General features: G+C 58.1%; 55 protein-coding genes (1 of these 55 cut by a window edge). 39 read left to right on the top strand and 16 right to left on the bottom strand.

The window, feature by feature from the left end:
* Positions 1 to 1533 carry the 3' portion of an ATP-dependent helicase gene (locus NWQ23_RS00915; protein ID WP_306164346.1) on the top strand. Its footprint begins 861 nt before the window's first position, so only the last 1533 of its 2394 coding nucleotides appear in the window; its start codon lies beyond the left edge, outside the window; the stop codon is at positions 1531 to 1533.
* A 66-nt stretch (positions 1534 to 1599) separates the two neighbouring features.
* Here the strand turns inward: NWQ23_RS00915 and NWQ23_RS00910 are convergent, their stop codons facing one another.
* Positions 1600 to 2199 carry a LysE family translocator gene (locus NWQ23_RS00910; RefSeq protein WP_306164345.1) on the bottom strand — a complete coding sequence of 200 codons (600 nt, stop codon included), beginning with the start codon at positions 2197 to 2199 and terminating at the stop codon, positions 1600 to 1602.
* 72 nt (positions 2200 to 2271) lie between these two features.
* Between NWQ23_RS00910 and NWQ23_RS00905 the strand changes: the two genes are divergently transcribed.
* Both NWQ23_RS00905 and NWQ23_RS00900 read left to right on the top strand, forming a co-directional pair.
* Entirely contained in the window at positions 2272 to 2724 is a 453-nt protein-coding gene (locus NWQ23_RS00905) for an Lrp/AsnC family transcriptional regulator (RefSeq protein ID WP_306164344.1), read from the top strand.
* 84 nt (positions 2725 to 2808) lie between these two features.
* Positions 2809 to 3276: a DUF2127 domain-containing protein gene (locus NWQ23_RS00900; protein ID WP_306164343.1), complete on the top strand. Its 468-nt coding sequence runs from the start codon at positions 2809 to 2811 to the stop codon at positions 3274 to 3276.
* Between the two features lie 339 nt (positions 3277 to 3615).
* Here the strand turns inward: NWQ23_RS00900 and NWQ23_RS00895 are convergent, their stop codons facing one another.
* The gene (locus NWQ23_RS00895; RefSeq protein WP_306164342.1) at positions 3616 to 3831 is read right to left on the bottom strand and encodes a DUF1127 domain-containing protein; all 216 of its coding nucleotides are present in this window, start codon (positions 3829 to 3831) and stop codon (positions 3616 to 3618) included.
* 251 nt (positions 3832 to 4082) lie between these two features.
* Between NWQ23_RS00895 and NWQ23_RS00890 the strand changes: the two genes are divergently transcribed.
* From NWQ23_RS00890 to murD, 10 genes are all read left to right on the top strand, one after another.
* A complete protein-coding gene (locus tag NWQ23_RS00890) occupies positions 4083 to 5156 on the top strand; it encodes an Mrp/NBP35 family ATP-binding protein (protein WP_306164341.1) in 1074 nt (357 codons plus the stop codon).
* Positions 5153 to 5653: a GNAT family N-acetyltransferase gene (locus NWQ23_RS00885; protein ID WP_306164340.1), complete on the top strand. Its 501-nt coding sequence runs from the start codon at positions 5153 to 5155 to the stop codon at positions 5651 to 5653. Before NWQ23_RS00890 ends, NWQ23_RS00885 begins: the two co-directional genes overlap by 4 nt.
* A gap of 593 nt (positions 5654 to 6246) precedes the next feature.
* On the top strand, positions 6247 to 6741 hold the full coding sequence (locus NWQ23_RS00880) for a division/cell wall cluster transcriptional repressor MraZ (RefSeq protein WP_306164339.1): 495 nt from the start codon (positions 6247 to 6249) through the stop codon (positions 6739 to 6741).
* Positions 6742 to 6746: 5 nt separating this feature from the next.
* Positions 6747 to 7730 carry a 16S rRNA (cytosine(1402)-N(4))-methyltransferase RsmH gene (rsmH, locus tag NWQ23_RS00875; protein ID WP_306164338.1) on the top strand — a complete coding sequence of 328 codons (984 nt, stop codon included), beginning with the start codon at positions 6747 to 6749 and terminating at the stop codon, positions 7728 to 7730.
* On the top strand, positions 7731 to 8090 hold the full coding sequence (locus NWQ23_RS00870) for a cell division protein FtsL (RefSeq protein ID WP_306164337.1): 360 nt from the start codon (positions 7731 to 7733) through the stop codon (positions 8088 to 8090).
* Positions 8087 to 9871, top strand: coding sequence for a penicillin-binding protein 2 (locus NWQ23_RS00865; protein WP_306164336.1), 1785 nt, complete (start codon positions 8087 to 8089; stop codon positions 9869 to 9871). The genes NWQ23_RS00870 and NWQ23_RS00865 overlap by 4 nt, the downstream gene beginning before the upstream one ends.
* A gap of 13 nt (positions 9872 to 9884) precedes the next feature.
* Positions 9885 to 11372, top strand: a complete 1488-nt coding sequence (locus NWQ23_RS00860; protein WP_306164335.1) for a UDP-N-acetylmuramoyl-L-alanyl-D-glutamate--2,6-diaminopimelate ligase — start codon at positions 9885 to 9887, stop codon at positions 11370 to 11372.
* A complete protein-coding gene (gene murF, locus NWQ23_RS00855) occupies positions 11369 to 12802 on the top strand; it encodes a UDP-N-acetylmuramoyl-tripeptide--D-alanyl-D-alanine ligase (protein ID WP_306164334.1) in 1434 nt (477 codons plus the stop codon). Before NWQ23_RS00860 ends, murF begins: the two co-directional genes overlap by 4 nt.
* A 10-nt stretch (positions 12803 to 12812) precedes the next feature.
* Positions 12813 to 13895, top strand: coding sequence for a phospho-N-acetylmuramoyl-pentapeptide-transferase (gene mraY, locus NWQ23_RS00850; protein WP_306164333.1), 1083 nt, complete (start codon positions 12813 to 12815; stop codon positions 13893 to 13895).
* Entirely contained in the window at positions 13895 to 15289 is a 1395-nt protein-coding gene (murD, locus tag NWQ23_RS00845; RefSeq protein ID WP_306164332.1) for a UDP-N-acetylmuramoyl-L-alanine--D-glutamate ligase, read from the top strand. Before mraY ends, murD begins: the two co-directional genes overlap by 1 nt.
* 23 nt (positions 15290 to 15312) lie before the next feature.
* On the opposite strand, the gene NWQ23_RS00840 is transcribed toward murD, so the two are convergent.
* Entirely contained in the window at positions 15313 to 16491 is a 1179-nt protein-coding gene (locus tag NWQ23_RS00840; RefSeq protein ID WP_306164331.1) for an NAD(P)/FAD-dependent oxidoreductase, read from the bottom strand.
* 186 nt (positions 16492 to 16677) lie between these two features.
* Here NWQ23_RS00840 and ftsW point away from each other — a divergent pair, with 186 nt between their 5' ends.
* The 15 genes from ftsW to NWQ23_RS00765 all read left to right on the top strand — a co-directional run bounded on the left by ftsW (position 16678) and on the right by NWQ23_RS00765 (position 33426).
* Positions 16678 to 17847: a putative lipid II flippase FtsW gene (gene ftsW / locus NWQ23_RS00835; RefSeq protein ID WP_306164329.1), complete on the top strand. Its 1170-nt coding sequence runs from the start codon at positions 16678 to 16680 to the stop codon at positions 17845 to 17847.
* Positions 17844 to 18941, top strand: coding sequence for a glycosyltransferase (locus tag NWQ23_RS00830; protein ID WP_306164327.1), 1098 nt, complete (start codon positions 17844 to 17846; stop codon positions 18939 to 18941). Before ftsW ends, NWQ23_RS00830 begins: the two co-directional genes overlap by 4 nt.
* Positions 18942 to 18958: 17 nt before the next feature.
* On the top strand, positions 18959 to 20356 hold the full coding sequence (murC, locus tag NWQ23_RS00825) for a UDP-N-acetylmuramate--L-alanine ligase (protein WP_306164325.1): 1398 nt from the start codon (positions 18959 to 18961) through the stop codon (positions 20354 to 20356).
* Positions 20353 to 20628, top strand: a complete 276-nt coding sequence (locus tag NWQ23_RS00820; protein ID WP_306164323.1) for a DUF2484 family protein — start codon at positions 20353 to 20355, stop codon at positions 20626 to 20628. The genes murC and NWQ23_RS00820 overlap by 4 nt, the downstream gene beginning before the upstream one ends.
* Before the next feature lie 4 nt (positions 20629 to 20632).
* Entirely contained in the window at positions 20633 to 20920 is a 288-nt protein-coding gene (locus NWQ23_RS00815) for a UDP-N-acetylmuramate--alanine ligase (protein WP_306164321.1), read from the top strand.
* Positions 20921 to 21005: 85 nt separating this feature from the next.
* Complete coding sequence (locus tag NWQ23_RS00810; RefSeq protein ID WP_306164320.1) at positions 21006 to 21293, top strand: hypothetical protein; 288 nt, start codon at positions 21006 to 21008, stop codon at positions 21291 to 21293.
* Positions 21286 to 22224 (top strand): UDP-N-acetylmuramate dehydrogenase, encoded by a 939-nt coding sequence (gene murB / locus NWQ23_RS00805; protein WP_306164318.1) that lies wholly within the window; start codon positions 21286 to 21288, stop codon positions 22222 to 22224. Before NWQ23_RS00810 ends, murB begins: the two co-directional genes overlap by 8 nt.
* Before the next feature lie 116 nt (positions 22225 to 22340).
* The gene (locus tag NWQ23_RS00800; protein ID WP_306164353.1) at positions 22341 to 23219 is read left to right on the top strand and encodes a D-alanine--D-alanine ligase; all 879 of its coding nucleotides are present in this window, start codon (positions 22341 to 22343) and stop codon (positions 23217 to 23219) included.
* A complete protein-coding gene (locus NWQ23_RS00795) occupies positions 23207 to 24103 on the top strand; it encodes a cell division protein FtsQ/DivIB (RefSeq protein WP_306164317.1) in 897 nt (298 codons plus the stop codon). Before NWQ23_RS00800 ends, NWQ23_RS00795 begins: the two co-directional genes overlap by 13 nt.
* A complete protein-coding gene (gene ftsA / locus NWQ23_RS00790) occupies positions 24104 to 25438 on the top strand; it encodes a cell division protein FtsA (RefSeq protein WP_306164315.1) in 1335 nt (444 codons plus the stop codon). It abuts the gene before it with no gap.
* A gap of 174 nt (positions 25439 to 25612) precedes the next feature.
* On the top strand, positions 25613 to 27199 hold the full coding sequence (gene ftsZ / locus NWQ23_RS00785) for a cell division protein FtsZ (protein WP_306164314.1): 1587 nt from the start codon (positions 25613 to 25615) through the stop codon (positions 27197 to 27199).
* Positions 27200 to 27419: 220 nt separating this feature from the next.
* Complete coding sequence (lpxC, locus tag NWQ23_RS00780; RefSeq protein ID WP_306164313.1) at positions 27420 to 28337, top strand: UDP-3-O-acyl-N-acetylglucosamine deacetylase; 918 nt, start codon at positions 27420 to 27422, stop codon at positions 28335 to 28337.
* Between the two features lie 135 nt (positions 28338 to 28472).
* Positions 28473 to 29321 carry an outer membrane protein assembly factor BamD gene (locus NWQ23_RS00775; protein WP_306164312.1) on the top strand — a complete coding sequence of 283 codons (849 nt, stop codon included), beginning with the start codon at positions 28473 to 28475 and terminating at the stop codon, positions 29319 to 29321.
* Positions 29322 to 29357: 36 nt separating this feature from the next.
* Positions 29358 to 31007 (top strand): DNA repair protein RecN, encoded by a 1650-nt coding sequence (gene recN / locus NWQ23_RS00770; protein WP_306164311.1) that lies wholly within the window; start codon positions 29358 to 29360, stop codon positions 31005 to 31007.
* A 730-nt stretch (positions 31008 to 31737) separates the two neighbouring features.
* Positions 31738 to 33426 (top strand): chloride channel protein, encoded by a 1689-nt coding sequence (locus NWQ23_RS00765; protein WP_372340095.1) that lies wholly within the window; start codon positions 31738 to 31740, stop codon positions 33424 to 33426.
* Here the strand turns inward: NWQ23_RS00765 and NWQ23_RS00760 are convergent.
* From NWQ23_RS00760 to cobT, 3 genes are all read right to left on the bottom strand, one after another.
* Positions 33423 to 33764 (bottom strand): DUF427 domain-containing protein, encoded by a 342-nt coding sequence (locus NWQ23_RS00760; RefSeq protein ID WP_306164310.1) that lies wholly within the window; start codon positions 33762 to 33764, stop codon positions 33423 to 33425. The two genes, NWQ23_RS00765 and NWQ23_RS00760, sit on opposite strands and share 4 nt — an antisense overlap.
* Before the next feature lie 79 nt (positions 33765 to 33843).
* Positions 33844 to 35628, bottom strand: coding sequence for an aminopeptidase P family protein (locus NWQ23_RS00755; RefSeq protein WP_306164308.1), 1785 nt, complete (start codon positions 35626 to 35628; stop codon positions 33844 to 33846).
* Between the two features lie 50 nt (positions 35629 to 35678).
* Complete coding sequence (gene cobT / locus NWQ23_RS00750) at positions 35679 to 37559, bottom strand: cobaltochelatase subunit CobT (protein ID WP_306164307.1); 1881 nt, start codon at positions 37557 to 37559, stop codon at positions 35679 to 35681.
* Between the two features lie 153 nt (positions 37560 to 37712).
* Here cobT and NWQ23_RS00745 point away from each other — a divergent pair, with 153 nt between their 5' ends.
* Positions 37713 to 38297 (top strand): NADPH-dependent FMN reductase, encoded by a 585-nt coding sequence (locus NWQ23_RS00745; protein ID WP_306164306.1) that lies wholly within the window; start codon positions 37713 to 37715, stop codon positions 38295 to 38297.
* 51 nt (positions 38298 to 38348) lie between these two features.
* Here the strand turns inward: NWQ23_RS00745 and NWQ23_RS00740 are convergent, their stop codons facing one another.
* The 3 genes from NWQ23_RS00740 to cobS form a co-directional block, all read right to left on the bottom strand.
* A complete protein-coding gene (locus tag NWQ23_RS00740; protein WP_306164305.1) occupies positions 38349 to 38714 on the bottom strand; it encodes a hypothetical protein in 366 nt (121 codons plus the stop codon).
* 115 nt (positions 38715 to 38829) lie between these two features.
* Positions 38830 to 39204 (bottom strand): hypothetical protein, encoded by a 375-nt coding sequence (locus NWQ23_RS00735; protein WP_306164303.1) that lies wholly within the window; start codon positions 39202 to 39204, stop codon positions 38830 to 38832.
* A 154-nt stretch (positions 39205 to 39358) separates the two neighbouring features.
* Positions 39359 to 40345 (bottom strand): cobaltochelatase subunit CobS, encoded by a 987-nt coding sequence (gene cobS / locus NWQ23_RS00730; RefSeq protein ID WP_306164301.1) that lies wholly within the window; start codon positions 40343 to 40345, stop codon positions 39359 to 39361.
* A 481-nt stretch (positions 40346 to 40826) separates the two neighbouring features.
* Here cobS and NWQ23_RS00725 point away from each other — a divergent pair, with 481 nt between their 5' ends.
* Positions 40827 to 41366, top strand: a complete 540-nt coding sequence (locus NWQ23_RS00725; protein ID WP_306164299.1) for a hypothetical protein — start codon at positions 40827 to 40829, stop codon at positions 41364 to 41366.
* Positions 41367 to 41395: 29 nt separating this feature from the next.
* On the opposite strand, the gene NWQ23_RS00720 is transcribed toward NWQ23_RS00725, so the two are convergent.
* On the bottom strand, positions 41396 to 42031 hold the full coding sequence (locus NWQ23_RS00720; protein ID WP_306164298.1) for a DnaJ domain-containing protein: 636 nt from the start codon (positions 42029 to 42031) through the stop codon (positions 41396 to 41398).
* Between the two features lie 80 nt (positions 42032 to 42111).
* Here NWQ23_RS00720 and NWQ23_RS00715 point away from each other — a divergent pair, with 80 nt between their 5' ends.
* Positions 42112 to 42363: a BolA family transcriptional regulator gene (locus NWQ23_RS00715; RefSeq protein WP_306164296.1), complete on the top strand. Its 252-nt coding sequence runs from the start codon at positions 42112 to 42114 to the stop codon at positions 42361 to 42363.
* Here the strand turns inward: NWQ23_RS00715 and NWQ23_RS00710 are convergent, their stop codons facing one another.
* From NWQ23_RS00710 to pepN, 4 genes are all read right to left on the bottom strand, one after another.
* On the bottom strand, positions 42364 to 42777 hold the full coding sequence (locus tag NWQ23_RS00710; RefSeq protein WP_306164295.1) for a DUF4177 domain-containing protein: 414 nt from the start codon (positions 42775 to 42777) through the stop codon (positions 42364 to 42366).
* An 87-nt stretch (positions 42778 to 42864) separates the two neighbouring features.
* On the bottom strand, positions 42865 to 44376 hold the full coding sequence (gene gatB / locus NWQ23_RS00705) for an Asp-tRNA(Asn)/Glu-tRNA(Gln) amidotransferase subunit GatB (RefSeq protein WP_306164293.1): 1512 nt from the start codon (positions 44374 to 44376) through the stop codon (positions 42865 to 42867).
* 75 nt (positions 44377 to 44451) lie between these two features.
* Complete coding sequence (locus tag NWQ23_RS00700) at positions 44452 to 45321, bottom strand: lysophospholipid acyltransferase family protein (RefSeq protein ID WP_306164351.1); 870 nt, start codon at positions 45319 to 45321, stop codon at positions 44452 to 44454.
* Positions 45322 to 45422: 101 nt separating this feature from the next.
* On the bottom strand, positions 45423 to 47975 hold the full coding sequence (pepN, locus tag NWQ23_RS00695) for an aminopeptidase N (RefSeq protein WP_306164291.1): 2553 nt from the start codon (positions 47973 to 47975) through the stop codon (positions 45423 to 45425).
* 141 nt (positions 47976 to 48116) lie between these two features.
* On the opposite strand from pepN, the gene NWQ23_RS00690 reads away from it, so the two are divergent.
* From NWQ23_RS00690 to NWQ23_RS00665, 6 genes are all read left to right on the top strand, one after another.
* Positions 48117 to 48263, top strand: coding sequence for a DUF2256 domain-containing protein (locus NWQ23_RS00690; RefSeq protein ID WP_306164290.1), 147 nt, complete (start codon positions 48117 to 48119; stop codon positions 48261 to 48263).
* Positions 48264 to 48378: 115 nt separating this feature from the next.
* The gene (locus NWQ23_RS00685) at positions 48379 to 50526 is read left to right on the top strand and encodes a malate synthase G (protein ID WP_306164289.1); all 2148 of its coding nucleotides are present in this window, start codon (positions 48379 to 48381) and stop codon (positions 50524 to 50526) included.
* A 19-nt stretch (positions 50527 to 50545) separates the two neighbouring features.
* Positions 50546 to 50974 carry a heme-binding protein gene (locus NWQ23_RS00680; RefSeq protein ID WP_306164288.1) on the top strand — a complete coding sequence of 143 codons (429 nt, stop codon included), beginning with the start codon at positions 50546 to 50548 and terminating at the stop codon, positions 50972 to 50974.
* Positions 50975 to 51201: 227 nt separating this feature from the next.
* On the top strand, positions 51202 to 51969 hold the full coding sequence (locus NWQ23_RS00675; protein ID WP_306164286.1) for a gamma-glutamyl-gamma-aminobutyrate hydrolase family protein: 768 nt from the start codon (positions 51202 to 51204) through the stop codon (positions 51967 to 51969).
* Between the two features lie 82 nt (positions 51970 to 52051).
* The gene (locus NWQ23_RS00670; RefSeq protein WP_306164285.1) at positions 52052 to 52576 is read left to right on the top strand and encodes a flavodoxin domain-containing protein; all 525 of its coding nucleotides are present in this window, start codon (positions 52052 to 52054) and stop codon (positions 52574 to 52576) included.
* A gap of 62 nt (positions 52577 to 52638) precedes the next feature.
* A complete protein-coding gene (locus NWQ23_RS00665) occupies positions 52639 to 53325 on the top strand; it encodes a D-lyxose/D-mannose family sugar isomerase (protein WP_306164283.1) in 687 nt (228 codons plus the stop codon).
* 10 nt (positions 53326 to 53335) lie between these two features.
* Here NWQ23_RS00665 and NWQ23_RS00660 read toward each other — a convergent pair whose 3' ends face one another.
* Both NWQ23_RS00660 and NWQ23_RS00655 read right to left on the bottom strand, forming a co-directional pair.
* A complete protein-coding gene (locus NWQ23_RS00660) occupies positions 53336 to 54499 on the bottom strand; it encodes an FAD-binding domain-containing protein (RefSeq protein ID WP_306164282.1) in 1164 nt (387 codons plus the stop codon).
* Between the two features lie 36 nt (positions 54500 to 54535).
* Positions 54536 to 55348 carry an alpha/beta hydrolase gene (locus tag NWQ23_RS00655; protein ID WP_306164281.1) on the bottom strand — a complete coding sequence of 271 codons (813 nt, stop codon included), beginning with the start codon at positions 55346 to 55348 and terminating at the stop codon, positions 54536 to 54538.
* Positions 55349 to 55447: 99 nt separating this feature from the next.
* Here NWQ23_RS00655 and NWQ23_RS00650 point away from each other — a divergent pair, with 99 nt between their 5' ends.
* The gene (locus NWQ23_RS00650; RefSeq protein ID WP_306164280.1) at positions 55448 to 56896 is read left to right on the top strand and encodes a TrkH family potassium uptake protein; all 1449 of its coding nucleotides are present in this window, start codon (positions 55448 to 55450) and stop codon (positions 56894 to 56896) included.
* A gap of 1 nt (position 56897) precedes the next feature.
* Positions 56898 to 57019 (top strand): thiamine pyrophosphate-binding protein (locus NWQ23_RS16645; protein ID WP_372340094.1); only part of this gene is annotated, 122 nt, incomplete at its 3' end.

Below are 57019 nucleotides of genomic sequence, written 5' to 3'. Positions count from 1 at the left end.
AATATCCTGCGGTTTGAAAAGGATTTCCCGGGCGCGCATGTGGTGCGGCTGGAGGAGAACTATCGCTCTACCCCGCATATTCTCGCTGCGGCCTCAGGCGTCATCGCGGCCAATAAGGGGCGCTTGGGCAAGACTTTGTTTACCGCGCAACAGGATGGCGAAAAGGTTCGCCTGATCGGCCATTGGGACGGCGAGGAAGAGGCCCGCTGGATCGGTGAAGAGGTTGAGGCGATGCAGCGCGGTACGCGGGGGCGTGATCCTTTGGGGCTGGATTCCATGGCCATTCTCGTCCGCGCCTCACACCAGATGCGCGCGTTCGAGGACCGGTTCCTGACCATCGGTCTGCCGTATCGCGTCATCGGCGGCCCGCGCTTTTACGAGCGGATGGAGATCCGAGATGCCATGGCCTATTTCCGGCTTGCCGTGTCCCCCGAGGATGATCTGGCCTTCGAGCGGATCGTGAACACGCCCAAACGCGGGCTTGGTGACAAGGCGATCCAGACCATCCAGCGCACAGCGCGCAGCAATGGGGTATCGCTGGTTGAGGGCGCACGCCTTGTCTGTCAGGGGAAATTGCTGGGCGGCAAGGGGCTCAAAGAGCTTGCGATCTTGGTTGCCGGGTTGGATCGCTGGGCGGCGCAGGTCCGCGCCGAGGCGGATACCCATGTCGAACTCGCCGAGATGATCCTTGATGAAAGCGGCTATACGGGGTTCTGGCAAAACGACAAAACGCCAGAGGCGCCGGGGCGGCTGGAAAACCTCAAGGAACTGGTCAAGGCGCTCGAGAATTTCGAGAACCTGCAAGGCTTTCTCGAACATGTGAGCCTGATCATGGAGAACGAGACCGAAGAGCAGGGCGAGAAGGTCAGCATCATGACGCTCCACGCCGCCAAGGGGCTGGAGTTTCCGGCCGTCTTTCTGCCCGGTTGGGAGGATGGTCTGTTTCCCTCGCAGCGTTCGATGGATGAAAGCGGATTGAAAGGTCTCGAGGAAGAGCGGCGCTTGGCCTATGTGGGCATCACGCGGGCCGAGGAGATTTGCACGATTTCCTTTGCCGCCAACAGGCGGGTCTATGGCCAATGGCAGTCACAGATGCCGTCGCGCTTTATCGACGAATTGCCCGCAGATCATGTGGAGGTCCTGACCCCACCGGGCCTTTATGGGGGCGGATATGGTGCTGCGGGCATGGCCGCGAGCGCCTCGCCTGCCATGGCGGGGATGGTGGGATCGGACCTGCATGAAAAGGCCCAGAGTGCGGATGTCTATAATTCCCCGGGCTGGCGGCGGTTGCAGTCGCGCAGCCAGCAGCGGGGCATGGCGATGCCATCTGAAGCGCGCCACATCACGATCGACCTCGACGCGGTCAGCGCCTTTACCGAAGGCGACCGTGTGTTCCATCAGAAATTCGGTTATGGCGCAGTGACAGGGATCGAAGGCGACAAGCTGGTCATCGCATTCGACAAAGCGGGATCAAAGCATGTGGTCGCGCGGTTTGTTGTTGCGGCAGATCAGGCCGATGATGTGCCGTTTTGAGAGCGCAAAGATTTTTCGTCGAAAAATCTAGGGTCGTGAACAATTTTCGGCGAAAATTGTTCGCTCCTAATGCGTCAACATCGGATACAGAGAGACGACGAGCAAAACTGCCATTGAGACGTTGAAAGCCCGCAACCGCCGCGCGGTACCAAGCCAGCGCCGGACCTGCACCCCCATCCAGGCCCAAACCGTGACTGACGGAAAATTGGTTGCGGCAAACACGCCCGCGACCATCAGTGATCCTATCCAGATGCTTTGATCCTGTGGGGCATAGGCGCTGATTGCGGTGATTGCCATGAACCATGCTTTGGGATTGACCCATTGAAACGCCGCCGCTTGAAGGAAGGTGAAAGGATTGCCTTTCACCTCCTTTGCCTCGGGTGGGACCGCGTTGGCGATTTTCCAGGCCAACCAGATCATGTAACTGGCGCTGACGACCTTAAGGACGACATTGAGGATCGGATAAGTCTCGAAGATCTGTAACAGAACGATACCCACCATCAGCACCATGAAGGCATGGCCAAGCGAGATGCCCAGCATATGCGGGACGGTGCGGCGCAAACCATAGTTGGCACCCGATGCCATCAGCATCAGGTTATTCGGCCCGGGCGTGATAGAGCTTGCAAAGGCAAAGCCGATGAGGGCGATCAGAATTTCATAAGTCATGGCGCAATAATATGCCGAACAGAGCGCAATAAAATTGCTGCATCGCCAAATTAGTGCTTAAAGTTGCAATAAATGATGAAACAGGACCCCATAAACGAAAAGATATTGCGCGCGTTGTCGCGTGATGGGCGTATCAGCAATATCGAATTGGCAGATCGCGTCGGCTTGTCGCCCTCTGCCTGCCTGCGCCGTGTGCAAGAGCTGGAAAAAGCAGGCGTCATCAAAGGCTACCGCGCGCGGCTTGATCCCGCGCAGACGGGGCGGGCCTTTGTGGTTTATGTGGCTGTGGGGCTGGCCGAACATACCAAAGCGGCGCAAATGGCGTTTGAACAGGCGATGCAGCGCGCTGATGAGGTCGCCGAATGCCACAATGTCGCAGGCGCTTTCGAGTATATGCTGCGGGTCGAGGTGGCGGATTTGCCGGCCTACAAGGCGTTTCATACCGACAAATTGGGGACTGTGCCGCATGTGCGCGCGATCACCAGCTATATGGTGATGGGATCGTCCAAGGATGTCCGTGCGTAGGGCCACCGGATCAGGTGTCACTTTGAGGCTTACAGTTCCGCGCATTCATGGCACATGGAGCGAGATGACAAGGAGAGGCACAAGATGAGCGCCAACGGTCCGATCTTGCTGAACCAGCACCAGTTCTTTGTTGTAACCCTTACGGCAAAGGGGCTGCTGGGGCTGTTGCAAGTCATGATTGCGGCAGCGCTTTCTTTGGGCGTCACGCAAGACCTGCCGCAGTTCGCCCAATGGCTGGTGCAAAATGAACTCACAGAAGACCCGAGTGATTTTCTAGCCTCGCATATCCTCACATGGGCCCAGATGCTGCCTGCGTCGGATACGAGCTTTTATACTGTCTACTTCGCGGCACACGGGACTTTGCATCTTGTGGTCGTGGCCGCATTGCTGGGCGGAGCACGATGGGCGCATCATGCGGCGATCATCGTGTTGAGCGCTTTTGTCGTCTACCAGATATTCGAGTGGTTCTCTGTGGGCGGCGCGATGCTGATCGTGCTGACAGCGATTGATCTTTTGGTGATCTACCTGACGGTCCAGGAACGCCGCGCCTAGCCCAAGGCCCGCTATCGCCCATAAAAAAACGGCCATGCCCGGGAGGAGGTGGGCATGACCGTCTTTATTTATCAGCGCCTCCTTGCGTCTCGGGAGGAGAAGAAGCAAGGCGCGTCCTCGCTGACGTTGCTCGGGAGGAGGTGAGCGCGGCCTGCGGTATCATCGGTTCCACCCGGGAGGAGGTGGGCGGTTCCGAAACTTGTGTCTTAAAGCGGCGGCATCCGGGAGGAGGTGGATGCCGCCACCTTAATGTTGACCCAAAGCCTCGGGAGGAGGTGAAGCCTTGGGTTGTGTCCAGATCTGCCTTAAGGGAGGAGGCGGCAGATCCGAATTCTTCAATTACTTGCCGTAAGCGGCTTCACGGGCGATGGCGCTGATCGAAGCGCGCGCAATGCCCAGATCGTCGAGATCACGGTCTGTCAGTGAGGCCAGTTCGGCCAGTGTTGTGTTATAGACTTTGCGTTTCGCGGCGTACTCCGCCATATCAGCCCGGAGCGCGGCAAACCGCTGTCCAAGTGAGAAACCGGCAAAGCCTGTTGCTGTGTTATAAGTCATCTGCTTGTCTCAATTCCAATTAAGAGGAGCGCTGTTTGTTGCTCCGTTGTGCCAAAGATGTATGATTATGCTGCAGTTGCACAATGGCCGTTTAGACAATGCTGCTATGCAGAAATTGCATAAGCACTTCTGACCTACTGTCATCAATCTGACGCAATTTTGGGCATCCGGTGTGAAACCCTTGCGATTTGGCCCAAACGTGCCAGAAGTTGGGGGAAAATTTAGCCATAAAGAAAACTCGAGGTCTCAGCATGTCCGTCACCCGCGATGAAATTCTAAGCGCTTTGGCGCGACTCACTTTGCCGGGTGGGGATGATCTGGTGTCGCGTGACATGATCCGCGCGCTTTCTATCGAAGGCGCGGCCGTCCGTTTCGTTATCGAGGCAGCCAATCCAGAGGAAGCTTCCAAAATGGAGGGTGTCCGCCGCGCCGCGGAACAAATGGTGCAGGGATTGGCCGGAGTTGAAAAGGTTTCGGTTGTTTTGACAGCCCACGGCCCAGCACCCAAGCCTGCAGAGCCACCCTCGCTCAAGATTGGCCGCCATCCGACACCGCAGGCCGGACCTGCCAAGGTCTCTGGCGTTGACCGTATTCTGGCGATTGGGTCGGGCAAAGGCGGCGTTGGCAAATCGACTGTTTCATCCAACCTTGCTGTGGCTTTGGCACGGGAAGGTCGCCGCGTTGGTCTTTTGGACGCAGATATCTATGGCCCCTCGCAGCCCCGCATGATGGGTGTGAACAAGCGCCCGGGCAGTCCGGATGGCAAAACCATCATCCCGTTGCAGGCGCACGGTGTCACGATGATGTCGATCGGTCTGATGATGGAAGAGGGCAAGGCCGTTGTCTGGCGCGGCCCGATGCTGATGGGGGCGTTGCAACAGATGTTGGGGCAGGTGCAATGGGGCGAACTTGATGTTTTGATCGTCGATCTGCCCCCCGGCACTGGTGATGTGCAGTTGACCCTGTGCCAGAAAACCGAACTGACGGGCGCGATTGTGGTCAGTACCCCGCAGGACGTGGCCTTGATTGATGCGCGCAAGGCGCTGGATATGTTCAATTCGCTGCGGACCCCTGTGCTTGGGATGATCGAGAACATGTCAACCTTCGTCTGCCCGACTTGCGGGACCGAATCGCATATATTTGGTCATGGCGGCGTTGCGGCCGAAGCTGAAAAGATCGGGGTGCCGTTCCTTGGGTCATTGCCGATTGATCTGGCTACGCGACTTGCGGGGGATGCAGGTACACCGATTGCGGCAGGTGACGGGCCGATGGCCGATGCCTACCGCGCCTTGGCGCGCCGCCTGATTGACGGTGGCATCGCTTGATCACCATCCGCGCTGCTGTGCCAGAAGATTTCGATCTTATCTGGCCCATGCTGCGCGATGTGTTTCGGGCGGGCGAGACTTATGCTGTTGATCCCGACATCACCGCAGCGCAGGCAAGGGATTATTGGATGGGACAGGCCAAGGCGACCTATATAGCCGAGGCCGCGGGTCGCATCGTCGGGACCTATTATATCAAGACCAATCAACCCGGCGGCGGGGCGCATATCTGCAACTGCGGCTATATTGTTGATCCCGATGCGCGCGGGCGGGGGATCGCGGCACAAATGTGCGCGCATAGTCAGGCCGAAGCGCAGGCCTTGGGTTACCTCGCGATGCAGTTCAACTTTGTTCTGGCCTCCAATGCGGGGGCTGTCCGGCTCTGGCATCGGTTGGGGTTCACGACGGTGGGAACAATCCCTCTGGCCTTCGCGCACCCGACACAGGGCTATGTCGATGCCTTTGTGATGCACAAAGCACTGCGCGATGAGACGCGATAGCACGGATCATCGATGATTCTGCCACAGCGTCGGGAATTCATGGAATCGATCCAGAATTCGAATCAAATTCCGATTGATTTTTGGTCCTGAGCAGCGCAAATTTGAAAAATAGTGTTTTTGTCTGATCTTTTTCCAAGTTTTTGGGATTTTATGGAACAGATCGCTTTTTGTCCGACTTGCACTACATTTTGTAGATAGATTGCCGAATTTCGCTGCATATATTGCGAATTCCCTCTGATTGGACCAACATCTTGTTCGCGATGCCGTTCCGGAACACCATGTAGTACCATGAAATCCCAAAAAAGTGTTGATCGGTGATGAAACTGATGCCACAACTGTCTCACGGTAATGACGGACACAATTTCAAAGGGGCAAATTAAGAACCCCTACCGGCAAAAGCAGGTTTCATACAGGCTTCGCCATTACCGCAATGAAGATCCGGCGCGTGAGCGAGCAGACATCCCCCCAGGTGGCACGCGCAGTCGGACTATCCCAGAAATGGGACGAGGGCGGCGGATTGATCAGTGGCAGCAGATCAATCCGCCGTTTTCACATCCAAAGCATTTTTAGGGGGATTTGAGGGCCGAGGGACAGTGGTTCTGAGTTTTACAGGTACACACACCCAAAAGGTGGACGGGAAGGGACGCATGTCGATCCCTGCCGATTTCCGTCGTGTGCTTGAAACCGGAGACCCCGATTGGACGCCCGGCCTCTTTCCCCGCATGTATCTTTTGTATGGTGAGCATCTGAGCAATCAGTTGCACGGCTATACCGTTGACGAGTTTCGCGCGGTCATCGACCAGATCAATGCCTTGCCGCGTGGGTCGGACAAGAAGAAAAAACTCTCTCGCCTGATCATTGGCCAATCCATCCTGCTGGATGTCGACAGAGATGGGCGCACGGTCATGCCGATCAGTCAGCGTCAGAAGCTGGGGATTGCTGAGGGAGAGTTGACCTTTACCGGCATGGGCGACCATTTCGAGATATGGAAGGCCGAGACCTACACCAATGAAGTCGCCGACGAAATGGCCGCCTGGCTAAGCGAGCAGGGGGATGGCTTTGATCCGCTGATCCTCTTGGACGGGTAACACTTATGTCCGCTGCCGCTGAAACCTCACCCCATATTCCTGTTCTGATTAGACCGCTCATCGCAGCGGTCTCGCCTGTTTCAGGGGTCTGGTTGGACGGAACCTTTGGCAATGGCGGATATACTCGCGCTTTGCTGGCCGCTGGCGCTGACAAAGTGATCGGCGTGGACCGTGATCCGCTGGCGTTTGAAATGGCTGCGGATTGGATCGGCACTTATGGTGACCGGATTGAAACGGTCGCGGGCGTATTTTCAAAGTTGGACGACTATGCCTCTGATCTGGATGGCGTTGTCTTGGATCTGGGCGTGAGTTCCATGCAGCTTGATCTGGCCGAACGCGGGTTCTCCTTTATGCGTGATGGGCCACTGGACATGCGGATGTCGCAAGAGGGGCCTTCGGCGGCCGATCTGTGCAATAACGCGGACGAAGCGGAACTTGCCGATATCATCTACCTTTACGGGGAAGAACGCGCATCGCGGCGCATCGCCAAGGCGATTGTCGCGGCCCGCCCTCTGACGACGACGCTGCAACTGGCCAAAATCGTGGAAAGTTGCCTGCCGCGCGCCAAACCCGGCCAATCACATCCCGCAACGCGCACTTTTCAGGCGCTGCGGATCGCGGTGAATAACGAATATGGCGAGCTGGCAGCAGGTCTCATGGCGGCAGAGCGTGCGCTGAAACCGGGTGGGCAGTTGGCTGTCGTGACGTTCCACTCGGTCGAGGACCGGATGGTCAAACGGTTCCTGCAAGCCCGCTCTGGCAACACCGCAAATGCGAACCGCTACGCGCCCGAGACCTCACAGGTCACCCCGGCTTGGCGGATTGAAAAGCGCAAGGCACTCGGGCCGGACGATCAGGAGTTATCAGAAAACCCGCGTTCGCGTTCGGCCAAGTTGCGTGTGGCGATCCGCACGGCTGCGCCCGCGAAAGATATTGATCCGGCAGAGTTGGGCATGCCGATGAAAAAGCAAAAGAAGGGGGGCAGGTAGATGCGTGGCTTGTTTTATGTTTTGGCCGCTTTCGCCGTGATGGGGCTCGCGTTCTGGGCCTATCAGGAAAACTACAAGACCCAAGCGGCCATTGGCGATGTGCGTGACCTGCATGGGCAGATTGGTGCAGCCCACGAGCGGTTGGGCATGCTGCGTGCGGAATGGGCCTATCTGAACCGGCCAGACCGCCTTGCCGATCTTGCGGACCTGAACTTTGACCGACTGGGCCTGTTGCCTTTGATGCCGGATGCCTTTGGTGCGGTTGATCAGATCATCTATCCGATCCCGCCGATCCTGCCGATCACCGACCCGGTCGAACTGTCGTCTGATGCGTTTACCAACGTCGAGGATCCGCTATGATCCGCGAGCCCCTGCGCCCGCTTGCGCGCGTTCTCAAGGCCCGCGAACAGGGCGAAAACCCCGATGCAATCGAGGCAGAGAACCGTGCGAAACGCCACGAGGCCATGGCCGACAAGCAGCGGCAACGCGCCGAGGGGCGTTTGCTGGTGCTGGGTCTTGCATTCTTTTGTGCCTTTGGTCTGATCGGGATGCGCATGGGCGCATTGGCCTCGTCTGTTCCCGAAGAGCCGCGCGCGTCGGTCGCGGGCAATCCCATTATCGGACAACGCTCTGATATCGTTGATAGAAACGGCCGGATTCTGGCGACCAATCTGGCCACCCATTCGCTGTATGCCCATCCGCGTGACATGATTGACCCTGCCAATGCGGCCAAAGGTCTGGCACAGATTTTCCCCGAACTGGACGAGGCGGAACTGCTCAAGGATTTTACCGGCGACCGCCGTTTCTTGTGGATCAGACGCCAGATCAGTCCCGAACAGATGCAGGCCGTGCATGATATCGGCTCGCCTGGTCTGCTGTTCGGCCCGCGCGAGATGCGGCTTTATCCCAATGGCCCGATTGCGGCCCATATCCTTGGCGGGGCCAGCTATGGCCGTGAAGGCGTGGCATCGGCCGAGGTCATTGGCGTGGCCGGGGTTGAACGGCAGTTTGACAGCTTCCTGCGTGACCCTGCGAATGAAGGTGCGCCCTTGCAACTGTCGCTAGACCTGACGGTGCAGGCGGCGGCAGAGCAGGTTCTGGCCGGTGGCATGTCGATCATGAACGCCAAGGGTGCGGCTTCTGTTTTGATGGATGTGCACACCGGCGAGATTATCTCTATGGTCTCGCTCCCCGATTTCGACCCCAACAACCGCCCCCGTGTGCTGACAACGGGCGATCAGTCTGACAGCCCGTTGTTCAATCGTGCGGTACAGGGCGTTTATGAACTGGGCTCGGTCTTCAAGATATTTACAGCGGCGCAAGCGATGGAGCTTGGGTTGGTGAACGCCAATACCATGATCGACACCACAGGTCCGCTGACCTGGGGCCGCTTTCGCATCCGCGACTTTCACGACTACGGGCCAGAGTTGAGCACGACAGATGTGATTGTGGAAAGCTCCAACATCGGGACTGCGCGCATTGCGATGCTGATCGGTGCAGAGCGCCAACGGGAATTTCTCGGCGCGCTGGGCTTTCTGGAACCGACCCCGCTCGAGATGATCGAAGCACCGACCGGAAGACCGCTGTTGCCTACGAATTGGTCTGAAATTTCAACAATGACAATCTCTTACGGTCACGGGTTGTCATCTTCGCCGGTGCATTTGGCCGCTGGCTATGCATCTTTGGTGAATGGCGGAACGCGCGTGCAACCGACCTTGTTGCGCCGCGATACGGTCGAGGTTGGCCCGCGCATTGTCAGCGAAGCGGTCAGCGCGCGGTCACGCGACATGCTGCGGCAGGTCGTGTCACGCGGCACGGCTTCTTTTGCCAATGTTCCGGGCTATGCGGTGGGTGGCAAAACAGGGACTGCGGACAAACCGCGTGCTGCGGGCGGCGGTTACTATGACGACAAGGTCATTTCCACCTTTGCCTCCATTTTTCCGGCGAATGATCCGCAATATGTCTTGATCGTCACCTTCGACGAACCGTCCGAGAATACGGGCGTCGAGCCGCGTCGGACAGCGGGTTGGACTGCCGTGCCAGTGGCCGCTGAAATGATCCGCCGCGTTGCCCCTTTGCTGGGGCTCAGGCCACAAGTGGACAGTTCTCAACCCGTCGGTGTAACACTCACCTCAAACTGATCGAGGGCAGGCGATGAAATCTCTGGCGGAACTGGGGCTGAGGGCACAAGGCGGGCGCGAGGCGCAGATCACCGGCTTGGCTGTTGATAGCCGCGAGGTAAAGCCGGGGTTCCTGTTTGCTGCATTGCCGGGTGCAAAAGTGCATGGCGGTGAATTCATCCAATATGCCCTGCGCATGAAGGCTGGCGCGATCCTGACAGATGCGGAAGGCGCGCGGATTGCGGCCGCCGAACTGGCCGCGAGCGATGCTGCGCTGATCGTGGCCCAAGATCCGCGGCAGGCGCTGGCGCAAACTGCATCGCTCTGGTTTGGTGCGCATCCGGCCACCGTCGTTGCGGTCACTGGCACAAATGGCAAAACCTCGGTCTCGACCTTTTGCCGCCAGATTTGGGAAGAACTGGGCATAGCCGGCGTCAATCTGGGCACCACAGGCGTGGAAGGGGCTTGGAGCCACCCTTTGAAACATACGACGCCAGAGCCGATCACCCTGCATCGTGTCATGGCAGAGGCCGCCAAGAACGGCGTGACCCATGTAGCGATGGAGGCCTCATCGCATGGGCTCGATCAGCGCCGTTTGGATGGTGTTCTGCTGGCTGCCGCAGGTTTTTCGAATTTTTCTCAGGATCATCTGGACTATCATCATACGTTCGAAGCCTATTTTGCCGCCAAGATGGGCCTGTTCAATCGGGTGCTTTCTGACGATGGCGTGGCAGTCATCAACCTTGATGATCCCAAAAGCGCCGAGGTCGTGGCCATATGTGCGGCGCGCGGGCAAGAGGTGATCGGCGTTGGCCGTCATCCGAATGCACGCTTGCGCCTGACGGGGCAGCGGTTTGATGCAACGGGGCAGGAAGTCCTGTTTGAATGGCAAGGGCGCGCGCGGCAGGCCCGCCTTGCACTGATTGGCGGTTTTCAGGCCGAAAATGTCTTGCTTGCCGCAGGGCTGGTGATTGCCGCCGGTGCTGATCCTGCGGATGTCTTCGATACGCTGCCGCATCTGACCACGGTGCGCGGCCGTATGGAACTTGCCGCAACCCGTGACAATGGTGCGGCTGTTTTCGTCGATTACGCCCATACGCCGGATGCAGTTGAAACTGCGCTCAAGGCCATGCGCCCGCATGTGATGGGCCGGATCGTCGTGATTGTCGGTGCGGGTGGGGATCGTGACACAGCCAAGCGCCCTTTGATGGGGGCCGCTGCGGCGCAAAACGCCGACACAGTCATTGTGACAGACGACAACCCACGCTCTGAAGAGCCAAGCGCCATTCGCGCAGCGGTGATGGCTGGCGCGCTGGCAGCGGGCGGGTCGGACAGTATCACTGAAGTTGGCGACAGGGCCGAGGCGATCTTGCGCGGGGTGGATATGTTGGGCGCGGGCGATGCCTTGCTGATTGCGGGCAAAGGCCATGAACCGGGGCAGATCGTGGGCGATACTGTTCTGCCTTTTGATGATGTGGAGCAGGCCAGCGTGGCCGTCGCTGCTTTGGAGGGCCGGATATGACCGCGCTTTGGACCTCGGATGAGGCCGCCGCTGCAACAGGTGGACAGACCACAACGACTTGGGAAGCCAGCGGCGTATCGATTGATACGCGCACGATCCAACCCGGTGACCTTTTTGTCGCCCTGAAGGATATCCGCGACGGTCATGATTTTGTCGCACAAGCGCTGGAAAAAGGGGCGGCTGCGGCATTAGTGACGCATCGCCCAGAGGGTGTGGGAGAGGACGCGCCTTTGCTGATCGTGTCCGATGTGCTGACCGCTTTGGAAGGCTTGGGTGTTGCGGCCCGCGCGCGCACCCAGGCGCGCATTGCGGCCATCACGGGGTCCGTCGGAAAAACCTCGACCAAGGAAATGCTGCGCGCGGTCTTGTCGATGCAGGGCAGATGCCATGCGGCTGAAGCCTCCTACAACAATCATTGGGGTGTGCCGCTGACCTTGGCGCGGATGCCAGCCGATACCGATTATGCCGTGATCGAGATCGGGATGAGCAATCCCGGCGAAATCACGCCATTGTCACAAATGGCGCGCCCGCATGTGGCCATGGTCACAACCGTCGCGGCGGCGCATCTGGCGTCTTTCGAGAACCTCGCAGGGATTGCCGTTGAAAAGGCCAGCATCATGGACGGGCTGGAGCCGGGCGGCATTGCGGTGCTCAATGGGGATATCGAGACCAGTCATATTTTGCAGGATCACGCCCGCGCGCTTGGCGCCCAACAGGTACTGTTCGGGGAAAAGGGCCCGGACTGGACCATCAATCATGTCAGGCTTTGCGGCGAGGCGACCGTGATAAAGGCAACATCCCAAGGCACGGATTATCTCTTTAAGCTCTCGGTGCCCGGTCGCCATTTTGCAAACAATGCGGTTGGCGTCTTGGCTGTTGCCGAAGCCTTGGGTGCTGATCCGGTTGCCGCATCGCTGGATATTGCCAACTGGGTTCCACCTGCGGGGCGCGGGACGCGCGAGATTATTGTGACGGACATGGCAAACGACGGCGAAAGCCTTGCCTTGCTGGATGATGCCTTTAACGCCAATCCAACCTCGCTGGCGGCATCGCTCGAAGTTCTGGCGGCATCCAAACCAACCGACAATGTCGGGCGTCATATCAAGGGACGGCGGATTGCCATCCTTGGCGATATGCTGGAACTGGGACAGGCCGAGGTGCAGATGCATCGGGATATGGCCGCGAACACCCATCTGCAAAGCCTAGATGTGATCCATTGTGCAGGACCGCTGATGCATCACCTCTGGCTCGCTTTACCCGAAGCACAACGCGGGCAATGGGCCGAAACGGCAGCCGAACTGGTCCCCAAAGTCTCGCGGCTGGTTGATGCGGGAGATGTGGTTCTGGTCAAAGGGTCCAAGGGCAGCAAAATCAGTATCGTCGTTGACGCCATCCGCAAACTGGGGCATCGCCGCCCTCAAGAAGAATAAGGGATATCAGATGCTCTATTGGCTCACAGCGCTCTCGGACGGTGGCGATTTTTTCAACCTCTTCCGCTATATCACGTTCCGGGCAGGCGGGGCCTTTATCACGGCACTGGTGTTTGGCTTCATCTTTGGGCCTCCATTGATCAACGTGCTGCGGCGCAAGCAGGGCAAAGGCCAGCCAATTCGCGGTGACGGGCCAGAGGGGCATTTTGCAAAAGCAGGAACACCCACGATGGGCGGGTTGCTGATTGTGGGCGCCTTGACCTTTTCGACGCTGCTTTGGGCGCGTCTGGACAACCCGTTTGTCTGGATGGTGCTTTTTGTCACGCTGTCCTTTGCCGCCATCGGCTTTGCGGATGATTACGCGAAAGTCTCCAAGCAGAACACCAGGGGCGTGTCGGGCAAAGTGCGTATCTTGCTGGGTATTCTGATCGCCGGGATCGCGGGTTATTGGGCCGCGGCCTATCATCCCGATGACCTGACCAATCAACTGGCATTGCCGATTTTCAAGGATACGCTGATCAACCTTGGCATCCTTTTCATTCCTTTTGCCATCATCGTCATCGTCGGTGCTGCCAATGCGGTTAACCTGACAGACGGGCTTGACGGGCTGGCGATCATGCCGGTGATGATTGCGGCGGGGACCTTCGGAGTGATCGCCTATGCTGTCGGGCGGACCGACTTTACCGAATATCTGGACGTGCATTATGTGCCGCAAACCGGTGAGCTCTTGATTTTCTCGATGGGTCTGATCGGGGGGGGCTTGGGCTTTTTGTGGTATAACGCGCCACCTGCGGCGGTCTTTATGGGCGACACAGGTTCACTGGCGCTGGGCGGTGCTTTGGGCGCGATCGCGGTGGCCACCAAGCACGAGATCGTTTTGGCGATCGTGGGTGGGCTGTTCGTGGTCGAGGCGCTGTCGGTGATCATTCAGGTGCTCTATTTCAAACGCACCGGCAAGCGGGTGTTCCTGATGGCCCCGATCCACCACCACTACGAGAAAAAGGGCTGGGCCGAGCCGCAGATCGTCATCCGTTTCTGGATCATCTCGCTTATTCTGGCGATGATCGGTCTTGCAACCTTGAAGGTGCGGTAATGATCCCCGTCCAAGGATATGCAGGGCTGACGGTTGCTGTTCTGGGCCTTGGGCGCACGGGGCGCGCGGCCGCGGCAGCACTGGCGGCGGGTGATGCGCACCCCGTTGTCTGGGATGATAGTCTGACAGCGCGCGAAGCCGCAGAGGCCGAGGGTTTCGAGGTGCGCAACCTGACCAAACCCGCAGCTTTCGAGGGGGTCGCTGCCCTGATCGTGAGCCCCGGCATCCCGCATCTTTTCCCTGCGCCTCATCCAGTGATCGCAGCTGCATGGGATGCGGATGTGCCTGTCGACAACGATATCGGGTTGTTCTTTCGCTCTTTTGCAACGACCGAATGGGAAGAGTTTGACACCGCCCCCCGCGTGATCGCCGTTACTGGCTCAAACGGGAAATCCACGACTGCGGCGCTTATCCATCACATCCTTGTCGAGAATGGCCGCCCGTCGCAACTGGCCGGAAATATCGGCCGCGGCGTGCTGGATATCGAACCGGCGCATGATGGCGAAGTGGTGGTGCTGGAGCTTTCCTCCTATCAAACCGATCTGGCACGCAGCCTTACCCCTGATGTCGCGGTCTGGACCAACCTGAGCCCGGATCATCTGGACCGTCATGGCGGATTTGGCGGCTATTTTGCGGCCAAGCGCAGGCTCTTTGCCGAAGGCGGGCCGGACAGAGCGGTGATCGGTGTGGATGAAACCGAAGGGCGTTACATCGCAAACCAACTTTCCGAAGGGCCGGGCGATGACCGGGTGATCCGCGTGTCTTCGGGACAAAAGCTGGTAGGGCAGGGCTGGAGCGTGTTTGCACGCAAAGGGTTCTTGTCCGAATACCGCAAAGGGCGGCAGGTGGGTTCGATTGATCTGCGCGGCATACGCGGGCTGCCGGGCGCACATAATCACCAGAACGCTTGCGCAGCCTATGCCGCCTGTCGGACCTTGGGCTTGGGTCCCAAAGGGATCGAGGCTGCGATGCAGACCTATCCCGGTCTGCCCCATCGCAGTCAGGTCGTGGCCGAAAAGGACGGTGTGATCTTTGTGAACGACAGCAAAGCCACCAATGTGGACAGTGCGGCCAAAGCCTTGCAGGCTTTTGCGAAAATCCGGTGGATTTGCGGTGGTTTGCAAAAGGAGGGCGGCCTGGACGGGCTGTTGCCCTACCTTGATCACGTGGCCAAAGCCTATGTGATCGGGCGTGAAGCCGAAGATTTTGCCCGCCAGTTGACGGGTGCCGAGGCAGAGGTTTGCGGGACCATGGATGTGGCTGTGGCGCGTGCCACGGCGGATGCAATGCCGGGCGATGTGGTGCTTTTGGCGCCAGCTGCGGCCTCCTTTGATCAATATGATAATTTCGAGAAACGGGGCGAAGATTTTATCCGGTGTGTGACAGGGGGGTAAAGTGGATCATCATCCACCTGACCTCACGCAGCCCTGATCGCCTGTCCCGCAGCCCAGCCCGATGACCACGCCCACTGGAAGTTATACCCGCCCAGCCATCCGGTCACATCCACACATTCCCCGATGAAATAAAGGCCAGCCACAGCCTTTGTTTCCATCGTTTTGGATGACAGTGCATCGGTATCAACCCCGCCCAGTGTCACCTCTGCCGTGCGATAGCCCTCTGACCCTGCAGGCATCAGCGACCACGCGGAAAGCGCGTCACACAAAGCTTTGAGCTTGCTGTCGCTTTGGTCGGCGATATTGCCCTCCAACGGCAGGTCTGCGCGTAGAAAATCCACCAATCGCGCCGGAAGATGCAGCCCCAGCACCGTGGTGAGCGCCTTGCGCCCGTCGCTTTGGCGGTGCGATTGCAGTGCGCCGAAAAGATCGCCCATGGGGTTAAGGTTGATCTGGATCGGCACGCTTTCGTGCCAATAGGATGAGACTTGCAAGACAGCGGGGCCGGACAGGCCACGGTGAGTAAACAGGACCGCTTCGTCAAAACTGACACCCTGTGTGCTGACCCGCGCAGGCGTTGCAACACCCGCAAGCGGTTTGAACCTCTCGTCCGAGAATGTCAGCGGCACGAGCCCCGGCCGAGGTGTCACGACCGGCACGCCGAATTGTGCGGCGATCTGATATCCCAGACCTGTCGCCCCCATTTTGGGAATGGACTTGCCGCCGCAGGCGACAACTAGGTTCTTTGTCTCAACCTGTATGTGCCGACCGTCGCGGATCAGGGTCACCTGAAAATGGGTCCCGTCATGGCCGATTTCGCCCACTTCGGTGTGCAGCCAAAGCTGGGCGCCAGCCTTGTCCATCTCGGCCCGCAGCATCGCGATGATGTCCTTGGCGCTGTCATCGCAGAAAAGCTGCCCCAGCGTTTTTTCATGCCATGCGATGCGGTGCTGATCGACCAATGCGATAAAATCCCATTGTGTATAGCGGCCCAGAGCCGACTTGCTGAAGTGCTTGTTCTGACTGATGAAATTCGCGGGACTTGTGTGCAGATTGGTAAAGTTGCACCGCCCGCCGCCAGAAATACGGATCTTTTCGCCCGGCGCTTTGGCGTGGTCCACGACAAGCACGCCGCGCCCCGCATGGGCGGCGCACATCATGCCTGCGGCTCCGGCCCCGATGATCAGCGTTTCTATCTTCATGGCGCTGCATATGGCGCAAGGGCAGGGGGAGATCAAATTCTTACGGATGATCTTGGCCATTGGCGGCAGACGGCCTGAAGAAAGAAACACAAAAGGGGCCGAATTTCGGTGGAATCGCTGGGAATTGCGGGTTATGCTGCCCCCAGACCCGGAAAACGGGCGGTTGAGGCAGTATGGCGGTGATCCATGACGGAAATGGTCTATGGGACGGTCCCGGTACAATCCGGTGACCCGGTTCTTCCCCGATGGTGGCGGACAATTGACAAGTGGACGATGTCCTGCATCCTGTTGTTGTTCGGGATCGGGTTGCTTTTGGGTCTTGCCTCGTCGCCGCCCCTGGCAGCCAAGAACGGGCTGGAGCCTTTCCATTATGTGACCCGTCAGGCCATTTTTGGCGGAGCGGCCATGATTGCGATGTTTATCGTGTCGATGATGTCACCGACACTGGTCCGTCGCTTGGCCGTTTTGGGTTTTCTTTGTGCCTTTGCGGCACTTGCATTCCTGCCTGTCTTCGGCACGGATTTCGGCAAAGGCGCCACCCGGTGGTATTCGCTGGGCTTTGCCTCTGTGCAGCCTTCTGAATTTCTCAAGCCCGGTTTTGTGGTCATGACGGCGTGGCTCTTGGCGGCAGCACAGCAGTTGGGCGGTCCGCCGGGCAAAAGCTATTCGTTTGTGTTGACGATGGTCATTGTCCTTATGCTGGCGATGCAGCCTGACTTTGGCCAAGCCGCTTTGGTCCTCTTCGCTTGGGGGGTGATGTATTTCGTGGCAGGCGCGCCGATGACTGTGCTGATCGTCTTGGCGGGACTTGTGATGTTCGGCGGCGCTGTCGCCTATTCCAATTCGGAACACTTCGCCCGCCGGATTGACGGGTTTCTGTCTCCTGACCTCGATCCAAACACACAGCTTGGCTATGCGACCAATGCCATTCGCGAAGGCGGTTTCTTTGGTGTGGGCGTCGGTGAGGGGCAGGTGAAGTGGTCGCTGCCGGATGCCCATACAGATTTCATAATCGCGGTGGCAGCTGAAGAGTATGGCCTGATCTGCGTGCTGGTTATCATCGCCCTTTATGCCGTGATCGTGGTGCGTTCGCTCCTGCGCCTGATGAAAGAGCGCGATGTGTTTATTCGCCTTGCCGGGACCGGCCTCGTTTGTGCCTTCGGCGTCCAAGCCATGATCAACATGGGCGTGGCAGTGCGCCTTTTGCCTGCCAAGGGGATGACGCTGCCTTTCGTGTCTTATGGCGGGTCGTCGTTGATTGCTGGCGGCATTGCGATGGGCATGTTGCTGGCCTTCACCCGCACCCGTCCGCAAGGCGAGATGGGCGATATCCTGTTGCGACGGGCGAACCGATGACAGCGCCGCTACTCATTATCGCCGCAGGTGGCACGGGCGGGCATATGTTTCCGGCCCAAGCCTTGGCCGAGGCGATGCTGGCAAAGGGTTGGCGGGTGCGCCTTTCTACGGATGCCCGCGGCGCGCGCTATGCAGGCGGCTTTCCCGAGGCGGTTGAGGTCAGCGTTGTCGGCAGTGCGACCTTTGCCCGTGGCGGCATCGTCCAGAAACTGCTTGTTCCGTTTCGTATCTTGGGCGGCATTGGTGCCGCCAAATGGCGTATGTTGCGTGACCGTCCTGCGGTTGTCGTAGGCTTTGGTGGCTATCCTGCGATCCCCGCAATGACTGCGGCTTGGGTACTGCGCATTCCGCGGATGATACACGAACAAAACGGTGTGTTGGGGCGGGTGAACCAGGTCTTCGCTAGGCGCGTGAACCAGATTGCCTGCGGGACATGGCCTGCGGACTTGCCCAAAGGGGTTGAAGGCGTTCATACCGGCAACCCTGTCCGCTCTGTGATATTGGAACATGCGGGATCCCCCTATATACCGCCGGGTGATTATCCGATGGCACTCCTTGTCATGGGCGGATCGCAGGGCGCGCGCATCATGTCCGATATCGTACCGCCAGCGATTGCCGCCTTGCCTGAACATATCCGCCGGAACATTCGGGTCAGCCATCAGGCGCGGCCAGAAGATCTAGAGCGGGTGACGGCGTATTACGCCGCCGAGTTGATCAAGGCGGATGTGCAAAGCTTTTTCAATGATGTGCCGCGCCGCATGGCGGATGCGCAACTTGTCATCTCGCGCTCTGGCGCGTCAACAGTGGCCGATGTCAGCGTCATCGGGCGCCCTACGATATGGGTGCCCTATGGTGGCGCGATCCGCGACGAGCAGACCGCCAATGCCCGGCAGTTGGTTGACGCCGGCGCTGCGGTGCTGATGACCGAAGGCCAATTTGAAGTCGCACCTTTGACGGCAAAGCTGACGGAATTGCTGTCTGACGAGCAAGGTATGTTGCAAATGGCCCAAGCAGCTTTGGCGTGCGGCGTGCCTGACGCGACAGCGCGTCTTGTACAATTGGTTGAAAATCTGGCAGAGGCGGGCAAGAAATGATGGATGGGAACCCTGTAATGAGCGCTGCAACGAAACTGCCCCTTGATGTGGGTCCGATCCATTTTGTGGGCATTGGTGGCATCGGGATGTCGGGCATCGCAGAGGTGCTTTTGAACCATGGCTATCGGGTCCAAGGCTCTGACCTGAAGGCGTCAAAGATCACCGACCGTCTGAAATCGCTGGGTGCGATCATTTTTGAAGGCCAGCGCGCGGATAATCTGGAAGGGGCCGAGGTTGTCGTGATCTCTTCTGCGATCAAATCGGGCAACCCCGAGCTGGACGAGGCCCGCAAAAAAGGTCTGCCGGTCGTGCGCCGCGCGGAAATGCTGGCCGAACTGATGCGCCTGAAATCGAATGTGGCCGTGGCCGGAACACATGGCAAGACGACAACGACCACGATGGTTGCAGCTTTGCTGGATGAAGGCGGGATTGATCCAACGGTGATCAATGGCGGCATCATCCACGCCTATGGCTCGAACGCCCGTATGGGGCAGGGCGAGTGGATGGTGGTCGAGGCCGACGAAAGCGACGGGACGTTCAACCGCCTGCCCGCGACCATCGCCATTGTGACCAATATCGACCCCGAACATATGGAACACTGGGGCACGGTCGAGGCGCTGCATAAGGGCTTTTACGATTTTGTGTCGAACATTCCGTTCTACGGTCTGGCGGTCTGCTGCACCGATGATCCGGATGTGCAGTCACTCGTGGGCAAGATCACGGATCGCCGTGTTGTCACCTTTGGCTTTAATGCGCAGGCGGATGTGCGCGCCATGAACCTGACATACAAGGCGGGGGTCGCGCATTTTGATATCGCATTGCAGGCCGAAGGTGCCGTGATCGAAGGCTGCGAATTGCCGATGCCGGGGGATCACAATGTCTCGAATGCTTTGGCAGCTGTCGCGGTGGCGCGGCATCTGGGCATGAAGAAAGAGCAGATCAAGACCGCGTTGAAAGGCTTTCGCGGCGTCAATCGCCGGTTTACCAAAGTCGGTGAAGTGGGTGGCGTGACCATCATTGACGACTACGGCCACCATCCGGTCGAGATCACAGCCGTGTTGAAAGCCGCACGGCAGTCGACCGAGGGGCGCGTGATCGCTGTCCACCAGCCGCACCGTTTCACACGGCTGTCGCATCATTTCGATGAATTCTGCGCCTGCTTCAATGACGCCGATGTCGTCGGCATCGCAGAGGTCTTTTCCGCCGGCGAAGACCCGATTGCAGGGGCCAGCCATACCGATCTTGTGGCGGGATTGATCCGCCACGGGCACCGTCACGCCCGCACGGTTGAATCCGAGGATGATCTGGAAAGGCTTGTGCGCGAGCAGGCGAAACCGGGCGATATGGTTGTCTGTCTGGGGGCGGGTACGATTAGCACCTGGGCGAACAGGTTGCCCGCGCGATTGGAAAAATGACCAAGCAAGCGCTGACCGAGACCCTCGCGGATCCTTTGATCCTGATCGGGCTTTGGGTGCTTGTGGCATTCGTGATGGCGGCGTTTCCTTCGAACGACAACCATTGGCGGCGTGCCTATGTGCTGATGGGGATCGGAGCGCCGCTACTGGTCTGGATCACATGGCAATATGGGATTGTCATGGGGCTGCTTGGGGTCGTGGTCGGTGGGCTCGTCTTGCGATGGCCCGTTTATTTTCTCTGGCGCTGGATCAGGGGCAAGGTGGCGAGGTAGTCAGATGACGCAACTTTATGTTTTCGGCGGCATGGTCTTCTGCGCGATGCTGCCCTTTGCCTTGCTGACTTGGCTGGTCCGGTCAGGGCGAAACGGGCTCGCGGTGACAATTCTCTGTCTTATCGGGGCAACGCTTGCCATTTTCATCTTTGCCAGCGGACGGCCCTTCGGGATCAATCCGGTGTTTGCGATGACGGTCGCACTGCTGGTCTGTGTACCTGCCTTTCTGGGAAGCACGGCAGGGGCCTTTCTGGGGTGGTTGTTGCGTAGGCAGGATGATCGAGTGGTTTGAAAAGCATCGCCCATAATTTTTTTCTTGAACACTGTTCACGATTGGACTACTAATTTGAACATAGTTCATTTTTGGGAGAATCATCATGAACGAGACCATTATTCTTTTCGGGGTTCCGACTGCGGTTTTCGTAGCGAGTGTTTTTGTCACCTTCCAGTTAGGCAAAAACAAAAAAGGGGCGGCATTGGTTGGGGTTGGCGCTGTCTGGTTAGCCTTTACAGTCTTCATGTTTTTTGGAATGCAAAACGCAAACGGCTGGGATGGCTTGGGCTATCTTCTTGCCCTGATCGGCATCAGTGCTCCATGGGGTGTGGCGGCATTGATTGGTGGCCTGATCGGGTGGGCGAAATATGAAAAGGCGATTGATGCTTGAATTACCTGCGGTGCGCGGCACGCTGACGGCGCAGCGATCCTTGGCGGATTTGACATGGATGCGTGTCGGCGGACCAGCCGATGTGCTGTTCCAACCCGCGGATATCGAAGACCTCTCAGCCTTCCTTGCGGCGCTTGATCCATCGGTGCCGGTTTTCCCGATGGGGGTGGGCAGCAACCTGATTGTGCGGGATGGCGGTATTCGCGGTGTCGTCATTCGGATGGGACGCGGGTTCAATGCCATCGACATTGCCGGGGACGACGTGATTGCAGGGGCCGCCGCCCTTGATGCCCATGTCGCCCGCAAGGCGGCGGATGCGGGCCTTGATCTGACATTCCTGCGTACGATCCCGGGAACCATTGGCGGGGCAGTGCGCATGAATGCCGGCTGCTACGGATCCTATGTGGCCGATGTCTTGACATCGGTGACGGTGGTGGGGCGGGATGGTGCAATCTCTGAAGTCGGCGCCGATACGCTGGATCTTGCCTACCGCCAAAGCACCTTGCCCGATGGCGCCGTGATTGTTGCCGCGCGCTTTCGTCCGGCCAAGGCCCCGCCAGAAACGCTGCATCAGCGCATGACGGACCAACTGGCCAAGCGCGACGCAACCCAGCCCACAAAAGACCGGACCGCAGGGTCAACCTTCCGCAATCCTGCCGGTTTTTCCTCGACCGGACGGGCCGATGATGTCCACGATCTCAAGGCGTGGAAGGTGATCGATGACGCAGGTATGCGCGGTGCGACCCTTGGCGGCGCGATCATGAATACGATGCATTCCAACTTTCTGACCAATGCCGGCAATGCGAGTGCCGCCGACCTAGAGGATTTGGGCGAATTGGTGCGGAAAAAGGTTTACGATTCCCAAGGGATCACGCTACAATGGGAAATCATGCGGGTCGGTGATCGTTTGGATGAAGACACCGCAAAATAATTGGCCAAAAGGCCACGATCCAAGGCAAGGATCACACGAAAAGACAGGTCGCAAAAGACCTGCGTCAAAGGCGGTAGGGTATGTCGAGCAGGACAAACCCGAAAGTTGTTGTCCTGATGGGCGGCCCATCGGCTGAGCGGGAGGTTTCCCTCAGTTCGGGCCGTGAATGTGCGGCAGCTTTGCGGGAAGCAGAATGTGACGTGATCGAGGTCGATGCTGGCCCCGACGTCGCTGCACGCCTGATCGAAATCGCGCCCGACGTCGTCTTTAATGCGCTGCATGGGCGCTGGGGCGAGGATGGTGCCATTCAGGGCGTTCTTGAGTGGCTGCGCATTCCCTATACCCATTCCGGTATTCTGGCCTCTGCGCTCACGCTCGACAAGCAACGCACCAAAGATGTTTACCGCAAAGCCGGTCTGCCTGTTGTCGATAGCATACTGGCCAGCGCTGCTGATGTGCGCGCCGCCCATGTCATGCCGCCGCCCTACGTGGTGAAGCCTTACAACGAAGGTTCCAGCGTTGGCATCTACATCGTGAATGAAGACGCGAACGGCCCGCCACAACTGGCCAAGGATATGCCCGCCCGGGTCATGGTCGAAACCTATGCCCCCGGTCGCGAGTTGACGACGACCGTGATGGGGGACCGCGCGTTGACGGTGACCGATATCATCACGGACGGCTGGTATGATTATCACGCCAAATACGCCCCCGGTGGATCGCGCCATGTGCTGCCTGCGGATATTCCCGCGCAGATTTTCGACGCTTGCATGGATTATGCCCTGCGCGCCCATGTGGCTTTGGGCTGTCGTGGCGTGTCGCGCACCGATTTCCGTTGGGACGAAGCCCGCGGAATCGACGGCTTGATCCTGCTTGAAACCAATACCCAGCCCGGTATGACGCCCACATCACTCACGCCTGAACAGGCAGCACATGTGGGCGTCTCATTTCCACAGCTTTGTCGCTGGATGGTGGAGGACGCATCATGCGATCGCTGATCCGTCGACCCGTGGCTGATACAGGCCCGCGTGATCCCGCGCCATCAAAGCTGGGGTACCGGTATCAGCGTTTGATGCTGACACCCGGGTTTCGTGCCGCGGTCCGGATCGGGGTGCCGTTGATCCTGATCGCGAGCATTGCGGGTTCTTGGTATTCCAAGCCCGAGAACCGCGCGGCCCTTGCGGCCACTATCGCAGAGACCAAACAGAGCTTTCAGCAGCGCCCGCAGTTCATGGTGCAATCAATGAACATTGCAGGGGGTGATTTGGCGTCGATGGCCGAAGTCGCGGTGCATTTGCCGTCGGAGTTTCCTGTCTCGTCCTTTGATCTTGATCTCGAAAAAATCCGCGCCGATATCGAAGCCCTCGATCCGATCAAATCGGCAAGCGTCCGTGTCGGTCAGGCCGGAGTGCTTGAGGTACGGTTGATACCACGAGTGCCGGTGGCACTGTGGCGTGACGGGGCAACGCTTCAATTGATTGACGCTGATGGTGTGATCTCTGGCACGATTGCGGCCCGCGCGGAGCGGCTTGATCTGCCCTTGATCGCCGGCGATGGGGCAGAAGAGGCGCTCAGCGAGGCCTTGGCACTTTTTGCCACCTCCGGTCCGCTTTTGGAGCGTGTCCGTGGCCTCGTCCGTATGGGCGAACGGCGGTGGGACATGGTTCTGGACCGGGACCAGCGCATTCTTTTGCCAGCCGAAGGGCCGGTTGCGGCGCTTGATCGGGTGATCGCGCTGAACGATGCGCAAGACATGCTGAGCCGGGACGTGGCCGTTGTCGATATGCGCAACGCGGAAAGACCGACGCTGCGGATGAATGAAGAGGCTGCAGCAGCGCTGCGCCGTGTAAGTACAACAATCAACAATGGGGCGGGCAACTAGATGGGCGATCTGTACGACAACCAACGGGCAATGCGGCAAATGCGCAAAGCAGCGATGCAGCGCGGGGTCGTCGCCATTTTGGATGTAGGCACGTCCAAGATCGCCTGCCTTGTGTTGCGTTTCGATGGGCCAGAGCAGTTTCGGAGTGTCGATGGTGTCGGCTCTCTTGCCGGCCAATCGCAATTCCGGGTGATCGGGGCGGCCACGACGCGGTCTCGGGGTGTCCGTTTTGGCGAGATTGACGCCATGCAAGAGACAGAGCGCGCCATTCGCACGGCGGTGCAGGCGGCCCAGAAGATGGCCAATGTTCGCGTTGATCACGTGATTGCCTGCCTGTCCGGCGCAAGGCCGCGCTCTTATGGTCTGGACGGGTCGCTGAATGTCGCGGGCGGTATCGTGACAGAGCAGGACATCAGCCAGGTCATGGCCTCCTGCGATGTCCCCGACTATGGCGCCGACCGCGAGGTTCTGCATGCGCAGCCGGTGAACTTTGCGCTGGATCACCGGTCCGGACTGGCAGATCCGCGTGGCCAGATCGGGAACAAGCTGACCACGGATATGCATATGCTGACGGTCGATGCGACGGCCCTTCAGAACCTGTTTTATTGCATCAAGCGCTGCGATCTTGAACTCGCGGGCCTTGCGTCGTCTGCCTATGTTTCGGGGATGTCGTCCTTGGTCGAGGACGAACAAGAACTGGGTGCGGCCTGTATTGACCTTGGCGGCGGCTCTACCGGGATTTCGGTCTTTATGAAGAAACACATGATCTATGCGGATTCGGTGCGCATGGGCGGTGATCATGTCACTTCCGACATCTCTATGGGTCTGCAAATTCCCGCGCCAACCGCAGAGCGGATCAAGACCTTTTATGGTGGCGTCGTCGCGACCGGCATGGACGACCGCGAAATGATCGAGATCGGCGGCGATACGGGTGACTGGGAACATGATCGCCGGACCGTGAGCCGCGCCGAGTTGATCGGGATCATGCGCCCGCGGGTCGAAGAGATTCTGGAAGAAGTGCGCGCGCGGCTGGATGCTGCTGGGTTCGAACATCTTCCAAGCCAGCAGATCGTCTTGACAGGTGGCGGCAGTCAAATTCCCGGACTGGACGGATTGGCAAGCAAAATTCTTGGCCAGCAAGTCCGCTTGGGGCGTCCGCTGCGTGTTCAGGGCTTGCCGCAGGCGGCAATTGGCCCCGCGTTTTCGAGTGCGGTGGGGCTGACACTTTTTGCGGCCAATCCGCAAGACGAGTGGTGGGATTTCGAGATTCCCGCCGACAGATACCCCGCCAGATCGCTCAAACGGGCGGTAAAATGGTTCAAGGATAACTGGTAATGCGCAATATCTTGCTGATTTGTCGAAATACGGCGGAAACGGGCAAGTTTTTGTCCAGATTTGGTGGCGATTTCGTGTTTTTGTCGTGACCTTTCAGCACCACTTCGTTATTATGACTATCAATAAGCAGTAAACGCCCGCGGGCACGGGCTATAAAAACAGGCGGATCGAGTTATGACTTTGAATCTTTCCCTTCCAGGGCACGACGAACTGAAACCCCGGATCACCGTGTTTGGTGTTGGTGGCGCGGGTGGCAACGCGGTCAATAACATGATCGAGCAAGAGCTTGACGGCACTGATTTCGTTGTTGCGAATACAGATGCCCAGGCGCTCCAGCAGTCGCGGGCCAGCGCCAAGATCCAGATGGGCCTCAAGGTCACCGAAGGTCTGGGCGCCGGTGCACGCGCAACCGTCGGTGCGGCTGCCGCCGAAGAAAGCATCGAACAGATTGTCGACCATCTGGCAGGGGCGCATATGTGCTTTATCACAGCCGGCATGGGTGGTGGCACCGGGACAGGTGCTGCGCCGATCATCGCACAAGCAGCCCGCGAATTGGGCGTGTTGACTGTTGGTGTCGTCACCAAACCTTTCCAGTTCGAAGGCGCCAAGCGCATGCGGCAAGCGGAAGAAGGTGTTGAGGCGCTTCAGAAAGTTGTCGATACGCTGATCATCATTCCCAACCAGAACCTGTTCCGTCTGGCCAATGAAAATACAACATTTACCGAGGCCTTCGCGCTTGCGGATGACGTGCTTTATCAGGGCGTCAAAGGTGTGACAGACCTGATGGTGCGTCCGGGCCTGATCAACCTTGATTTTGCAGATGTCCGCGCCGTGATGGACGAAATGGGCAAGGCGATGATGGGTACCGGCGAAGCCGAGGGTGAAAACCGCGCCATTCAAGCCGCTGAAAAGGCCATTGCGAACCCGCTTCTGGATGAGATTTCGCTGGAAGGCGCAAAGGGCGTCCTGATCAACATCACGGGCGGCTACGACCTGACGCTGTTTGAACTGGATGAAGCGGCCAATAAAATCCGTGAAAAGGTCGACCCGAACGCAAACATTATCGTTGGTTCAACGCTCGATCCAAGCATGGAAGGCAAGATGCGCGTTTCTGTTGTGGCGACAGGCATTGATGCGCTTGCAAAGCGGACCGAAGCACCTGTGGCTCGCCGCTCTATGGCCGCACCTCTGGCGCCGATTGTTGAAGCAGCGCCAGTTGAAGAGCCCGAGGCAGAACTGCCAGACGTTGCGGCCATGGCACAGCCAGCCGCCGCAGCAGCGCCGCAGGAGCGTACACTTTTTGAAAGCTTCGAGGCGCCAGCACCACAGGCTCAGACCTACGCGCCACAGCGTGAGGTTGCGCCAGCACCACAGACTCTTTCGGATGATTTGCCGCCACCGGCTTACCGGCCGCGCACCGAGCCTGCGCTGAATGAGGCGGATCACTTTGTCGCGCCGCGCGCCCAAGCACCCGGAACACCATCGCCAGAGGCACTTGCGCGTCTTCAGGCTGCGGTGAACCGTGTTCCAAAGGCAGAGACACCGCGACAGCCAGCCCCTGCTGCTCCGGTCGAAGCAGAAAGGCCACGTTTCGGAATCAACTCTTTGATCAACCGTATGACAGGCGCACAAGCGGATGGTCACACACCGCAGCCTGCCCGCGCACAGCCACAAGTGACAGCTTTGCACAACGAGCCAGAGCTGTCCGAGGAGCAGGAAAAGATCGAGATTCCTGCTTTCTTGCGCCGCCAAGCAAACTAGACTGAAACATTTTTTAGTCTGACGCGACGTTGCATTTATGAAAAGGGGCCGCAGTGATGCGGCCCTTTTTGTTTTGTTTCAATGCCTTAACTGGCTGATCTTGTTCTTGCCTTAATCTTGCCATCTCATGTTTCAGTCCGTTGTAAAGAGTGAGTTGAGAGATTCGTGATTGAGACCTAGTTCAAGGTATGGCCAAAAATGCTGCAAGGGCGAAATAAGCGTGCAAACAACACTGAAGACCGAAGTTACTTTTGAGGGCATTGGATTGCACTCTGGTGCGGCCGTGCGTGTTGTTTTGCATCCGGCTGCGGCGGATACAGGGATCGTGTTCCGTCGTTCTGACTTGGCCGATCAACCCATGCTGCCAGCGCTCTGGCGCAATGTAATCGTGTCTCCGCTCAATACGCGGCTCAGCAATGCGGCGGGCGTCACAGTCTCTACGATCGAGCATCTGATGGCCGCACTGGCAGGGTGTGGCGTGCACAATGTACTTGTGGATGTTAATGGACCCGAAGTTCCAATCCTTGACGGCAGCGCTGCAAGCTTTGTGCGTGCCATCGTGAGCGCAGGGTTGTGCCATCTGTCCGCACCTTTGCGCGCCATCGAGATACTGGAAGAGGTATCGGTGTCCGAGGGGCTTTCCTTTGCGACGCTATCCCCCAGTGCATCACTGCAAATTGATTTTGAGATTGAGTTTTCTGACGCAGCGATCGGGCGTCAAAGAAAAACACTGAACATGGCCAATGGCGCATTTGTGCGCGAGCTTTGCGACAGTCGCACCTTCTGTCGGTCTTCCGATGTGGACGCCATGCATGCCAAAGGGCTTGCTCTTGGTGGCTCGGTTGAAAATGCCGTGGTCTTTGATGGCGATCAGGTTATGACCCCGGGAGGGCTGCGGCATCCGGACGAGGCCGTGCGTCACAAAATGCTTGATGCATTGGGCGATCTTTACACTGCGGGCGCGCCAATCCTTGGGCGCTACACTGGCACCCGCGCAGGTCATGCGATGACAAACAAGTTGCTGCACGCCCTTTTTGCAAGGCCCCAAGCATGGCGTTGGGTGGACTGCGATGCACAAATTGCCGCCCGCCTGCCCGGAGTGGGCGTGAGCCCGGCCGATCTGGCTGCCGTCGCCTGAAGAAGCCCCACTGACAGTTGATCTTGAATAGGTCAAAAGGCATTTTGCCCCCGATTTTTCTATGCTAGACCGATCCTCGATAAGCCGTAGGAACGCCTTCGGTCAGAGCAGTCAGCCGTAAGCGAGGGCCCGAATATGTCAGCCAGCAGGGAGAACAAGAGCCGGTGGGTCATCCGTGTCGGCGCTGCGATCTCTTTTGCAATCCTCGCGGGTTGCGGCGCTGAACAAAGTGGGCAACCACTGGACGACCTGAGTGCGCAGGCGATCTTTGAGCGTGGCGAGCGCCAGATCGAGCAGGGCAATCCCGATGATGCTGCCTTCACCTTTGGCGAGATTGAACGGCTTTATCCCTATTCGGAGTTCGCGCAACGGGCCTTGATCATGCAGGCCTTTGCTTATCACCGTGACGAGGATTACCCCAATAGTCGCGCTTCGGCGCAGCGCTACCTCGATTTCTACCCAGCCGAGGAAGATGCAGCTTATGCGGCCTATCTCTTGGCGCTGTCCTACTACGATCAGATTGACGAAGTCGGTCGCGATCAGGGGCTGACCTTTCAGGCGCTGCAATCACTGCGTCGGGTCATCGAACAATATCCTGACAGCGAATATGCCCGTGCATCGGTGCTCAAGTTCGATCTGGCGTTTGATCATCTTGCGGCCAAGGAAATGGAAATTGGTCGCTACTATCTCAAGCGTGGCAACTTCGTTGCTGCGGCCAATCGTTTCCGGACTGTTGTCGAGGATTTCCAGACCACCACGCATACCGCAGAGGCCTTGCACCGGCTGGTCGAATGCTATCTGTCGCTCGGGCTTGTTGAAGAGGCACAGACGGCGGGTGCCATCCTTGGCTATAACTACCAGTCAAGCGAATGGTACGAGTCAAGCTTTGCCCTGCTGACTGGCGCCGGTCTTTCGGCTGATGCGGCAGGTGACAACTGGCTCGCGTCGATCTATCGGCAGGTCCTTCGTGGCGAGTGGCTGTAAACATCGCGGGGGCATCCCCGCCCCTTGGGCCTTGTCATGCTGCGTGGCTTAGACATCAGGGACATGCTCATTATCGACCGGCTGGAACTGTTGTTTCAGCCTGGTCTGAATGTGCTGACCGGAGAGACCGGTGCCGGAAAATCAATTCTGCTGGATGCGCTGGGTTTCGTTCTGGGCTGGCGGGGCAGGGCGGAACTGGTGCGGCAGGGGGCAGAACAAGGCGAAGTCACCGCCTGGTTTGACCTGGCGGCAGACCATCCTGCACGTGCCGTTCTGCAAGAGGCAGGGATCGTTGTCGAAGACGAACTGATCTTGCGTCGGATCAATTCCCGTGACGGGCGCAAAACCGCTTGGGTCAATGACCGGCGTGTGAGCGGGGACGTGCTGCGCGCCCTTTCGGATACGCTTGTTGAATTGCACGGGCAGCATGATGACCGTGGGCTCCTTAATCCGCGTGGCCACCGGCAGATGCTGGATGCCTTTGCCATGCTTGATGGCGACCTTGATATTGTCCGGACTCACTGGCGTCTTTTATCCTCGGCGCAGCGGGACTTGGCCGCTGCTGAAACCCGTATTGCAGCGGCACGGGCCGAGGAAGACTATCTGCGCCATGCGGTGGCGGAACTGGATGCGCTAGCGCCAGAGGCCGGAGAGGAGGCTGCGCTGGATACCCAGCGCCGGTTGATGCAAGCTTCCGAGAAGATCCGTGCCGATATCGGTAAAGCTGCAGAAGCCTTGGGGCTGAATGGCGCAGAGGGCCTTGTCGGGGATGCGTCACGCTGGCTGCAGGGCGTCGCCACAGAGGCCGAAGGGCGACTTGACGCGCCACTAGAGGCGATCGAGACCGCGATGCTGGCCCTTGATGAAGCCCAGCGGGGCGTCGCCGACTGTCTGGATGCCCTATCCTTCAACATATCGGACTTGGAAGACGTCGAAGAGCGCTTGTTCGCGATCCGTGGACTGGCGCGCAAACACAGCGTTTTGCCAGATGACTTGCGCGGCTTTGCAGATGAATTGCGCAGCCGATTGGCCATTCTGGACGACGGTGCGCGTGATTTGGCGGCGCTGCAAGCAAAGGTGAGTGGTGCCAAAGCGGACTATGATCAGGCTGCAACCTCGTTGCGTGACAAGCGCAGCAAGGCAGCCAGGGCGCTGGACGCCGCCATGGCGCAAGAACTGGCACCGCTCAAGATGGAGCGCGCGGTCTTTGCCACCGCACTCTCTGTGGCAGAGCCGGGCCCTGATGGGATTGATGCGGTGGCATTTACCGTCGCCACCAATCCCGGTGCGCCTGCTGGCCCGCTGAACAAGATTGCATCAGGTGGCGAACTTAGCCGCTTTCTTTTGGCGCTGAAGGTTTGCCTGACCCAAGCCAGCGACGGTCTTACCATGATCTTTGACGAGATCGACCGTGGCGTTGGAGGGGCCACCGCCGATGCGGTGGGGCGGCGGTTGGCAGAACTGGCGGAAGGCGGTCAGGTGCTGGTCGTTACGCACTCACCTCAAGTTGCTGCACTTGGCGGGCACCATTGGCGTGTTGAAAAGCAGCAGACGAAGGATGAGACAAGATCAACAGTCGTCGCTCTTGATGCAGCGGCGCGGGTTGATGAAATCGCACGGATGCTGTCTGGCGACACCGTGACAGAGGCGGCACGGGCAGCAGCACGGGCGCTGATCAAAGCCTGAAAAACAATGGGCGCCGCAACATGCGACGCCCTGAACTTGCACCCCTTACCCACAGCCCACTCATACCTGCGTATCTCGGCCACTCACCTCCTCGATACACGTCGTTCATTTTTAGAGGGTCCAAAAGACTTGCCCCCTCTTTAAATTAAGCACGATCTGGCAACAATGCAGGTCGGTACTTGGTCACTGGTTACTGACAGCGAGGCACCAACACGCCCCTTGACGTATGGGTAACAAGAGGGGGGAAGACGGACAACCTATACCAAAGTATGTCACTATTACTGACATAACTATCAGGGGTTGATAACTCTATCTTTCGTATTCATGGGAAAATGATCGATACAATACCGAAAAAGTTTTAATAAAATCAGTAAATAAAGGCATATTCTTAATCCGACACTCTCTGCCGTGTCTGGTGGGCATATAGTCGCCGGCGGGTGCGAGATGCTAGACTGACTCCAAGAGCTATCGCATTGGTTGTATTTTGGCGCGCAATTTTGAGAATCAGGGCAAAATTTAGGCATCTTGATGGCTTCTTTTCTTCAGGGCTCTGCGCGACATCAAAATCGGTTGGACAGTGACCAACGGCGTCGTTCCTTTGCGTGGACATCCAGAAACTTCTTGGATGCCCGATGCAGTTGAAATACTACATCACCACCGTCCCGGCCTTTGTTTTCGGGTGCATTTTCTGACCGTGCCGCGCTGCACCGCTTTTGAGAAAGCAGACTTTATGGGCAAGCCAGCAAAAGTGTTGCTACAGCAAGGGATTGCTGATGCAACACAAGCTTGCCGTGATGCCGCCCGTGTCATGCGCAGACATGGCCCAAACCAGATCCAGTTTTGGTTTATCGCTTTGGCTGTCGGTGTTGCTGCGGGTTGCGTGGCGGTTCTTTTTCGGCTTGGCATTTATGCCATCCAGACAGCAGCCTATGGCACCGATGATGTGCTGACCTTGCATTCCTTCGCGGCGGGTCTGGCGTGGTATCAGATCTTGCTGATCCCGATATGTGGCGGCTTGGTTGTTGGTCTTATTCTAGATCGTTTTACCGATGATGGCCGGGTACGTTCGGTTGCAGACGTGATCGAAGGGGCTGCGCTGGCAGAGGGACGTGTCGAAGTCCGCCGCGGGCTGGCCTCTGCTGCGGCGTCGTTGATTACGCTGTCCACCGGTGGCTCCACCGGGCGGGAAGGGCCTGTGGTGCATCTTGCGGCGGTCATCTCGACTGTCGTATGCCGGTGGATCAATGCCAATGGGATCACCGGTCGGGACCTTCTTGGTTGCGCTGTCGCGGCGGCTGTTTCTGCAAGCTTCAATGCGCCGATTGCCGGTGCGCTTTTTGCGCTGGAGGTTGTCCTGCGGCATTTTGCAGTCCACGCCTTCGCCCCGATCGTGATTGCCTCGGCGGTGGGGACTGTGATCAACCGGCTGGTTTTTGGCGATGTGACAGAATTCAGCCTTCCCGGGCAAAACGCACTTGGCTTTTATGTCGAGTTGCCCGCGTTCCTGATCCTTGGCCTTGTCTGCGGCCTTGTGGCGGTTGCCCTTATGAAGGCGATCTTCTGGGCGGATGATTTTGGGTCTTATATCCAGAAGGAAACAGGCATCCCGCGGTTCTTGCGTCCGGCCATTGCAGGTGCGCTGCTGGGGGGGCTGGCGATCTGGTGGCCGCATATCATCGGTGTTGGTTACGAGACGACATCCGCCGCATTGACCGGCAGTTTGCTGTGGCATGAGGCCATCGTCTTTGTGATCCTCAAGGTCGTTGCCGTCGCCATCACCATGGGCGGACGGATGGGCGGCGGCGTTTTCTCTCCGTCCTTGATGATTGGTGCTTTGACAGGGCTGGCTTTTGGCACCATCGCCACGGCGGTCTTTCCCACAGTGTCGGGCAGCGGTACGCTCTATGCCTTGGCCGGGATGGGCGCTGTGGCCGCAGCGGTGCTGGGAGCGCCGATTTCAACAACCCTGATCGTGTTTGAGCTGACAGGCGACTGGCAGACCGGCCTTGCTGTCATGGTTGCGGTGTCGCTCTCGTCTGCGCTGTCATCGCGCTTGGTTGACCGGTCATTCTTTCTGACACAGTTGGAACGGCGCAACGTGCATCTCGCGGCTGGCCCGCAAGCCTATCTGCTTGCCACCTTCAAAGTCTCAAGCATCATGCGTGATCTCAAGGGGCCAGATACAATCCCAGAGGATGAATGCTGGGATCTGGTGCGCGATGGGATCTATGTCGATGGGAATGCGACTTTGGAACAGGCCATGCCGATCTTCGAGCGGGCAGGCCCGCGCTTTATCCCTGTTGTAACCTTGGGGGGCGAAGATTCGCCGCCCGAGCTTTGGGGCGCACTGTTTCAGGTGGACGCACTGCGTGCGATGAACAGGGCCTTGTCAGAGACGGCAGCCGAAGAGCATTCCTAAACCTGCTCTACCGCGACCTTGTTGGTATAGAAGGCGAGATGATCCTTAAGAGCGGCGACATCTTCGTTCGGGCTCTCGTAGGACCATGCGGCATTCGCGATCGGACCGCTCTTTGCAACGATTGTGTAATAGCTGGCCTTCCCCTTGTAAGGGCAAGTGGTCAAAAGATCGGTCGGTTCAAAAAAGGCCATCGCGAGGTCCGCGCGCGGGAAATAGATGACGGGCGGATAGTCACCTTCCACCAGCTCAAGCGCGTTGGTGCTTTCACCCAAGACAGCACCACCTGCGCGAACAACCCAAGTGCCCGTTGCAGGACGAATTTTGATGTGGTCGGCCATATTGCGGTCCTCCTCGTTTATTGCGGCGCATTGCCGTGATTGGACAACCACCGTCCATGCCCAAGATGACAGTATGATGTCAAAGCGGCGCGCAGGCCTGCGTCAGCCATTCAAGCGTTTGCCTGTCCATGCGGGGTGCCAGAAGCGACAATGTATCGGCATGATAGCGATCAATCCAGTCCCGTTCTGCAAAAGAGAGCAGATTGCTGTCAATCAACCGTCTGTCAAACGGCACATGGGTCAGGGTTTCAAAGCAAAGCATGTTGCGGTCATCACCACCCGCGAGCGCGGGGGCCTTGATCACGACAATCAGATTTTCGATCCGGATGCCAAAAGCACCTTCACGGTAGTAGCCCGGTTCGTTGGACAAGATCATCCCTGCTTCCAAAGCGATCTCGGAGCGGCGTGAAATGCCTTGCGGGCCTTCATGGACGCTGAGATAGCTGCCGACGCCATGCCCTGTCCCGTGATCATAGTCCTGCCCCGCCATCCAAAGCGGTGCGCGTGCCAAAGCATCCAGATGCTGACCCCCGACACCATAGGGAAAGCGGATGCGGCTGACAGCGATCATCCCTTGCAAAACGCGGGTATACTGCGTGCGGTGTAGATCGGTCGGAGTGCCGATGGCGATTGTGCGCGTGATGTCGGTGGTGCCATCCACATATTGCCCGCCGCTATCGACCAACAGTAATTCACCTGGCACAACGGGCCGGTTTGTTTGCTGACTGACACGGTAATGGACAATCGCCCCGTTCGGGCCCGCTCCGCAGATCGTCTCGAAGCTGATGTCGCGCAGGGCGTTGGTCTGCATCCGGAACCCTTCAAGCGCCTTGACCACGTCGATCTCTGTCAAGCCGCCCTTGGGCGCTTGCGCATCGAGCCATGCCAGAAAGCGCACCATGGCCACCGCATCACGGGCCTGTGCGGCTTTGGCGCCTGCGATCTCTGTCTCATTCTTGCAGGCCTTGGGCAGGATGCAGGGATCTTTGCCCTTGATGATCTCGACGTTGGCATCCGCGAGCGTCGTTGCAACCAGATCGGGGCAGGTCTTTGGGTCGATGAGTGCTGCGCCCTCCAGGTCCTTCAGCGCCGCAACAAAGCTGTCGATCTCATGCACCGCGACCTGCGGACCCAAGTGATCGCGGATGTCGTCAGCCTTGCCTGCGCCCGCGAATAGATCAACCTGTCCACCCTTGTGCAAAAGTGCAAAGGCCTGCGGCACGGGATTGCGTGCGATGTCGGTGCCACGGATATTCAACAGCCAGGCGATACTGTCCGGCAAGGTCAGGACAGCCGTATCTGCCTCTAGGTCTGCAGCCAGCATTGCCCGTTTTTCGTCGTGGGACTTTCCTGCATGCTCAAGCGCATGGGCGGTGAAGGGTGCTTTTGGGGGGGGCGGTTGATTGTCCCAGATGGCATCAACAAGGTTGTCCGTCGCCACGAGCATATAGTCTTTCAGTTTCTTGCGCAGCCCTGCGATTTCATCGACGGTATGAAGCCAAGGATCGTAGGCGATCACCGCCCCCTGTGTCAGGTGGTCGGACAGCCATGCATCAAGCTGTGTTTCCGGCCAATGGACAGGTGTATAGACATCGGCGATTTGCGCGCGGACCTGTAGACGGTAGCGGCCATCAATAAAGACACCGGCCCGGTCATGCAGCACCGCGCAAAACCCCGCAGAGCCAGAGAATCCTGTCAGCCACTCCAGACGTGCATCGCGCGGGGCTACGTATTCGCCCTGATGTGCATCGGCGCGGGGGACCAGAAATGCATCAAAGCCGCGCGTGGCCATGACAGCGCGCAAGGCGCTTAGTCGTGGTGGCCCCTGTTCGGGTGAGGATTGGGACTCAAACGTTTGAAACATACTTAAGCCCCAGCCTCTTTTTGTGTCCAAGCAAACTGTCGCGCCATGCGCTATCCGACCTTGCGCATCCCCAGGACGCGGGCGCGTTTGCGTGGGTCGCTATCAAAAAGACTGGCCAGTTGTTCGGTCATCGCGCCGGCAAGCTGTTCGACATCCGTGATCGTGACCGCGCGCTGATAGTAGCGGGTCACATCATGGCCGATCCCGATGGCGACCAGTTCGACAGCTTTGCGTTTTTCGACCATCGCAATCACGTCACGCAGGTGTTTTTCCAGATAATTCGCAGGGTTAACGGACAAAGTCGAATCGTCCACCGGTGCTCCGTCCGAGATGACCATCAGCACTTTACGCTGCTCTGGGCGGCCCACCATACGGCGGTGCGCCCATTCCAGCGCCTCACCGTCGATATTTTCCTTCAGCAGGCCCTCTTTCATCATCAGCCCAAGGTTCGGGCGGGTCCGGCGCCACGGGGCATCGGCGGATTTATAGATGATATGGCGCAGATCATTCAGGCGGCCGGGCGTCGCACTGCGCCCCTCGGCCAGCCATTTTTCACGCGACTGTCCGCCTTTCCACGCCTTGGTGGTAAAGCCCAGAATCTCGACCTTCACATCGCAGCGTTCCAGCGTGCGCGCCATCACATCGGCACAGATCGCCGCGATGGAAATCGGGCGGCCCCGCATAGAGCCCGAATTATCCAGCAGCAAGGTTACAACCGTATCGCGGAAATCGGTGTCTTTCTCGACCTTGAACGATAGCGGTGTTGTCGGAGAGGCGACAACGCGGGCCAAGCGACCGGCATCCAGAATACCCTCTTCGCGGTCAAACTCCCACGACCGGTTCTGTTGTGCCTGCAGGCGGCGCTGAAGTTTGTTAGCCAATCGGCTAACCGCGCCCTTCAGCGGTTCTAGCTGCTGATCAAGGTAGGCACGCAGGCGTTCCAATTCGACCGGCTCTGCCAAATCCGCTGCGCTGATTTCCTCGTCAAATTCGGTCGTGAAGACTTTGTAGTCAGGGTCGGCGTCCGACACCGGTTGTGGCGCAGGTGGCTCCATCGGAGCCTCGCCTTCGGGCATTTCAGCCTCTTCGCCCATTTCGGCGTCGGCCTGATCGTCCATGCTGACCTGTGCCTGGCTGGCATCCTGGCTGTCTTCTTGACTTTGCTCTGGCGTACCTTCGGCTTCATCGCCTTCGCTGTCATCCTCGCCTGTGCTGTCCGGTTCGTTCTGGTCGTCGTCCTGGCCTTCTTCGGCCTCGTCGTCCATATCGTCGTCAAGGTTGTCGGGGTCATCGCCCAGCTGGTCGCCATAGCCCATGTCGCTGATCAGCTGACGGGCGAATTTCGCAAAGTCTTGCTGGTTGTTCAATGTCTTGGAAAGGTTCTCCAGAGTACCACCACAGTGATCTTCGATGAACCCGCGCCAGAGTTCCATGACATTGTCGGCACCTTTGGGCAGGTCCCGACCGGTGGCAAGGTGGCGGATCAGGTATCCGGCGGCAACCGCAAGCGGCGCATCGGCGGCCTGCGTGATCTGGTCATAGCCTTTGCGTTGCGCCTCGCTGCCGATTTTGGCATCGATATTGCCCGCAGTGCCCGGCATGTACTGCGCGCCTACAGCCTCGATGCGGGCTGTTTCCATCGCCTCGTAGAGATCTTGGGCCATCTGTCCTTGCGGCATGTAGCGGGCTGCAACCTTGGGGTCGTGAAACTTGTGGCGCAGTGCAAAAGCGTCAGCAGTGCCGCGGGCCAGTAGCACTTCCTCGCGCGTCATGCGGCGCGAGACCTGCGGCAAGCGGATCGTATCGGCGGTCTGGCCGGCAGGGTCTACGGAATAGGTGATCGCAAGTTCAGGATCGTCCGCCATGACTTTCGTCGCTTCGGCGAGCGCTTTCTTGAACGGGTCGGCAGGATTGTCTGATGGTTTTTGCATAAACCTGATAAAGCACTGGACGACAGCCGGAGCAAGGGGGCTGGTGCAACTCTGCTATTTTTGCACAGGGGCTGCGCCCGGGTGCTCGTTTTCAGCGGTGCCGAAGATGCCTACCTCTAGGTCACATGAATTAACCCGAGGCTGGAGATTACCATGACAACCAAACCAAGAATTGCCCTGATTATCGGTTCAACTCGGCAAACGCGCTTTGCCGACAAACCTGCTGCATGGATGCTCAAGCAAGCGCAGGCACGCGACGACATGGAGGTCGAGCTTGTCGACCTGCGTGACTATGACCTGCCGCTTTTTGATGAACCCGCCAGCAACCTCTGGATGCCGTCCAGCGATGCGCGCGCTGTGAAATGGCAAGACAAGATCGGTGAATTCGACGGCTATATTTTCGTTGTCGCCGAATACAACCGTTCGATCACAGGTGCGCTCAAGAATGCGCTGGATCAGGCCTATAAAGAGTGGAATCGCAAACCGATGTCGGCCATCGCCTATGGGTCCGTTGGCGGCACCCGTGCGCTGGAACATCTGCGCAATATTGCGGTCGAATTGCAGATGGTCCCAACACGCAATGCAATCCATATCGGTGGCAGCGATTTCTTTGCCGTGCATCCGATGGGCGCGAATGCAGAGATTGACACCATCGCAGACCACCTTTCAGCCTCTGTCACTGCGACACTGGATGATATCGTCTGGTGGGCGAATGCGACCAAAGCGGCGCGTAGCTAACACAGAAAGGCGCAGGGTGGTGTGTTTCGACGCCCTGCGCCACAATTTCGGTCAGTCTTCGTCGACCGGGTCGAATTCAAATGTGATCCCTGCCTCTGGTGCGATTTCGAACGGGTCTTCGGCAAGTTCGTGCAGGTTCCCCAATTCCGCAACACCGGGCAAAATAGCGCCACTATCATCGACAAAGGCAAGGCGGGGGCGGTAGGTCTTTCCACCAATCTCGATTTCGCCTTCATCGAAGAGATAGGCCAGTTCGGTGATGATCCCTTCGACATTGGCCTTTGCAATCTCTTCAGACATATTCTCGGCAAACAAGGGCAGCAGCACTTGTGCCATCAATGCGGTTGCGGATTCAGCCAGGTCTTCATGGCTGGTCACATAATCTGCTGGCAGTTCCGCCCCGATTTTCATCTTCATGATAGGCTCCGGTCTGTTTGAGTTGTCCCCGCATCATGCGTAGAAAACAGACCGCATTATGACAAGCCTGCGTTTATTTATGATTAAACGCGCAGTTGGCTGCACAAACGGCTTATCAACTCAACAAAAGCCCCGTACAGCCCTGTTCAAACTGTAGGGCTTGCGCTCTGGCCCATGCCGCATCGTCTGCATCATCGCTAAAGGTCGCACGCGAAAGCAAGATCGCTTGCGCATGTTTGCCGGAAATGCGCCATTGCAATACCTCGGAGCTTTGCTCGGGCTCCATCACCGCAGCGACAAGATCAAGAAGGTGCGCCCTGCTTGTGTTGGTTTTCTCTGATGCGGGCCCGTCGAACATCCACTGATGTTCCATGACTGCCGATAGCCGCCCTACGCAGGTTGCAAATGTCTGTAGCGCGTTGTTTTCAAGGGCCTGCGCGGAACCACCGAGAGCCGATGCCAGTGCGATTGCTGCAATAAGAGTTTTCATACTGCCCATAAAAGCAGCATGATGTTAAATTTTCTGTATGCCAATTAGGCAATTTGGAAACATTTTGTTCTTGATGAATTTGCAACAGCACGTACCGGCACAAAAAAGGCGGGGAAAACCCCGCCCTTTGTCAGTCAAGACTGTCTTGCTCGCATTATCCCAAGCTCAGGCTTGCCGCACTTTCTGGCAGTTCTTCGTCGAAACACCGCTGATAGAACTCGGCGACCGTCTGGCGCTCCAATTCGTCACATTTGTTCAGGAACGACAGGCGGAAGGCATAGCCCACGTCTTGGAAGATTCGTGCATTTTCCGCCCAAGCCAGAACGGTGCGCGGGGACATCACCGTGCTCAGATCGCCGTTCATGAAGGCCGTGCGGGTCAAATCCGCAACGGTCACCATCTGGCTGATAATCCTGCGGCCTTTGTCGGTGTTGTAATGCGGCGATTTCGACAACACGATGGCTGCTTCTGCATCGTGGCTCAGGTAGTTGAGCGTGGCGACAAGCGACCAGCGGTCCATCTGCGCCTGGTTGATCTGCTGCGTGCCGTGGTAAAGGCCGGTGGTGTCGCCCAGACCAACGGTATTCGCAGTGGCGAAGAGACGGAAATAGGGGTTCGGGGTGATGATCTCGTTCTGATCCATCAGCGTCAGCTTACCATCCGCTTCCAGCACCCGCTGGATCACGAACATCACGTCGGCGCGGCCTGCATCGTATTCGTCAAAGACGATGGCCACAGGGTTACGCAACGCCCAAGGGAGGATGCCTTCGTGGAACTCTGTTACCTGCACGCCGTCGCGCAGTTTGATCGCGTCTTTGCCGATCAGGTCGATCCGGCTGATGTGGCTATCAAGGTTTACGCGCACAGCAGGCCAGTTCAGGCGGGCGGCGACTTGTTCGATATGGGTCGACTTGCCTGTGCCGTGATAGCCTTGGATCATCACACGACGATTGTAGCCAAAGCCGGCGAGGATGGCCAAAGTCGTATCGGGATCGAATTTGTAAGTGCTGTCGATCTCGGGCACGCGATCTGTCCGCTCGGCAAACCCTTTGATCTTCATCTCGCTGTCGATGCCAAAGACCTCGCGAACCGAGATTTCTTCGGTTGGTTTAGCTTGCATGTCGATCGTACCGTCCGCCATCTTAGGTGCCTTTATGCTATCTTGCGTCAATCTGCGCTTGGGAATGCATCATAAACCGAACTGCTGCAAGGGAAAGGGCCGGTTGAATTGATCGGTCGCGTGTGTCTGGCGCGTCCAGATGTCGGGTCAGGGCCTTGCACAAGGCTATCGGGACACTTTGAGCTTGGGCAGGTGAAGCGTCTGGCATGTCGCTTTGTGGCGCGGATCGCGAAATGATTCTCTGTCAACGCCGGAATACCCGGACAACTTGCCCATCGCAGCAAAAGGTGCCGTGCCGCTGCATGTTTCCGATTTCGAAAAAGTATCAGGTATTTGCCTTGCTTGTTCACAATTAAGTTTGAAATACCCCTTTGCACTTGAGTTTTAGCCGACATTGTGGCAATTTTTCGCTTATTGAAACTTTCTGCTGTGACGTAACGCACAGACAAATTTGTTCTAAGTGCGTGTTGTTGGTTTATGACGAGTATGGGGGATAGACGCGATGTTTACGCGTTTTACGGAATTCATGTATCTGACAAGAGGTGAGAAGGCATTCGTTTCGGCGTATGCCATCGTTATCGCGATCTCTGCGGGCTTGACGATGCTGGTCATGTCCGGTGTCGAAGGGCCAAGCGCCTTGCCACAAGAGCCATCGCTTTATGTCCTGTGGGTGATTTTTGCCGGAGCACTGAGTGGTGGCATCGGCTTGTTCGCAGCGCGTGGCTGGATGGGGCAAACGGGGCTTTTGGGTTTTGCGCGTGCAACTGTGGGTGCAATCGCAGTCGCGCTGCTTGGTGCGATCATCGCGGGAACACTGATTCTGCCGGTTTACGGGACGTTCTATGGTCCGTTCCTGCTGCTGTCCGAGTTCATCGGAAAGCCATGGATTGCCTTTGCTTGGTTCGCTGCCTTGTTTGGCGCGCACTACCTGATGGTTATCCTGACAGAAGAGATTGCTGATGGCGCAGGGCGCTATGCGCAGCGCAGTGCATCATCGCAGTTGAGCTCTCTGACACGGGCGCAGCTCTATAGAAGAGACTAATGCGCAGCGGCCCAATGTGCGTTGGGCCGCTAGTCTTTGTCTCGAAAGTTTCTGCTTTCCTTGATCTGGTCCCAAGCCCAGACAACCTCTGACAGTTGTTCTTCCTGGCTGCGATCCCCGCCGTTCATGTCGGGGTGCAGGACTTTGATCAGCGACTTATAGGCTTTGCGGATCTCTTGCTTTGACCAATTGTCCTTGGCTTCAAGTATCTCTACCGCACGCCGCTCTGTCGGGGGCAGTTTACGGCCAACTGCCGCTCCGCGCCCGGGGTTCAGGGTCGCGTTCTCACCCAGCACCTGATGTGGATCGTCGACACCAAGACGTGCCCAGGCGGCCTCTTCAACAGTCCGCTTGAAGGGTTTTGTCGGCCGCTCCCAGACGCGGTCGCGGTCCATCTGCGCGGCCAGTTCGGCCTCGGAGGTTGTGTCAAAGAAATTCCATTTCAGGTTGTATTCGCGCACATGCTGCTGGCAGAACCAGAAATAATCGTCCAGAACATCCGGAGACTTTGGCGCGCGGTACTTGCCGGATTCTTCGCATCCTTCGTGGTCGCAGACACGGGTCGATGTTTCAGACGCGCCTGACATCCCGCGACGACCGCGCGGGTTTTTTTTCTTGGAGCCCGACACAGACATGTCAAAGCCGAATGGATCATCTTTTTTCATGGTGCGTGTCTCGCCTTTCCGACTCGGACGACAAACCTTAAACAATGCAGCGAGAGATTGAAGAGGGCAGGGACAAAATAATGACACTTGAAACCGAAATTCGCGACGCTCTTGGCAGCCTTTCGCCAGATCATCTGGACGTTATCAACGAAAGCGCCTTGCATAGTGGGCATGCGGGCGACGATGGGTCCGGCGAAAGCCATTGGCGGATTGTGATCAAGGCGCAGGCGCTGGACGATATGTCGCGCATCGCGCGGCACCGTGCGATCCACGCCGCATTGGGATCAGCGGTTATGGGGCGCATCCACGCCCTCGCAATTGAAATCAAATAGCTATTGTGCCGCCACGTCGGACGAGGGATCGGACTTGCTGGCCGTTTCGCTCTTTGGGGGCTTTGGCGGCGTGACGGGTTTGGGTTGGGCAAGTGCTGCCTTTTCCGCCAGTCGCTCTTCACCGGTCTTCAGGCGTGGTGCCCCAAGCGATGGTTCGGACAGCGTTTTGACAGACTGTGCTGGCACTTTGGCACGACGAAAAACCAGCATATTCTGGTAGACTGTCGTTTTGCTCATCAAGCCTTCGCGCTGCTCGGCGGGGAGCGTATCGGCGCGCAGATATTCCCAGCCTTCAGCGGCCAGATCATTCATCACGGTTTGCAAGGCATGGGCAAAGCGATCTTGCGCTGTCTTCACGCCTTTGGCTTTCACCCCGCGCACCGGCGCTGGAACAACTTTGTACTCGTATGACATCGCGCCACCCCCGTATCCACCCGACGGATGTATCAAAAATTGATAACCAGCGCCAACCCTTTGCAGCGCTTTGGCAAAAGCGTGGCGTTAAAGCCCCAGTTTCTGTGACACAATCTCGTTCACGGCTGCTGGGTTCGCCTTGCCGCCGGTGGCCTTCATGACCTGACCGACAAACCAGCCGACCAGTTTGGGGTTGGCTTGCGCCTTTTCCACCTGCGCAGGATTTGCGGCGATGATTTCATCCACCGCCGCTTCGATCGCACCGGTATCGGTCACCTGCGTCATGCCTTCGGTCGCAACGATTTCGGCCGGGTCGCGGCCCGTCGTGTAGCAGATTTCAAAGACGTCTTTGGCGATCTTGCCCGAGATGTCGCCGGACTTGATCAAGCCAATCAGCTCGCCCAATTGCGCAGCGGCGACGGGACTGTCCTCGATGCTGTGGTCTTCTTTTTTGAGCCGCCCGAAAAGTTCGTTGATGACCCAGTTTGCCGCCAGTTTCCCGTCGCGTCCTTCGGCGACTTTTTCGAAGTATTCCGCGTTGGCAACTTCGGCTGTCAGCACCGAGGCGTCATAGTCTGACAGGCCAAAGTCACTGATAAAGCGCGCCTTCTTCTGGTCTGGCAGCTCTGGCAATGACGCTTTGATGTCATCAACCCAAGCCTGCTCGATCTCGAGCGGCAATAGGTCCGGGTCCGGGAAATAGCGATAGTCATGCGCTTCCTCCTTGGACCGCATCGAGCGTGTCTCGTTCTTGTCCGGATCATAAAGACGGGTTTCCTGCACCACCTCTTTGCCATCCTCGATCAAGGCAATCTGGCGCCGCGCCTCATAATCAATCGCCATCTGGATGAACCGCATCGAGTTCATGTTCTTGATCTCGCAGCGCGTACCAAGGTGGCTGAAATCCTGTGTCGCCTGATATTTTTCGTAATCCCCGGGCTTGCAGACCGACACGTTCACGTCTGCACGCAGGTTGCCGTTTTGCATATTGCCGTCGCAGGTACCCAGGTAGCGCAGGATCTGACGCAGTTTCAAAACGTAAGCGGCAGCCTCTTCCGGCCCGCGAATATCGGGGCGACTGACGATTTCCATCAGCGCCACGCCGGTGCGGTTCAGGTCCACAAAGGACATATGCGGGTCCATGTCATGGATGGATTTGCCTGCGTCCTGCTCAAGGTGGATGCGTTCGATCCGCACATTCCGCGCCTGCCCGTTGCCCATCTCCACCAGCACTTCGCCTTCGCCCACGATCGGGTGGTAAAGCTGCGAAATCTGATAGCCCTGCGGCAGGTCTGGATAGAAATAGTTCTTGCGGTCAAAGGCAGAGACAAGGTTGATCTGCGCATTCAGCCCAAGACCTGTTTTGACGGCCTGCGCAACGCACCCTTCGTTGATGACGGGCAGCATGCCAGGCATGCCGGCGTCGACGAAAGCCACATTGCTGTTCGGCTCTGCACCAAAAAGCGTCGATGCGCCCGAAAAGAGTTTCGCATTCGTTGCGACCTGCGCATGCACTTCAAGACCAATGACAAGTTCCCAGTCGCCGGTGGCACCAGCGATGACTTTCGGGGTCGGGGTGTCGTAGGTGAGGTCGAGCATCTGGCACTTCCTTTGAGCTGTGTCCCGCCTCGTTTAAAAGAAGGCGCTGCCAGCTTCAAGTCGGCAAGAGTGGCCTTATTGGTGCTGCATGGTGCGGACCCAAGCGCGCGAGGTCGATACCAGATTGACCGTCGGTGCGTCTTTGCCGCCAAGCGCAAGCGTGGCCTTGCGCAACATCGCTATCCCGTCTTCGGAATTTTGCGGGATCGAGGCTGCCGAGATGGGCTCTCCGACAGTGACCTTAAAGGGCTGGCGCGCCTTGTTCAGCGTTTCATGAAACAAGGTGATGTCGCGCAGTGTGGGATGGATGAAATCGAACAGATAAAACAGCGCAGAGTTGCGCGCCTGAATGTTCACCGGAATGACTGGCAGGTCGAATTTGCGCGCCAGCATGGCCGCAGAGGCCATCCACGGCCGCTCGTATAGTCGCAAACCGCGCCGCTTGGCCAAGCGGCCTGACGGAAAGATGACGCCCAGACGCCCGTCTTGCGTCGCTTTACGCACATAGCCCATCGTTTCGCGGGTCTTGGCATGGCTGCGCAACTCCTTGCGCCACTCCACAGGAGCAATCATCGTCTCCATCTGCGGGAAAACACGCAGAATATCGCGGTTGGCAAAGAAATAAGCATCCGGGCGGGTGGCCGCGATCAATCCGTTCAGAATAATGCCGTCCGCAATGCCTGTCGGGTGGTTGGCAACGATCAGGGCAGGGCCATGGGCCGGGATATGGCCCAACCCGCTTGCATCTACCATCTTCGACAGCCTCTCGGCCATTGTCTGCATGATCAGTGCAGGTTGCGCATCTTCGAGCGTTTTTGCAATTTGGACCGTTTTGTCGTAGCCCAGCAAACGATGCAGACCATGTCTCGCAATGCGTGTTCCGGGGCGATCACTGTAAAGCCAGGGCGCGCGTTCAGCGATCAGCGGGTCAATGCGATGTTCCATGTCGGCATAATGCGCAGCGCGGCGTAACGGTTCCACGACAAATTCGTAAAGGCTTTAAGACGGCAAGATTTCGCAAGGATTGCCCTGTGCATTGGCAAGGATCAGCCCAGAATCCGCAAAACCATCTCGGTTGTATCGCGCGAAAGCCCCGGAGTTTGTGCAATCCGCGACAGGGCGGCACGCATTTTGGCTTGCCGGTCGGTACCATAGCGTTTCCACGTATCAAACGCGGTGGTCATCCGTGCCGTGGTCTGCGGGTTGATCGGGTCAAGTTTTATCAGCCATGCCGCCAACAGATCATAGCCCGCGCCCGATGCGTCATGAAAGCCGGCAGCGTTGCCCTTGAGCGCACCGAAAACAGCACGGAACCGGTTGGGGTTCTTGATGTCAAAGGCAGGATGGGCAGCGAGTGCGGCGGCTGTCTTTGCAGCCGCTTCGGGAGCGGCGAGCGCCACTTGCAACCCGAACCACTTGTCCATCACCAGACGGTCATGCCGCCACTGTTCGGCAAACCCCGCGATCTCCGCTTCACCCTTGCCAATTTGCAAAAGCGCCCGCAGCGCCCCCAACTGCTGGGTCATATTGTCGGCTTTGGCGTATTGGAGTGCTGCCAATCGGCCCCCGTCGGTCTTGCTGGCCAACGACAGCACTGCATTGCCGAGGCTGCGCTTGCCAGCCGCTTCTGCATCCGGGGAATAAGGCCCCTCGACCGTCATCTGCGCGTAAAGGCGCGGCAGCAGGTCTTGCAAATGCTGTGCAATCTGCAGCTTTAAACCCTCATGCGCGTGGTAGATCACACTTGGATCAGGGATTTCTCCGGCGTCCACAAGCGCCTGCGCGGTGTCATCCTCGCTGGGCAGGCCAAGCACGCGTGCGCGAAAGGCGGGGTCAAGATCATCATTGCGCAGCACTGCCGTCAGCCCGTCCAGATAGGCCAGATCCGGTGTCGCCTCGTCGCGGACCATGCGCACAAGGATATCTTGGGCAAGGCTGCGCCCCGCGCTCCATTTGTTGAAAAGGTCGGTGTCATGGGCAAGAAGAAAGGCTTGCCGCGTTGCACTTTGGTCTTGGTGAACAATCACCGGTGCAGAGAAATCCCGCAAGATGGAAGGGATCGGTTTGGATGCAAGCCCGTCAAAGGTGAAGGTCTGCGCCTCTTGGGTCAGTTCCAACACGGTGGTCGGCACGATCTCATCGCCATTGTCATTCAGCAAACCGACGGCGATGGGAACAAGCAGGGGGTCCTTGACCGCCTGACCGGGCGTGGCAGGCGTGTATTGTGTGACATGAAGACGATATGTACCCCCCTCGAAGTCGTCAGTGACGGTAATGCGCGGCGTCCCCGCTTGGCTATACCATTTGGCGAACTGGCTCAGGTCGCGACCGGTGGTGTCTGCAAAGACCTGCAACCAATCCTCGATCGTCGCCGCATCCCCGTCGTGGCGCATGAAATAGAGGTCGAGCGCTTGCGCATAGGCGGCATCGCCGACGATCCGCTTGAGCATCCCGATAATTTCCGCCCCTTTTTCATAGACGGTCGCTGTGTAGAAATTGTTGATCTCGACAAAGCTGGCTGGCCGGACGGGGTGCGCCAAAGGGCCGTTATCCTCGCGGAACTGATAAGCGCGCAGTACCAGGGCGTCGTCGATCCGTTTGACTGCTTTAGAGCGCAGATCGCTGGTGAATTGCTGGTCGCGAAAGACGGTGAGGCCCTCTTTGAGGCAAAGCTGGAACCAGTCGCGGCACGTGATCCGGTTGCCTGTCCAGTTATGGAAATACTCATGCGCGATGATCGCCTCGATCCGTTCGAAATCAGCGTCTGTCGCGGTTTCGGGCGAGGCCAGCACGGCAGAGGCGTTGAAGATATTCAGCCCCTTGTTTTCCATCGCACCCATGTTGAAATCATCGACGGCGACGATGTTGAAAAGATCAAGGTCGTATTCGCGCCCATAGACATCCTCGTCCCATTTCATCGCGGTCTTGAGCGCCTCCATCCCGAACGCGCATTTGGCTTCGTCGCCGCCGGGGCGGACCCAGATGTTCAAGGCGACAGGCTTGCCTGACTTGGTGGTGAATTGATCCGCATGACCGACCAGATCACCCGCGACGAGCGCGAAAAGATAGGCAGGTTTCGGCCAAGGATCGTGCCATTCGGCCCAGCCTGGGCCAGCGCCCGCCGGGTTGCCGTTAGAGAGCAGGACTGGCAGATCGCTTTCAATCCGCACCGTGAAGACAGCCATGACATCAGGCCGGTCCGGATAGTAGGTGATCTTGCGAAATCCTTCTGCCTCGCATTGGGTGCAATACATGCCGTTCGACATATAGAGCCCTTCAAGAGCAGTATTGGTACTTGGGCTGATCTCGACCTCTGCCTCAAAGACAAAGTCCGTGTCAGGCACGGTGCAGTGCAGACCCTGATCGGTGATCTGGGGTGTGACAGGCGCGCCGTTGATCGCCGCAGAGATCAGTTTCAGATCAACGCCCTGCAAAAAGAAATCGCGGTTTGCCGTCGCGGGATTGGGGCGGAAGGTGATGCGGGACAGCACGCGCGTGCTAGTCGGGGCCAGTTTGAATGTCAGATGTACCGCATCCACCAGATATGCGGGCGGAGTATAGTCAGAGAGATAGATAGTCTGGGGGGCTGCGTCTTTCATCGGACAATCCTTTGTGGTTGGTGCAAAGGTAGGTCGGTGGCGCGAAGATGGCCACCGCCTTTCGGTGGGGCGGACAAAATCCGAAACAGATTTTGCGGCAAGGTTTTTGAAAATCTTTGCCAGTGGATTAGATGGAATGACATGCCCAAAATGCGCCGTAAATCCGATCTGCCCCAGAAAACCTGCGCCACCTGTGGCCGGCCTTTTGCTTGGCGCAAGAAATGGGCCAAGGTCTGGGATCAGGTCCGCTATTGCTCGGACCGCTGCAAGGCAGGTCGGCAGACGTAAACACCCGCAAAAAACCGGTCCCGGCTTGTTGCCTATCGGAAACTTCTGGACTAGTTCGTGGAAACGGCACCGCCGTGTGCCATAGCATACCGGACACGCAGGATTGGGAGTTGTCATGACAAATCGCACTGAAAAGCATGGCTTGCAGGTCGCCAGTGAATTGGCAGATTTCATCGATGCCCGCGCCTTGGACGGCACAGGTATCGACAGTGAAACCTTCTGGAAAAGCTTTGCCGCACTTGTTGCTGAAATGACCCCGCGCAACCGCGCGATGCTGCAAAAACGTGAAGATCTGCAAGGAATTATCGATGCATGGCACGTCAAGCGGCGCGGCCAGCAACTTGACCGGACCGAATACGAAGCCTTCCTGCACGAGATCGGCTATCTGGTCGAAGAGGGCGAGGATTTCAGCATCGACACCGCCAATGTCGACCCCGAGATCGCGACTGTCCCCGGCCCCCAGCTTGTTGTGCCGATCACGAATGCCCGTTTTGCGCTGAATGCGGCAAACGCCCGTTGGGGCAGCCTCTATGACGCTTTTTATGGGACTGATGCGATGGGTGTGCAGCCACCCAAAGGCCCCTATGATCGTGGCCACGGTGCGCGTGTTGTGGCCCGCGCCCGCGTCTTCCTTGACGAAGCTTTCCCGATTGTCGGCACCAGCCATGCGGATGTATCGCGTTACCATGTGCAGAATGGCGCGCTGCTGATCGACGACAACCCCTTGCGCGAGCCTGCGAAATTTGCGGGCTATCGCGGCAACCCCAAAGCACCCGATGCGATCTTGCTGGTCAACAACGGGCTGCATGTTGAACTGGTTTTCGACCGCGCCCACCCCATCGGGAGCCGCGATCAGGCCTTGCTCGCCGATGTGCGTCTTGAAAGCGCTGTCTCGGCGATCATGGACTGCGAAGACAGCGTGGCTTGCGTGGATGCCGAGGACAAGGTCGCGGCTTACGCAAACTGGCTGGGCCTGATGAAAGGTGACCTGACCGCCGAATTCCAGAAAGGCGGCAAGACCATGACCCGCCGTCTGGCGCCAGACCTTACCTACACCGCGCCGGATGGCGGCACGCTGACCCTCAAAGGCCGCGCGCTCTTGTGGATTCGCAACGTGGGCCACTTGATGACCAATCCTGCGATTCTCGATTCCAATGGCGATGAAGTTTTCGAAGGCCTGATGGACGCGATGATCACCGTGCTGATCGCGATGCATGATCTCAAGCAAGAAGGCGGCAACTCTGCCCACGGGTCGGTCTATGTGGTCAAACCCAAGATGCACGGCCCCGAAGAAGTGGCCCTGACCAGCGATATCTTTGCCATGGTCGAGGATGCACTGGGCTTGCCCCGCAACACCGTCAAGATCGGGATCATGGACGAAGAGCGGCGCACAACTGTAAACCTCAAGGAATGTATCCGCGCGGCCAAATCGCGGGTGGCTTTCATCAACACTGGTTTCCTCGATCGTACCGGCGATGAAATCCACACCTCGATGGAGGCGGGCCCTTTCAGCCGCAAGGACTTTATCAAGCGCAAACAATGGATTGGCGCTTATGAAGATCAGAATGTCGATATCGGGCTCGAGTGCGGTTTCTCCGGCAAGGCCCAGATCGGCAAAGGCATGTGGGCGATGCCCGACATGATGGCGGCGATGCTGGAACAAAAGATCGCGCACCCGCAGGCCGGTGCCAATTGTGCCTGGGTGCCAAGCCCGACGGCGGCCACGCTGCATGCGCTGCACTATCACAAGGTCGACGTGATGGCGGTGCAGGCCAAGCTGCTCAAAGGCGGACGCCGTGCCTATGTATCCTCGATTTTGGATATCCCGTTGGCGCAGTACCAGCGCTGGACAGACGCTCAAAAGATCAAAGAGGTCGAGAACAACGCCCAAGGTATCCTTGGCTATGTTGTGCGCTGGATCGATCAGGGAGTGGGCTGTTCCAAAGTGCCCGACATCAATGATGTGGGCCTGATGGAAGACCGCGCCACCTGCCGGATTTCGAGTCAGGCTTTGGCCAACTGGCTGCACCATGATGTTGTCAGCCAAGAGATGGTCATGGACGCCATGCACAAGATGGCCGCTGTCGTGGATGCACAGAATGCGGGCGATCCGGCCTATCGGCCTATGGCGCCAGAATTTGACGGTATTGCCTTTCAGGCGGCCTGTGATCTGGTCTTCAAAGGCCGCATCCAGCCGTCCGGATATACCGAGCCAATCTTGCATCAGCGCCGGCTGGAGCTAAAAGCACAGCGCAACCACTAAGACAGAGGGAGTTGAGACTATGGCCGAGATTTCAGCAGGCAAGGCACGGACGATTATTCGCAAGGCATTGGCCAAAGGCCACGAGATGGGGCTCAAACCTCTTTCGGTCGTCGTGCTCGATTCTGGCGGTCACGTCAAAGCCTTCGAGCGTGAAGATGGTGCTGCACCGGGTCGGTTCGGGATTGCGCATGGCAAGGCTTATGGGTCGGTGATGCTGGGGATGGCAGGGACTGCGCAGATGGCGCGGGCCGAAAGCCAAGCCTATTTCATGGCAGCGGTGAACGGGGTCTATGGCGGGCAGGTTGTGCCTGTTCCGGGTGGTGTCCTGGTGCGCGATAAACGTGGTGCGGTGATCGGTGCTGTCGGTGTGACTGGCGATACCTCTGACAACGACGTCGTCGCGGCCATGGCCGGGATCGAGGCCGCCGGTCTGGTGGGCGAAGCCTGACGCCAACCCGAGCTATTCAAACGACCCAAGCGCCGCTTCCTGCGAAGCGGCGTTTTGCGATCTGCTGATCGCCAAGCTGACTGAGAACAGATCAAACTGCCCAAAACATAGCCGCCGTGCCCAATCCCTGAGCCTGTGCGCTACGGCCCATATCACTGTGCGCTTGCACTGCCTTTCACTTTCGAATTTTTCCAGCTAGAAAAAAGGCGATTGCGAAAGGATTCATCATGTCCCGGCCCGTTGTTGGCATCGTCTCGAACAACCATCTGATCAATGACCAATACGCGGTCCACGCAGCGGGCGCGATGAACGTCTGGGCACTGGCGACCGTGTCGCAAGTCCTGCCCCTGATTGTTCCCGTCGATCCCAATAGCACCTGCATTGATCAACTGATGGCCACCTGTGACGGTTTCTTCTTTCCCGGCGGGCGGCCCAACGTCCACCCCGAAGAATACGGTGAGGAACCGACCGAGGCGCACGGCACGTTCGATCGCAACCGCGACCGCACAACGCTGCCGTTGATCCGCGCCTGTGTTGCACGCGGCCAACCCATCATGGGCGTCTGCCTTGGATTTCAGGAATTGAATGTCGCGATGGGTGGCACGCTTTACCCCGAAATCCGCGACTTGCCGGGGCGTGACAATCACCGGATGCCGCCCGATGGTACGCTGGAAGAAAAATTCGCGCTGCGCCACGAGGTGACACTGACCGAAGGTGGGCCGTTCCACCGCGTCTTCGGATCACACAAGGTGATGACGAACACGCTGCACGGGCAGGGGATCAAAACTCCCGGGCCCCGCATTGTCATCGACGGCCACGCCCCTGATGGCACGCCAGAGGCAATCTATGTCGCTGATGCCCCCGGCTTTACCCTTTCCGTGCAGTGGCACCCCGAATGGAACGCCGACAATGATCCGGTCTCGCGCCCATTGTTCGAAGCCTTTGGTGAAGCCTGCCGCACGTGGTCTGCCCGCGGGTTACGCAAGGCGGGCTGACAGGCGGCCCCACGCCTGATTTGAATCAATCCGGCGCTTTGTTCTCTTTGGTATTCTGCCGAAAGCAGCAAGGAGAATCCCGATGAATATTCTGATCGCTTACGCCTCGACCGAAGGGCAAACGCGCAAGATTGCCCGCTATTGCGCAGACTACCTCAACGGCAAGAACCACACCGTTGAACTGGTGAGCGCCGAAGATGGGCTTGATGCCGAACTGGCCAGATTTGACGCAGTATTGCTGGCGGGGTCAGTTCATGCCGGCAAATATCAAAAGGAGTTGGTCCGGCTCGCCAGGAAAAAATCGGCAGCACTTGCCCATGTCCGGTCTGCATTCATGTCTGTTTCGTTGGCCGCCGCTGGCACGGATGTTGACGACTGGACAGGTCTGACGGAATGCGTGAACCGCTTTGCGGACAAGACGGGGTGGACACCGCCCACGGTCATGCATGTGGCAGGCGCATTCCGGTTTTCCGAATATGATTTCTTCAAATCATGGGCGATGCGCTGGATCGCGGCGCAAAAGGACCAAGAGGTCGATCCGCAGACCGACAAGGAATACACCGATTGGGCGGCGCTGAAAAAGACGCTGGATGACTGGCTTGCTTAACCTGCCTTGCCGAAGCGGTTCATTTGCGAAAGGATCGCGCCAAGCAAAGACCGAGGTGTGCAATGAAACGATCCCGCATCAACGATATCATGGCGGAAGCAGACGCGATGATCCGTTCCTTTGGGTTCGTGCTGCCCCCGTTTGCCTATTGGACGCCCCAAGATTTCCAGGCCCGCGCGCTACAAGCACAAGCCGTGATCGATGCCCGCTGCGGCTGGGACATTACCGACTATGGGGCCGGACGCTATGACCAGATGGGCCTGTTTCTTTTCACCCTGCGCAATGGCCGTCTGGCCGATCTGCAACGCGGTGGTGGCATGTGCTATGCCGAAAAGCTGTTGATTTCAAAGCAGGATCAGCTTTCGCCGATGCATACCCATGTGATCAAGGCCGAAGATATCATCAATCGTGGCGGAGCGACTTTGGTGATCGAGCTTTTCGGCTCTGACGATCAGGGGCAGTTTGATGAAAACAAGGGCGGCACCGTGTTTTGCGACGGGATCCGCGTCGACTACGCCCCCGGTCAGAAACTGCATCTGGCCCCCGGTGAAAGCGTCACGCTGATGCCCGGCGACTGGCACGCCTTTTGGGGCGAAGGCGGCGATGTGCTGATTGGCGAAGTCTCTACCGTGAACGATGACGAGACTGACAACATCTTTCGCGAACCGATAGGGCGGTTTTCAACGATCGAAGAGGATGTGGCACCGACCCATCTGTTGGTCAGCGACTACAAGGCGTGGCTGTCCTAAGCCACAGGCGTCACGCCACGCGCAGACCGTTCAACTGGCCGATCAATGCGGGGATCTTTTCCTTGAACCGGAAAAACCCATGCGTTGCATGAGGCCAAGCCGCAGCATCATAGGGCCTGATCACCCGCACCAATGGAACTTTGCCCAAGGCATCTGCGGTTGGGCCGACAGGCAGATAGGCGGTGACAACCTGATCTAGCGCATGTTCCGCCATCCATGCCTCCAGCCCTTCGGCCGCGCAAACCGTCACAGGGCCAAGGCGCGCTGCAAAGCGTGTGGCGCAATTTTGCAAACTCTCACCCACGAAGGCCGTGACCTTTTCACCCACGACCAAAGGGCTGCGCGCGGCGGTGGTTTGCACCACAGCCGTGGCGACAGGGGAAACCTGATCAAGCAGCCACCCCGGCGACAGGTCCTCTTCGGTGATCAGCAGTCCGGTGCGCTGGTTGGGATCAATGACACCCGTGCGGGGCAAAGGAGACAGGGCAGGGTGTGGCAACCCTTCAAGGGGGGCCGCAAAGCTGGCAAGTCCTTTGGGCGCAAAGCGGCCTTCGGTATATTTGGCGATATTGTCTGCGCGCGCCAGATAGGTCTTGCCCACCGTTTGCAGCCCGCCGACCCAGCGCCATGACAGCGTATTGGACGCAGGATCACCATCCAGCAAATGCCGCAAGAAAAAATCGGCCCCCAAGGTCCAAGGTAGACGCAGGGTGAAAATCCAGATCGAGGCAAACCACATCCGCGCGTGGTTGTGCAGATAGCCTGTCTGCACAAGTTCGCGGGCCCAGTGGTCAAAGCCATCAATGCCCGTCTCGCCCTTGCAGGCGGCCTCCCATGCCTGGCGCAAACCACTTTCGGTCTGCACGCGGTTCAGCGCGCCGCGCAATTCGGCCTGATAAGCCGTCCAGACGGCGGGGCGCTGTTCCAGCCAGCCTTTCCAATAGGTGCGCCAATAGACCTCTTGGATGAATTTCTCGGCCGCACTTGGGCTGTGGCGGGCAAGGCAGGCCCGCAAGACGTCTTCTTCTGTGATAATCCGGTGCCGGATGTAGGGGGACAGGCCAGAGACATTGCCGATATCATCATAGTTGCGCTTGGCGGCATAGGTTTGTCCGGCCTTGGGCACAAAGGCATTCAGGCGCGCAAGGGCATGTGTGTAGGACGGTTCAAACATGGCAGGCCAGCTAATGCGCAGCGCGTCTGTTTCAAGTCAGCGCAAGGCTGACGTCATCCAGTTTTCGACCATAGCGGTGTAGGCATTGTCTTCGCCCAACGCGATGTTGATTTGCCGGTGAGAGCGGTCTTGCGGCAGCAGGGTCGCAGCCACGGCGAAGCGACTGGCGATGCGCTCAAAGCTTTGTGCGGCAGGGCAGGCGCTGCGGCGCGTGCTGGAGCAGACAAGCAAGAACGGGCCATCATCCGCACTGAGATGCAGGTCAGGAGAGGCCGCTTGCCAATAGGCAGGATCGTCGCCGAACGCATTTTGATAAAGCGCAGGTGGGTTGCCGCGCATCAGCGCGGGAACATTCAGTGCAGCAGTATCAAGCAATACTGTGCCAGCCCATGGGCGCAGGCCTGCCGCCATTCTGATATCGTTGCGGGTGGCCACCAAGCCTGCCACATGCGCGCCTGCTGAATGGCCCATCACGACCATATCATTTGAATTTGCCCCAAAGCGTGCGGCGTTTTGCTGGATGAAAGCAAGCGCGGCCGCAAAATCAACGGCTTGGTCAATCGGGCCCGCCTGAGGCAAAAGGCGCGTATTAACCGCGACGAAAACATATCCTTGCGGCACCCAGTTTGCGACTTTGGCCCGCCAAACGCCTGCATACCGTTTATCACCCCCGCGCCAGCCACCGCCATGCAGCATCACAAGAATGGGGGCATCGACGACATTCTGCGGCCGATAGACATCCAGCCGCTGGCGCGGGTCAGGGCCATAGCTGAACTCTTGACGGGTTTGTGCGGGGGCCATGCTGGCAATCAGCAATAACAGAAGAGAAATCAGGACAATGTTTTTCATCATGCAATCCGTCTGGCCTTTGTCATTGTTTAACGACTCCCGCGCGGTTTTACGTCGCCCGTTCTTGACACCAGCGAGCGGGCGGGACAACGCTGCCACATGCTAGATTTACGCCCTGTGGGATATGTGATCGGTCTGCTTGTGGCGTCGCTTGGGTTAACCATGATCGGCCCGCTCTTGGTTGACCTGCTGGCAGGAGACGATCACTGGTTTGTTTTCTTTGAAAGCGCCGTGATCACAGTCCTGACCGGAGGATTGATTGCTTTGGCCTGCGCCAATGGTGTGACGCAACGGCTTTCGCTGCGGCAGACCTTTTTGCTGACGTCACTGGTCTGGCTGACCTTGCCTCTGTTCGGCGCGATCCCCTTTATCCTGGGGGCGACGCAAGCCAGTTTCACCAACGCATTCTTCGAAGCGATGTCAGGTCTGACCACAACAGGTGCCACAGTCTTTACCGGTATCGAGGACCTGCCTGACGGGCTCAAGCTGTGGCGCGGCATCCTGCAATGGCTGGGCGGGGTCGGTATCGTCGTGGTAGCGATGGTCTTTCTGCCCGAATTGCGGGTCGGGGGCATGCAGATTTTCCGCACTGAAGCCTTTGATACAATGGGAAAAATCCTGCCACGTGCAGGCCAGATCGCAAGCCGCATTTCAGTGATTTACCTTATACTGACGGTCAGCTGTGCGCTCGCCTATTCCGTAACTGGCATGCTGCCGTTTGACGCTTTGGTCCACGCGATGACGACAGTCTCGACGGGGGGCATGGCCAACTATGATGCCTCTTTTGGCATCTATGGGGCGGGCGCGCATTATGTCGGCGCATTTTTCATGTTGCTGGCTGCATTGCCTTTCGTGCGGTATGTGCAGCTTTTGGCGGGGACAGCGCAACCGCTGTGGCGTGACACGCAAATCCACGCCTTCCTCTGGATCGTCGCGATCACCGTCCTTTTGATTACATCATGGGTGTGGGGCCGTGAGGGTGTGATGTCAGAGGTCGCTTTCCGCGAAGCACTCTTTAACGTGACGTCCATCATTTCGGGCACGGGATACTCCAGTGCGGATTATATGTCTTGGGGGACATTTCCGGTTGTCATGTTCTTCCTGATCGGCCTGATCGGTGGCTGCGCCGGATCGACGTCCTGTTCGGTGAAGGTCTTTCGCTACCAGTTGGTCTTTGCGGCCATCAAAAGCCAGATCCGCCAGATTCATTCGCCTCATGGCGTCTTTACACCCCGCTATGACGGGCGGCCCATCAGCGAAGATGTCCTGAACTCGGTCATCGCCTTTCTTGTGGCCTTTATCCTGTCCTTGGGCATCACGACGGTTCTGCTGGGTCTGACGGGCCTTGATTTCATCACCTCGATTTCGGGTGCTGCGGCGGCCCTTGCCAATATCGGCCCGGGCCTCGGACTCGAGATCGGACCGGCGGGCAATTATGCCAATATCAACGACACGGCCAAGTGGATTTTGGCGATTGCCATGTTCGTCGGACGGCTCGAGATCATGGTCGTCCTGACTATCCTGACGATCAAATTCTGGAGACCTTAAGATGACGACGCGACCCCTTGGCGCACAAATCTCGCATATGCTCAAAGACCGCGGGGTCGATGTGATTTTCGGCATTCCGGGGGTGCATAATCAGGAAATGTATCGCGGGATCGAAGAGGCAGG

The organism is Yoonia sp., assembly GCF_030731595.1.
Taxonomy (GTDB): Bacteria; Pseudomonadota; Alphaproteobacteria; order Rhodobacterales; family Rhodobacteraceae; genus Yoonia.
This window is presented reverse-complemented; position numbering and strand designations above follow the sequence as displayed.

Coding starts and splice junctions, on each gene's coding strand:
- NWQ23_RS00910 (WP_306164345.1), bottom strand. CDS start 2,199: ATGACTTATGAAATTCTGATCGCCCTCATCGGCTTTGCCTTTGCAAGC.
- NWQ23_RS00905 (WP_306164344.1), top strand. CDS start 2,272: ATGATGAAACAGGACCCCATAAACGAAAAGATATTGCGCGCGTTGTCG.
- NWQ23_RS00900 (WP_306164343.1), top strand. CDS start 2,809: ATGAGCGCCAACGGTCCGATCTTGCTGAACCAGCACCAGTTCTTTGTT.
- NWQ23_RS00895 (WP_306164342.1), bottom strand. CDS start 3,831: ATGACTTATAACACAGCAACAGGCTTTGCCGGTTTCTCACTTGGACAG.
- NWQ23_RS00890 (WP_306164341.1), top strand. CDS start 4,083: ATGTCCGTCACCCGCGATGAAATTCTAAGCGCTTTGGCGCGACTCACT.
- rsmH (WP_306164338.1), top strand. CDS start 6,747: ATGTCCGCTGCCGCTGAAACCTCACCCCATATTCCTGTTCTGATTAGA.
- NWQ23_RS00870 (WP_306164337.1), top strand. CDS start 7,731: ATGCGTGGCTTGTTTTATGTTTTGGCCGCTTTCGCCGTGATGGGGCTC.
- NWQ23_RS00865 (WP_306164336.1), top strand. CDS start 8,087: ATGATCCGCGAGCCCCTGCGCCCGCTTGCGCGCGTTCTCAAGGCCCGC.
- NWQ23_RS00860 (WP_306164335.1), top strand. CDS start 9,885: ATGAAATCTCTGGCGGAACTGGGGCTGAGGGCACAAGGCGGGCGCGAG.
- murF (WP_306164334.1), top strand. CDS start 11,369: ATGACCGCGCTTTGGACCTCGGATGAGGCCGCCGCTGCAACAGGTGGA.
- mraY (WP_306164333.1), top strand. CDS start 12,813: ATGCTCTATTGGCTCACAGCGCTCTCGGACGGTGGCGATTTTTTCAAC.
- murD (WP_306164332.1), top strand. CDS start 13,895: ATGATCCCCGTCCAAGGATATGCAGGGCTGACGGTTGCTGTTCTGGGC.
- NWQ23_RS00840 (WP_306164331.1), bottom strand. CDS start 16,491: ATGAAGATAGAAACGCTGATCATCGGGGCCGGAGCCGCAGGCATGATG.
- ftsW (WP_306164329.1), top strand. CDS start 16,678: ATGACGGAAATGGTCTATGGGACGGTCCCGGTACAATCCGGTGACCCG.
- NWQ23_RS00830 (WP_306164327.1), top strand. CDS start 17,844: ATGACAGCGCCGCTACTCATTATCGCCGCAGGTGGCACGGGCGGGCAT.
- murC (WP_306164325.1), top strand. CDS start 18,959: ATGAGCGCTGCAACGAAACTGCCCCTTGATGTGGGTCCGATCCATTTT.
- NWQ23_RS00820 (WP_306164323.1), top strand. CDS start 20,353: ATGACCAAGCAAGCGCTGACCGAGACCCTCGCGGATCCTTTGATCCTG.
- NWQ23_RS00815 (WP_306164321.1), top strand. CDS start 20,633: ATGACGCAACTTTATGTTTTCGGCGGCATGGTCTTCTGCGCGATGCTG.
- NWQ23_RS00810 (WP_306164320.1), top strand. CDS start 21,006: ATGAACGAGACCATTATTCTTTTCGGGGTTCCGACTGCGGTTTTCGTA.
- murB (WP_306164318.1), top strand. CDS start 21,286: ATGCTTGAATTACCTGCGGTGCGCGGCACGCTGACGGCGCAGCGATCC.
- NWQ23_RS00800 (WP_306164353.1), top strand. CDS start 22,341: ATGGGCGGCCCATCGGCTGAGCGGGAGGTTTCCCTCAGTTCGGGCCGT.
- NWQ23_RS00795 (WP_306164317.1), top strand. CDS start 23,207: ATGCGATCGCTGATCCGTCGACCCGTGGCTGATACAGGCCCGCGTGAT.
- ftsA (WP_306164315.1), top strand. CDS start 24,104: ATGGGCGATCTGTACGACAACCAACGGGCAATGCGGCAAATGCGCAAA.
- ftsZ (WP_306164314.1), top strand. CDS start 25,613: ATGACTTTGAATCTTTCCCTTCCAGGGCACGACGAACTGAAACCCCGG.
- NWQ23_RS00775 (WP_306164312.1), top strand. CDS start 28,473: ATGTCAGCCAGCAGGGAGAACAAGAGCCGGTGGGTCATCCGTGTCGGC.
- recN (WP_306164311.1), top strand. CDS start 29,358: ATGCTGCGTGGCTTAGACATCAGGGACATGCTCATTATCGACCGGCTG.
- NWQ23_RS00765 (WP_372340095.1), top strand. CDS start 31,738: ATGGGCAAGCCAGCAAAAGTGTTGCTACAGCAAGGGATTGCTGATGCA.
- NWQ23_RS00760 (WP_306164310.1), bottom strand. CDS start 33,764: ATGGCCGACCACATCAAAATTCGTCCTGCAACGGGCACTTGGGTTGTT.
- NWQ23_RS00755 (WP_306164308.1), bottom strand. CDS start 35,628: ATGTTTCAAACGTTTGAGTCCCAATCCTCACCCGAACAGGGGCCACCA.
- cobT (WP_306164307.1), bottom strand. CDS start 37,559: ATGCAAAAACCATCAGACAATCCTGCCGACCCGTTCAAGAAAGCGCTC.
- NWQ23_RS00745 (WP_306164306.1), top strand. CDS start 37,713: ATGACAACCAAACCAAGAATTGCCCTGATTATCGGTTCAACTCGGCAA.
- NWQ23_RS00740 (WP_306164305.1), bottom strand. CDS start 38,714: ATGAAGATGAAAATCGGGGCGGAACTGCCAGCAGATTATGTGACCAGC.
- NWQ23_RS00735 (WP_306164303.1), bottom strand. CDS start 39,204: ATGAAAACTCTTATTGCAGCAATCGCACTGGCATCGGCTCTCGGTGGT.
- cobS (WP_306164301.1), bottom strand. CDS start 40,345: ATGGCGGACGGTACGATCGACATGCAAGCTAAACCAACCGAAGAAATC.
- NWQ23_RS00725 (WP_306164299.1), top strand. CDS start 40,827: ATGTTTACGCGTTTTACGGAATTCATGTATCTGACAAGAGGTGAGAAG.
- NWQ23_RS00720 (WP_306164298.1), bottom strand. CDS start 42,031: ATGAAAAAAGATGATCCATTCGGCTTTGACATGTCTGTGTCGGGCTCC.
- NWQ23_RS00715 (WP_306164296.1), top strand. CDS start 42,112: ATGACACTTGAAACCGAAATTCGCGACGCTCTTGGCAGCCTTTCGCCA.
- NWQ23_RS00710 (WP_306164295.1), bottom strand. CDS start 42,777: ATGTCATACGAGTACAAAGTTGTTCCAGCGCCGGTGCGCGGGGTGAAA.
- gatB (WP_306164293.1), bottom strand. CDS start 44,376: ATGCTCGACCTCACCTACGACACCCCGACCCCGAAAGTCATCGCTGGT.
- NWQ23_RS00700 (WP_306164351.1), bottom strand. CDS start 45,321: ATGGAACATCGCATTGACCCGCTGATCGCTGAACGCGCGCCCTGGCTT.
- pepN (WP_306164291.1), bottom strand. CDS start 47,975: ATGAAAGACGCAGCCCCCCAGACTATCTATCTCTCTGACTATACTCCG.
- NWQ23_RS00690 (WP_306164290.1), top strand. CDS start 48,117: ATGCCCAAAATGCGCCGTAAATCCGATCTGCCCCAGAAAACCTGCGCC.
- NWQ23_RS00685 (WP_306164289.1), top strand. CDS start 48,379: ATGACAAATCGCACTGAAAAGCATGGCTTGCAGGTCGCCAGTGAATTG.
- NWQ23_RS00680 (WP_306164288.1), top strand. CDS start 50,546: ATGGCCGAGATTTCAGCAGGCAAGGCACGGACGATTATTCGCAAGGCA.
- NWQ23_RS00675 (WP_306164286.1), top strand. CDS start 51,202: ATGTCCCGGCCCGTTGTTGGCATCGTCTCGAACAACCATCTGATCAAT.
- NWQ23_RS00670 (WP_306164285.1), top strand. CDS start 52,052: ATGAATATTCTGATCGCTTACGCCTCGACCGAAGGGCAAACGCGCAAG.
- NWQ23_RS00665 (WP_306164283.1), top strand. CDS start 52,639: ATGAAACGATCCCGCATCAACGATATCATGGCGGAAGCAGACGCGATG.
- NWQ23_RS00660 (WP_306164282.1), bottom strand. CDS start 54,499: ATGTTTGAACCGTCCTACACACATGCCCTTGCGCGCCTGAATGCCTTT.
- NWQ23_RS00655 (WP_306164281.1), bottom strand. CDS start 55,348: ATGAAAAACATTGTCCTGATTTCTCTTCTGTTATTGCTGATTGCCAGC.
- NWQ23_RS00650 (WP_306164280.1), top strand. CDS start 55,448: ATGCTAGATTTACGCCCTGTGGGATATGTGATCGGTCTGCTTGTGGCG.